This is a genomic window from Pseudomonas sp. ok266 (genome assembly GCF_900110195.1).
GTDB classification, from domain to species: Bacteria; Pseudomonadota; Gammaproteobacteria; order Pseudomonadales; family Pseudomonadaceae; genus Aquipseudomonas; species Aquipseudomonas neuropathica.
The window spans coordinates 401,674-444,908 of the sequence record NZ_FOCU01000005.1; the positions used below are offsets into that span (position 1 = coordinate 401,674).

Below are 43,235 nucleotides of genomic sequence, written 5' to 3' on the forward strand. Positions count from 1 at the left end.
TTGGACGTGACGTTATTTGAAGCCGCGCCGGCCTTCGGTGAGGTCGGCGCCGGTGTATCGTTCGGTGCAAACGCAGTGCGTGCCATCGAAGGCCTGGGAATCGGCACACCCTATGAGCGCATTGCTGACCGCACGCCACAACCCTGGCAAGACATTTGGTTTGAATGGCGCCGCGGTGTGGATGCCGGCTACCTCGGTGCCAGCATCGCCGATGGCGTGGGTCAATCTTCCGTGCACCGCGCCGATTTTCTTGATGCGCTGGCCCAGCAATTACCGGACGGAATTGCCCGCTTCGATAAGCGCGCGGTCAGCGTGCGTGAGACAGGGGACAGGGTCAGCGTTCAATTCACCGATGGCACTGACTACGAATGTGACCTGCTGATCGCTGCCGACGGTATCAAGTCATCCCTGCGCGACTATGTGCTTCAGGGGCTGGGCCTGCCTTTGGTCGCACCTCGATTCAGCGGCACCTGCGCCTACCGCGGCATGATCGACAGCGAGCAACTGCGCCAGGCATATCGCGCGGCCGGCGTCGATGAGCACCTGATCAATGTCCCGCAAATGTACCTGGGGCTCGACGCCCATATCCTCACGTTCCCGGTCAAGCAAGGTCGGCTGATCAATGTGGTTGCCTTCGTGTCTGATCGCTCCGAGCCCAACCCGGTGTGGCCGCAGGACACTCCCTGGGTCAAAAGCACCAGCCAGGAGCACATGCTGGAGGCCTTCGCGCACTGGGGCGATGCCGTACGTGTATTGCTTGAGTGCATCCCTGCGCCGACGTTGTGGGCGCTTCATGAACTCGATGAGCTTGCAGGCTACACCCATGGCCGTGTCGGGCTGATCGGTGACGCTGCCCACGCCATGCTGCCCCATCAAGGCGCCGGGGCTGGCCAAGGACTCGAAGATGCCTGGCTGCTTGCGCGCCTGTTGGGCGACCCGCGAGTACTAGAGAGCAACGCCCAAAACGTCTTGCAGGTGTATGACGAGATTCGTCGACCGCGCGCCTGCCGTGTGCAACGTACGTCCTGGGAAGCCGGCGAACTTTACGAATTTCGAGACCCTCAAGTCGAGGGCCAGGAGTCGCTGTTGTCGACCACCTTGGCCAGTCGTTTCGATTGGTTATGGAATCACGATATGCAGTTGGACCTTTTACAGGCTCGCACTCGGCTCGGTTGGGTAGAGGCTGTTTGAAGTGCATGCATTCAGCGCCAGCACCGAACCGCTGGTGCGCCTGACCACAATAATAAATAGGTGAAACGACCATGACTGTCCGCATTTCCCATACCCCCGACATGCTTGAGTTTTTCCGCGATGCAGCGGGGCTGAAAAACGCTGCTGGCAACCCACGCAACAAGCACATTGTGCTGCGTATCCTGCAAGAGACCGCTAGGCTCATTGAAGAGCTTGAGGTCACTGATGATGAGTTCTGGGCGGGGGTCGAGTACATCAACCGACTCGGCAAGAGTAACGAGGCGGGGTTGCTTGTGGCAGGCCTGGGCGTGGAGCATTTTCTCGATCTGCTCAACGATGCCAAGCAAGCCGAGGCCGGACGCACCGGTGGCACGCCGCGCACGATAGAAGGGCCCCTCTATGTAGCGGGTGCGCCTCTTCGCGAGGGTTTTGCGCGGATGGACGACGGCTCGGAAGACCGCGTCGCCACGCCGTTTTTTATTGAAGGGCAAATCCTGAATCTGCAAGGACAGCCTATCGCGGGGGCCCTGGTCGACCTGTGGCAAGCGGACAGCAAAGGCAGCTACTCGCACTTCGACAAAAGCCAGTCAGAATTCAACCTGCGCCGACGCATTGTGACCGACGCTGACGGGCGTTATCGGGTCAGGAGCATCGTACCTTCGGGCTACGGCTGCGATCCTGAAGGCCCGACCCAGGAGTGTCTTAATTACCTTGGGCGGCATGGTCAGCGCCCTGCGCATATCCACTTTTTCCTGTCCGCCCACGGTTATGAGCACCTCACTACCCAGATCAACCTGTCCAACGACAAGTACCTCTGGGATGACTTTGCCTACGCCACGCGTGATGGTTTGATCGGCGAGGTGCAGTTCATCGAAGACCAGGCGCTGGCCGCTGCCCATGGTCTTACAGGACGTTTTGCGCAAATGACATTTGATTTTCAGCTGCGTCCGGCAGCCAGCCTGGAAGCGCAACAGCGAAGCAGCCGCCCGCGTGCGCGGCAAACCGCTTAAGTCGAAGCATTCAAACCTGAACGATTAAAGAGGATAAGTAGATGTCCCAAAGCACACTAGCACCCATTGAAATCAAAGTTGCCGTATTGCGTGAAGCCGGAAGCAAACTCCAGCTCGAACGTGCAGAGCTGGGGATACCGCGCGCCGATGAAGTGCGCGTGCGTATTGTAGCGACAGGGGTTTGCCACACTGACATGGTCGTGCGTGATCAGCTTTTTCCGACGCCGTTGCCGATCGTGCTGGGCCACGAAGGTTCCGGTATTGTTGAGTCGGTGGGGGCAGCGGTTACCACCATCGCACCGGGTGATCATGTGGTCATGACCTACATGTCATGTGGCTTGTGCCTGCCTTGCGAAACCGGGCACCCCGCGCATTGTTCCCACATGCACCCGCTGAACTTTGGCGGCGGGCGGCTGGATGGCAGTACCTCGACCTGCAGCTGCGACAACGCTGCGCCGATACATGACCACTTCTTTGGCCAGTCGTCGTTCTCAACCTATGTGATCGCCAGCGAGCGCAGCGTAGTGAAAGTGTCGAAAAAGGCGCCGTTGGAATTGCTGGGCCCGCTGGGCTGCGGCATTCAGACGGGGGCGGGTTCGGTGCTCAAGGCCCTGAAAGTCGAGGCGGGCGCCAGCTTTGCTGCGTTTGGCGCAGGCGCGGTAGGCCTCGCGGCGGTAATGGCAGCCAAGGTTGCAGGCGCTACTACGATTATTGCCGTCGATGTGACCCCCAGTCGCTTGAGCCTTGCCCTTGAAGTGGGCGCGACTCATGTGATCAACAGCCGTGAAGAAGACCCGGTTCAGCGCATTCGTGAAATCACCGGCGGCGGGGTGAACTACAGCCTCGAATGCTCCGGTCGTGCAGAAGTGCTGCGTCAGGCCATCGACGCGCTCACCACGCTGGGCACCTGCGGAATCGTAGGGGCGACAAAGATGGGCACCGAAGTGGCGTTCAACATCAACGACGTGATGATCCCGGGCAAGCGAATCATGGGCATTGTCCAGGGCGACGTGGTCGCCAACGCGTTTATTCCCACGCTGGTCGACCTGCACCTGCAAGGCCGCTTCCCCTTCGACAAACTGTGCCGGTTTTACACCTTTGACCAGGTCAACGAAGCCATGGCCGACAGCGAAAGCGGCATCACCATCAAACCGATTCTGCGCATGCCGGCCACGGCCGATCTGGCGTAATTCCTAAGGCTCACCCAAAGGACCTCTTGATGAATGTTCAACTCGTAATCGACAACGTCGCGCAAGCGGCGTCTAACGGTAAGACCTACCAGCGTATCGACCCGATCAGCGGCAAGGTCGTCACGACGGGTGCCGCTTGCAGCATAGACGATGCGCGGCGCGTTGCGGCGTCTTCCCAGCAAGCGTTCAAGACGTGGTCGAAGGTCGGCCCAACCGAGCGTCGCCGGCTTCTGTTGGCCGCTGCGGATGCGCTGGAAGGCAAGATGGAGCTTTTTTGCACCGTCATGGCCGAAGAAATCGGTGCATCGCGATTGTGGTCACAATTCAACGTGGGCGCTTCGGCCAACCTGTTGCGCGAAGCCGCTGCGTTGACGACGCAAATCAAAGGCGAAACATTGGCGACCGATAAACCGGGCACTTTGTCCGTGACCCTGCGCCAGCCCGCCGGCACTGTGTTGAGCATCGCGCCGTGGAACGGTCCGGTGATCCTGGGCACTCGTTCCATTGCTTACCCATTGGCCTGCGGCAACACGGTGATCTTCAAAGGTTCGGAGAACAGCCCGCGTACCCATGAGCTGCTGGCCCAAGCCTTCTATGACGCAGGGTTTCCGGCGGGCGTGGTGAACTTCATCATCTCTGCCCCCGAAGATGCCGGCGTCGTCACCGAAGTGTTGATTGCCCACGATACGGTACGGCGGGTGAATTTCACCGGCTCGACCAACGTCGGCCGAATGATTGCCCAGACCTGCGCTAAACACCTCAAACGCTGCTTACTGGAACTCGGCGGCAAGGCGCCATTCATTGTGCTGGAAGATGCGGATCTGGATGGTGCGGTCAATGCAGCGGTGTTCGGGGCTTTTCTGTACCAGGGACAAATCTGCATGTCGACCGAACGGTTTGTGGTCGATGAGGCGGTTGCTGACACCTTCGTCGCCAAGTTTGCAGCGCGTATTCGTGGCCTGGAGCAGGGTAGTCCGGTGACCAACCCCGCCAGTGTCGTAGGCCCGATGATCGCCCAAGGCTCGGTCCAACGCATTAATCAGCTGCTCGATGATGCCATTGGCAAAGGCGCCTCGATTGTCGCCGGTGGGCTGGCGGAGCAGGCGCAGATGGCACCGACGTTGGTCGATCGCGTGACGTCGGCCATGCAGATCTACGATGAGGAAACCTTCGGTCCCGTGACCACAGTCGTGCGTGTGAAAGGGGCCGAGCAAGCGTTGGAAGTCGCCAATGACACGGCATTCGGCCTGTCCTCGGCGATTTTCAGCCGTAACGTCAGCCTCGCCCTCGACCTGGCCAGCCGCCTGGACGCCGGTTGCGTGCATATCAACGGAGCCACCGTGCAAAACGAACCACAGGCACCTTACGGCGGCATGAAGAACAGTGGCTACGGCCGTTTTGACGGTAGCGCAGTCATTGAAGAATTCACCGAAGTGAAATGGGTCACGGTCGAACCTTCCGACCAGCCTTATCCGTTCTAACCACACAGCATAGAGGCCGGCTCTATGGAGCCGGCGTTTACTCGGTCCGATTAGATCACGGCACTCCGGGTGTCGCGCCCGGTGCTGCCTGCGAATTCTCAACGCACACATGGTTGCCACAATGAATAATAAAAAAACCGTTGTCGCTGTAACTGTCCTGTCCAAAATGCCGGCGTTGACTGTCGGTTGCGCGCTGGCATTTGGTCTGCCCGCTGCCCAGGCTACCGAGGGTGGTGGATCGTCTTATCCGATGGGCGCCGAAAACTACATGACCGGGGCCATGCCGCCACCTGGTTTCTACACACAGATTTTTGCAGAAAGTTATCGTGCTGATCGGCTCCTGGATAATCGGGGCAAGTCGGCGCTCGATGATTTTCACCTGAGCGCCGATGTGATTGCTCCCAGGCTGATCTGGGTGACCGAACAAAAGGTACTCGACGGCGACCTGGCGTTTCACCTCAACGTGCCCTTGGTCGACCTGCGGGTGGACGTGAACGGTCAGCACCAGAAGAAAACGGGCATGGGCGATATCATCTTTGGCCCGGCGCTCGGTTATCACTACAGTGATAAATCCCATGCGATCTACGCGCTGGATATCTTCGCCCCCACCGGTCGTTATGACCGCGGCGACCTGGCAAATATTGGCCGCAATTACTGGGCATTCGAGCCGATTGCTGCCTTCTCGTACGTCGATCCCGCCGGGGTGAATGCCGATATCAAAGTGATGTACGACTTCAATCTGCGCAATCGCGCCACGGACTATCGCTCAGGGCAGGAACTGCACGCTGACTATTCACTGGGTTGGGGCTTGGGTAATGGTTGGGTGGTGGGCGTCGGGGGGTATATGTATCGACAGACCACCGACGATCATCAAGACGGCGAACGCATCGAGGATAACCGAGGGCGCGCGTTTGCGATTGGCCCGTCAATCAAGTACGCGAGCGATTCCGGCTGGTTCGTGACCGCAAAATGGCAAAAGGAAAGCGAGGTGCGCAACCGTCCGGAAGGGGAGGCTTACTGGGTCAAGCTGACCATTCCTCTGTAGCGATATGTAGAGATTTTTTCTACGCAGCGGCGATTTTCTTGGCGTTTATCCCTGCTGAAAAGCTCTATAGGATCGCATCGCGCGCGTACTGCGTGCATCGCACCAGGCATTTAGAGAGTAGGGATGAAACGATGACGGTATCAAAAACCGATGGCTATACCGGCACGGCCAAGTGGCTGCATTGGGGGATGGCCTTGATCTGGCTCGGCAGCTGGTGTGTGGGCATCCTCGCCAGCCATTGGCGTGAGGAGCTCAACCCTCACCATGAGCTGACTTTCCTGCATAAGGCTGCCGCCAGTACCTTGCTCTTTCTGATTGTGCTGCGGGTGTTCTGGCGCTTGATAAAGCGCCCACCCGCTTTGCCGGCCAGCATGAGCCCGCTGATGCAGCGCGGGGCGGCGTTGGGGCACGTGCTTCTTTATGCCCTGGCCTTGATGGCGCTGCCTGTGTCCGGCTGGTACTGGAGTTCAGTGGCGGACAAAGCCATCCTCGTCGCAGGCTTGTTTGTGTTGCCGCCGTTGGTCGCCCCTAATCCTGATCTCTACGATGTGGCCAAGTTGGTGCATACGTGGATCGCATGGTTTTGCGGTGCGCTCGTTGGTGGGCATTTGCTGGTTGTGCTTAAGCACCATTTTCTTGATAAGGACGACATCCTCGTCCGCATGCTGCCCAGGACCAAGCCCTGAGTGGAGAGGGTAGCTTCATTTGGTCAGGGCCACTGGCGCAACGTCCCTCAGTTCAGGACGGCGTCCCTAATTTATGGAGCCATCGACGGAGGTGGCTCCTGGGAACACCACGCGCACCGCAAGCCCCCGACCATCAAGCCCGGCGTGAGTTTCTATGGTCGCGCAGTGGAGTTGAGCGATACTGGCTACCAGTGACAACCCGATGCCACTACCCCGTGTGAGTGTTCCAGCCACTCGGTGAAATCGCTCGAAAATGGCTTCGCGCTCTGACTCTGGAACACCCGGCCCGTCGTCGGTCACTTCAAGGTAGACGTTGTTGTTTTGTTCCAGTGTTGCTGTTCCTTGGTATCCGCAACTTATGCATACACGCCCGCCCTTGGCGGTATAACGTAATGCGTTGTCGACCAGATTGCGAAGCAGTATTCCGATTTCATCGATGTCGCAATGAATCATACATTGGTGGATGTCGAGAAATATCGAGCGCTGTTGCTGACAGGCGTAGATCTCGAACTCGTGCACAACATGCAGCACGAGACTACTCAAGTCAGCAGGTGAATGCAGCGGCGCATTGGCACCCGAGTTGAGGCGAGCCAGGTCGAGCAGTTGTTCGGACAGGCGAGTGCTGCGCTGAGCAACCGTGAGTAGCTTCGTAAGTGCTACATCTTTCTCTTCGACACTAGGAGCACGTAACGCTATCTGAGCCTGTGCCTGTAGTGCCGATAGGGGCGTACGCAATTCGTGGGCTGCATTGCCGATGAAGCGGCGCTCGCCCTCGACAGCTTCGTCGAGTTGCTTGAGCGCGTGGTTGAAGGATTCAACCAGCGGATGGAGTTCTCGTGGCAACGGTACCGAAGGTAGGGGGGTGAGATCAAAGCTGCGCCGATTGCGCATCGCAGTACCAAGGGCCACCACCGGTTTTAGGGTGTTGCGAACTACGAACCACATCACTCCCCCCACCAGTAAAAGCAGTAGCGTCGCAAGCACCAAGCCGATCAGCGCATCGTGTCGCATCTCCGCATCTACCACGCTATGCAGATTGCCGACCTGTACATCAACATGGCCGGTGCTGTCTGACACGGAATAAACCCGCCACCTTTGCCCTTCAATAACGGTCGAAGCAACGCCCTCAATGAAGTCTGGCCGCAGAGCAACTTCAGGTGCACCGGGAGTGCGTGCTACCAGTTTGCTGCGATCAAACCATACTTGGAATACGAGTTTATCGTGTTCCGCGAGTGCGGGGTTGCGCAATTTAAGGCCTGGCCCCAGGATTGTTTGGAGTTTGTTATTGGCCGGAATAGTCATCAGGATTCTGATAGCAATTGTCTGGAGTTTTTCGTCCCATGTGCTGGTCTTGTTGTGGGTGAAGTATGCGAATAGCATGGCCAGCGCTCCTGCCCAACATAGAGCAATAGTTGCAACAAGCACCCAGATCATCCGTCCATGTAGCGACTTCGACTTCATGGGCGTGGCTGCCCGACTACATAGCCGTGACCGTGCACAGTGCGAATTAAGTCATCCCCTAATTTGCGGCGTAATTGATGGATAAAGACTGCGATGGTGTTGCTTTCCACGGCGCTGTTGATGCCATATACCACGTCTTGCAAATGGTCGCGCGTGACTACATGTCCAGGACGCTCGAGCAGCGCAAGCAGTGTCCGGTATTCGTGTGAACTTAGCGTCACGTCCATGCCGGCCTTGCTGACAACTCTACGACTTCGGTCGACTTGAATATCGCCATGAGTAAAAATGGGAGTGACTCGCCCCTGACTGCGTCGGAGTACCGAGCGGACGCGAGCCCATAGCTCATCGAACTGAAAAGGTTTGACCAGGTAGTCATCAGCACCTGCATCCAGGCCGAGAATACGCTCGCTGAGCTGTCCCCGGGCAGTCAACATTAGCACAGGCGTAGAGTCGCAGCGGCTGCGCATTGAGCGCAGCACCGTAAGCCCCGAGTCGCCGGGTAAGCCGATATCAAGCAGTACAGCTACATAAGCATGATTGACCAGAGCTATTCGAGCCGAAACAGCATCGCACACGTGGTCGATACTCCAGCCGCTTTGACGCGCCCCATCACAAATCGCCTCGCCGAGCATGGAGTCATCTTCTACCAAGAGCAGGTGCATACAGAGTCACTCCGAGATCACAGAGGATAGGTTCTTTAGGGCATACGAGGCATGGCAATTTGTTTTTTATTAAGAGTGCACATGGCAGTAAACCGGTTAAAGGGCTGTGTTTACTAGTAATTAACGTACGTTGATCCGTCTCATCAGGGCGGGGATACGCAAGACTGGATTGCAGCAATTACCAGCGTCACAGATTCGTCCTTTAAAGCGTTGTCCAGATCCGGTGAGTTAAGCAGATGTCGCATCGTGGCAAGTCCGATGACATAGGAGCCTATTAATGCTGCTCGTACGTTGGCATTTCTACCGCCTAACTTGAGCGCTAGTGGTTGCACAAACTCGACATGAAATCGACTAGACGCAACAGTAGATGTCGCAGGGCTTGCCGAGGCCAGCAATAGCAAACTCAATGGGTTGAATCCGTTATCATTGGGAACAGGGCTCTTGCTCAGTACGCGCTCAACCAGAAATTTACCGACATCCTCCAAATCATCAGGTAAATGCTCCTCGACGTTGAATGCCCCCTGAATGATTTCGGCGAACAATTGTTCTTTGCTGCCAAAGTAACGACTTACCAGTGCCGCATCCACACCGGCAACGCTGGCAATCTCGCGCATACCGACGCTCTCATAGATCTTGTATGAGAAGCACTGCCGCGCGGCCCAGAAAATGCGCTGCCGCGTTTCCGCAGAATTTCGTCCCTGAGCAGTGCGCTGCGCACCCAGAGTAGAGGCTTTTGACTGCTTTTGTATGTTCATGAGTCGATTTTGTCATCAGTTGTTGACATTGGCAAACGCCGTGTGGAGTAATGATGTCATCAGCTGATGACAAGTCGCTTTGGAGGCGCGTTCGATGACTGAATCTGTATCCAAACTCTCTCGTAAGGTCACGTTAGTGACCGATGTTTCCAGCGACGTAGGTTTATCGGTGGCGCCGTTGATGGGGCCGTATGGGTATTGGCGGTGGCCGCGTATAACCCAAAAAAGCTCAACAAGGTCCTCGTTTAGCGTACGCAGCAATATCGATAAAGCGCTGGAGAGAGGCGCAGGAGATGGCCAGTACAGCGCCATTTCTCGTCAGTGCTAAAACTCGCCCTAACACGCAGCATCCTCGCTATGGACGGCGGTATGGCTCAAGTCTGAAACCCCTAGTTGAGAAACCGATATGCCAAGTGCCGACTACCGATCTCCGGATACGAAACAGCCCTTAACAGGTACCTCTGTTTCAGCCGTACTATTGCCTTTGATGTTGGTGTTATTCATATCCACCTTGGATCAAACCATTGTCGCCACTGCACTTGCCCAGATTGGTGAGGAGCTCGGCGATGCTGCAAACGCCCCTTGGATTGCTACTGCCTATTTGCTTACCAGCGCCATTAGCACGTTAATTTTCGGCAAGCTTGGCGATATGCATGGACGGAAAAAGGTGTTTCAAGCCTCGGTAGCTATCTTCGTCCTTGGTTCCGCGCTCTGTTCGTTTGCTCCAACGATGCTGTGGCTGATCGGATTTCGTGCATTGCAAGGCATAGGCGGCGGAGGGCTCAATTCGTTGGTTATGGCAATTGTGGGGGATATGGTTTCACCCCGTGAGCGAGCACGCTACCAGGCCACGCTCGGAATCGTCCCTGCTATAGCAATCATTCTCGGGCCAGTGTTGGGTGGATTGATCGTGGATCATTGGAGTTGGCCCTGGATATTTCTGATCAACGTGCCAATCGGTGTGCTGGCCTTTGTAATAATCGCGACTCGCCTGCATCTACCCACTCATAAAAGCGCACACCGATTGGATATTGCCGGTTCGCTTCTTTCGATTCTTTTTACCACATCGTTTTTGCTCGTTATGGTTCAGGGTGGCAGTACTTTTGCTTGGTGGTCATGGCAGATACTCGGTTTGGCGGGTGTCAGTCTGTTGTCCCTCATTGCGTACTTACAGGTCGAGCGATATGCATCTGAGCCGATTACGCCGCTGATACTATTTGCCAACAGCATTTTTTCGATTTCATCGGCATTGTTTTTCCTGTCTACAGCAACGCTGTTTGTTGCCATGTTTTTCGTACCACTAATGCTGCAGAAAGTGTTCGGGCTGTCAGCCTTTCTCTCTGGTAGCAGCATTGTCCCTTTGTTGCTCGCGCTGATCGTCGCAACAGCGTTGACAGGGGCAGTCATTTCTCGCACAGGTCGTTACCGCATTTTCCCTATCCTGGGGGCACTATTTGCGGGTGGCGGGCTATTTATGTTGAGTCTGGTGCAAGTCACGACGCCACTTTGGCTCGTCATATTCATGATGGCGATACTTGGCGTTGGTTTGGGGTTTTTCATACAGGTCGTCCTACTGGCTGGGCAGAACGCTGTAGAGCACCGCCACCTTGGGGTTGCGACAGGGGCTCTTAATTTTTTCAAAACCCTGGGTGGCGCCACGGGCGCAGCAGCATTTGGTGCAATTCTGACGAGAGGGATGTCCGTTGCCACGAATACCGAGATGATGCTCGTCGCTTTTCGTTTGGTATTTCAGGGCGCGCTGATAATGATGGGAATCGCCTTGATATTGGCTCTGCTGCTTAAGGAAAAACCGCTCTCGCCGGAGATGGTTGAGGTTGCGGGAGGGCGGTGCGATGTACCTGAATACTAGGCTCTGTACGAAGGATAATGTTCTTCAGAACGCGGAGGTGTCGTTGTCTCTGGCCTTCAACCACAGGCGTAGCTCCGTCTTGAGGAACTCGCCGTATCTGTTCTTGAACAGTACGTTGCGTAGGTCGGTCGGGTAGATGGGGGTGTCCCCATAGATGATGGTCTTGATGCCCTTACCGTCGTAGCCTTGGCGGCGCGCCTGCTCGATCATGTCCTTGAACATGGAGGGTGCCACGAACAACGTGATATTGCCGAACCCGCTGGCCAGCTCGAACAGTTCGTCGGCCTTGAAGTCGCGGGACTCCGGGACGACATGGCGAGCGGCCCTATGCACATGGATCAGGCTGTAGAGACCGGCGCAGTGAGACATCGGCGCCGCATACACCACGGTCTCATCGACGTCGAGCGGATCGGCGTCGGGCGAACAGTCCCGTGATATGGCTGTCAGGTAGCCATGGCTCAGCATCACCCCCTTGACGTCGCCAGTGGTGCTGGAGGTGTAGAGCAGCCAGGCCAGGTCATCGGCATGACGCTGATGAGGCGTGTCCGGCGGCGAAGCGGCCGAGGTGAGTGCTCCCATGTCCTCTCGATCCAGCTCTCGACACGCCTGGGACAGAGTCTCGGGTGCGAATACCTGGCCTCCATCGGTGAAAATCAGCCGAGCCTGGGCGTTGCGCACTATCCAACCGGCCTCGACCGGGTGCAGCTTGCAGTTGATCGGCACCGCCACGGCGCCGGCCCACCAGATGGCGTAGAGCAGCTCAAGGTATTCGCAACAGTTCTTCATGAACAGTGCGACCCGGTCACCGGGGGCAATGGCATGCTCGTCGATCAGATACACAGCGCGGTGCCGGACCTGGGCGACAAAGGCGCCGTAGTTGGCGACTTGTTGCTGTCCCTCGAACAAGGCTGGGCGCTTCGGGAAGCGACGGCCGGCTTCGTCCAGCCAGTTGGCAATATTCATGCTTGGCTCCTGCGTGGCGGAAGGACATGCGCACACTGATCAGCCTGAAGGGAGACAAGTCCAGGTACGGTTGGATATGAATGCGAAACTGTATCCAACCAACGGACGAAAAGTGCACGTGGAGCTGACCGATTGAGCCTTCCACTCCTGATTTTATTTCTGGGATATGATGCGCCTTGACCTGTATTTTCCGTGGTGGGGCGCATGTTAAACGCGGAAGGGCATGCCTCACTCAGAACCGGTAAACGTAACCTGCACGAAGTCCTGTCTGGTTAGAATGGTCAACCAGCGGGCTGTCCTTGATACCGTTGCCGAAGCTGGTAGCGCCGACATCGACGAACAGCAACTGCTTCGGCGTAACGGCATAGTCCACGCGTAGGCCCACTTCGATGTTGGTAGTGGACTTGCCGTCGTAAAGGGGTCGGTCGATGCGGGCTTCTGATGCACGTACACCGTAGTAGTAATCGACGTATTTGCTATCGACCATGTGCACCGCGATCCGTGGAGTGAACCCCCAAGCACCTGATGACAAACGGCGGTCGACCTGAAGCTTGAACTTTGTTCCTTTGCTGTTGCTCGAACCGTCAGTCAGCACCTCTGTTGTCAGGTTCGCAAAGTCGTTGTGCCAAATGGCTGCGCCACCCACCCAAACACTGTTCTTGCGCTTGTCCATGCCGCTTAGATAAGAGGAATCATCTGAATCGTAACCATCATTGGCATATCGTGCGCGTAGTCGGAATTCAACGGGCCCGGCTGACGGTAGCTTCAGATCGAGGGTAGGAACAGAGAGGCTGACCCACTTGTTTTCGTAGGTGATAATTGGAAGGACCTGCGTCTTATCGTCAAAATCGCGATAGGGCCTCCGTTCCATCGCCACGCCGATACCGAGTCCCCATTGCGAACCACCGTCGCGGAACTTTTCCTCGTTCGTCTGTGCCCATGCGGACGGTAGGAAGCTCGCCGATAGTATGCTTGTGGCAATGGCTACAAGTGTTGGACGAGGCAACCGGTATTTGTCACGCGCGAAGAGGCGGTTTGACTTCGTCATAAAATAACCCTCATGGCGAAATAGGGCCAAGAGGCTTGATCGGTTGGGCGAAGAGTATATAAGTGCTGTGCGAATCAATATGACATCCCCCGTTCTATTGCAAACCTCAGAAAATTGCTGGCTTGCTGCAGTGGACGATGCCTAAAAGGCTTTAAGATATTTTTAGTATTGTTAATAATTTATTAATGAAGAGGTTTTTGTTTTCTCACTGACTATTTGAGGTGACTTTTTTCTGGATTTTTGAATGCTAGGAAGTGATCGCTCTGTTCTGCCTTCGTATACACATGAAACAGCGAACTCTTGATGGTCGAGTTTTATCATGATCTTTGATTGCCAAAGGTTACCGCGGTCGTCACTTGAAGGTCTTCTGCATCATGGAAATGACCAATGCAACACTGGCGACTACGATGACAGCCCAGAAATACTCCATGCTTGCGACCAGGGTTGATTGTTGGTGCAGGGATTGGGCAAGCGTCGATACCGAAATCTGACTGGCTGGGCCCGCACCTGCGGCAGGTGTGAGTGCCTGAGTCAGCAGTTGAGTCTGTTCCAGATAGAGCGGATCGCCTGAACTGAAATGCCCATTGAGATTGTTGTATTGCAGAGTGGTGCGCCATTGCAGGAACAAGGTGGCAACGGTTGTGCCAAGTGCCATGGCAATCTGAGCCAGCATACTTTTGATCTGATAGGCGTGGGCGAACAGCGTGTCATGGTGTGTCACATCGCGAAAGGTTTGCATGGCCGCCGTGGCGAGTACAAGCATCACGAAACAGCCGTTAAGCACCAGTGCAGGCAGGATGTTTGACCACATATTGGCGTCGGGAGTCAGGGATGACAACAACACACCAAAGCAGATCAGGGCGCTGAAGCCCGCTACGAAGAACTTCTTCGGAGCTGGATACTTTGGAATGACGATAGCCATGACGATCCATGTCAACAACGCACCAGCCAAGCCGAAGGCCTGGAACGTACCGATGGTGTCCCAGGAGTAACCCAGTGCCGTTTGCAGGAAATACGGCAAGATGTAGTTGTTACTGCCCAGCACAATGTAGGTGAAGCAGAACAACGCAACCCCGAGGATGTAACGAGACTGCATCAAGTCCTTGACCTTAAGGAAGGGCGCCTCTTTACCGTGTTCGGCGTGGAAGAAGATGTACACGCCCAAGGCGGCGAGCAGTGCGAAGGTGAGGAGGATAAACATCTCGTTGTAAAAATCGTAGTAGGAACGCTGAAGCACATACAGCAGGAAGAAAGTGCTGACGGATAACAACAGGATATTCGCCGGGCTGGAGGGCGTCCGGTCATCCTCGTGAATAGGTATGTTGGGTAAAAAACGTGTGCAGAGAACGGCCGCTACCGATGCACCGACAATCAGTAGCCAGAAGATCGCGTGCCATGTGTCCTCGACGACTACCAGTGATGAAAGAAAGGGCGCCGCTGCCGTGCCAATGGCCAGCCCAGTGGCGAATACTTTTACCCCGACGAATCGCCCGGGACCCGGCGGGAGTAAGTTGACCATTAGTCGCGCAGAGGTCATGAACGATGCGCCGCCCAGCGCCATGACCACGCGGCCGGCGGTGAAGGTGGTGAGGTCACTGCTGACGCCGCACACGCAGGCCCCCAACACGTAAATGCTGATGGAGCCCAGCATGAAGTTACGCCAGCCGAGCCGTTCCACCAACCAGCGTTGTTTTGAGATAACCACCACGGCAATACACGCATAGAGCGCCGCAATCAGCGTGAACTCTTCAGGGCTGGCGTCGATCTCACCGCGGATGGGGGCCGAGGCAAAGGCGATCATGCCGGCCTGTAGATACTCCAATGCGCATAGCAGCCCTACGGTGATCAACAACGCGGCGTTTTTCCGGTACATGAAATACCCCGTCAAGGTTTCAGATGCTTGGCATATTGGCCACGGTCATCGTTGGCGCTGATCACTTGCTCCACAACGTCATTGGCGTCCCTAAGCTCGTTTTCAAAAATATTGGTGCTGTAGGCCGGTTGCGCGGGTGTCTTCTTGTTAAGCACCTGCCCACTGGTGTCGGTGGTATCAACGGACACACGCATGGATAGGCCAAGACGCAGCGGGTTGTCGGCGATTTCCTGCGGTTGCAGGGCGATTCGCACGGGTACGCGCTGGGTCACCTTGATCCAGTTACCTGTCGCGTTCTGGGCAGGCATCAACGAAAACGCGCTTCCGGTGCCCGCATCCAGACCTACGATGGAACCGTGAAATATCACCTTGCGGCTGTAGGCATCGGCACGCAGAACCACAGGTTGGCCGATGCGCAAATCTTGGATCTGCGATTCCTTGAAGTTGGCGTTCACCCACACCTGATCGATTGGCACCACCGACATCAGTGCCACGCCTGGATTGATTCGCTGACCAACCTGCACACTGCGTTTGGTGATTACACCGGTAACCGGCGAGTAGATTTGGCTGCGGTGCAGCGCAATACAGGCATCGCGCAAATTAGCGGCAGCCACCAGCACATCGGGGTGGGTACGTAGTGTCGTATTATCGACCATGGCCAGGCGAATCGCCAGTGCATGCCGGGTACCGTCCAGGCCCGCCAAGGCGTTTTTAAGTACCTCTTCGGCATGGCTAATCTCTTCGCGCGAAACAGCACCGCTGGCGGCAAGCTGACTGCGTCGGCGTACATCATCCTGGGCCTTGTTTACGTCGTTTTGTCGTTGGCTGACTTCAGCCTCCAGTTGTTGCACCTGGTAATACTGGGTGCGCGCCTGGCGTACGGCGCGGGCAAGGTTGGATTTAGCGCGCTCGAATTGGATTTCGGCGTCCACAGCATTGAGCGTGACCAGCGGCGAATGGGCATCGACATGGTCGGTGTTGTCACCACTGATCACCGTCACGGTGCCGCTGACCTGAGAGGTCACCTGAACGATGTTGCCGTCCACATAGGCATCGTCGGTAGATTCGGTACCCAGTCCCAACAGGTACCAGATGCCCAAGGTCGCCATTAACAGCACAATGCCCAGGATCAGCAGCAACTGAGGGCGATAGGAGGCTTTGGGTTGAGCAGGATCGACGGGGGAGGACGTTTGGGTGGTCATGATTTATCAGCTACGGTTGGGAGTGCAGGGGGGGTGGCGGAGAACTCGGGGCGATAGCCACCACCCAGCGCCCGGCTCAAGTTGGCTTGCAGAGAAAGCGCACGGGATTGCAACGCGACCAATTGACTTTTTTGGGTCAGTGTCGCGTTCTCGGTGGCCAGCACTTGCAGGTACGTGGCCAGCCCCGCGCCATAGCGCAGGTTGACCAGATCGGACGCGGCCTGGGCTGTGTTGACCGCCTCGAGTTGTTGGGCCAGTCGTTCTTTTAACCAACGCAACGAAGACAGTTGATCGGCGATGTCACGTAGCGCGTCGATGACGGTCTGGTTGTAGTTTTCAACGGCGAGGTCGTAAGCCGCATCCTGAGCATCCAAATTGCCGCGCAAGCGTCCACCCTCGAAAATCGGCAGGCTGATCGCCGGCGAAAAGCCCAAAATTCTGCTGCTGTGATCGTTGAAGGTGTCGAACGCAAGGCTTTGTAGGCCAATAAAGGACGTAAGGTTCACGTTTGGGTAAAACCGGGCTTTGGCCACATCAATCTCATGCCCCGATGCCTCTACGCGCCAGCGTTGAGCGACCACGTCGGGCCGGTGCCCGATCAGTTCGGCAGGAATATGGCTGGGTAGGGCGATGGTGTTGTTTGCCTGCATGTGGGGCCGGGTGATCGAGCGTCCACGATCAGGTCCCTTGCCCAGTAAGGAGGCGAGCTTGTTCTGGTTCAGCTCAATCACTTCTTTGAGGCCCGCAATGTTGGCCCGGCTGGCGGGCAGCGAGGCTTGGGATTGCTTGATATCAATTTGCGTGCCCAATTCGGCGGTAAAGCGTTGCTGTGTCAGCTTTTCAATTTTGACTTGCTGATCCAGTAACGCCTGAGCAACATCAAGTTGCTCATAAGTGTCCTGCAAGGCGATATAGGTTTGCACGATGGACGTCGATAGCATCAGCGCAGCCGCGTGGCTGTCGACCTCAAGCGCATGTCGACGTCCCACGGCGGCTTCCACGGCAGAACGATTTTTACCCCAGAAATCCAGTTCGTACCCAACATTCAGCGTCGCTTGGTCGACATTTTGCCAGGTGCCTTTGACAGGCGCAGGCGTGGTGCCGTTAGCACTGAAGCGTTCGCGGGTGGTGCTTGCCGCTACGTCAATACGTGGCAACAGCGAGGCGCTTTCGACGGCCTCCAGGGCGCCGGCCTGGTGCACACGAGCGGCGGCCGAGCGCAGTGTTGGACTATCTGCGAGCGCCTCTTCAACCAAAGTGTTGAGCTGCGGATCGTTGAAGCTGGTCCACCAGGTTTCGGTTGGCCAAGCGGCTGGCGATAGCGTGATGCCGCTATTGGCCAGGGTTTCACTGGCATCCCCGGGCGATAGCAGGCTGGACTGGGGCTTCAAGTCACTGAAAGAGCAACCGGCAAGCAGGATCAGCAAGACAGAGGCTGACGCTTGGGCGGCAAAGGGGCGTCTGGATCGCACGTCCGTAAACTCCTCATTTTTTCGACTGTTCATGAACGGTATTCTCTGGGGTAAAGACTGACGTGCAGCAACAAAAGGTGATCGGTTGAAAGCGCGATAAAGCTAATAAAAACTGTCAGTGTCGTTATGGGCAAAAAAAGATCCTGCTCCCCCCATCGACTATCGAACTCTCAAGCCTTTGACGATCACAGCGACCGAATTGTCGATGTCATCAAGATTCTCCAGGTTCGCGGTGACCAGATGCAGCCAAGACATGCCTGTGAGCATTGACACGGCAACCTCCACCGCAGGACCGTCGACAATTTCCCCTGCGTTCACTGCTCTGGCGAATATCTTGCGCAAAGTACGTTCGCGGCGCGGTAGAAACTCTTCTCGGAATTCCGCAATGGCTTTTGAATCCAGCTGAATTTCAATGAAGAAACTGCGAAGGGTTTCCCCGGCGCTTGAGGACCGCCACCAACTCCAAAGCGAGCGCAAATGCTCAATCAAATCCTGTTCCAGATTCCCGGTGTCGGGGGAGGTGACGAAAGTCAACGCTGCGCGCTCGTAAACATCCCTCAACAAAGCGCCTTTACTGCGCCACCATCGATAGATGGTCGGCTTGCTTGACCCGGCGCGCTCGACCAGTGCGTCCATGGTGAACGCCCGATACCCTTGCTCTTCAAGAATAGCGGCGGCCGCTTCCAGAATGGCTTCGGTGCTTTGTGGACTGCGCACCGCGCCAATCGAGGATCGGCTACGTGGTTTGGCAGGCGTGGACTTGGTGGTCTTTTGGGGCATGGGCTTGGCGATGCTCGAAATCGGATGTTTTGTGCTTTGTGGATTCTATAGAAACTGTCAGTGTTTATACAATAGCGTTTTTCCAGGGGCAACGTAGCTAGCTGATGGTCTGAGGGGCCGCTTGTCGGAGGGGCGCGACGATGAGTTGAAAACGTGCAGGCTACGCGAACCGTCTGAACGTCAGGCTGATACGCGGGGTGACCGCAGCGTTGGTTTTCATCAGCGCATGAAGCCAATATTGTTGCGTGTCCCCTCGCATCACGATCAGTTGCCCATGGTGCAAAGCCATTTCCCTACGCTCACCGGAGCTCTTGTGTTTGAAGGCAAACTTTCGAGTTCCCCCCAGACTCAATGACGCGATCACAGCGTGCTCACCCATAGCCTCACTGTCGCTGTGCCATCCCATTCCTTGGGTGCCATCCTCATAACGATTGAGCAAGCACGAGTTGAACGTCGTTGCGGTTAAGCGCTCAACCTGGGCTCTGAGTGAGTCGAGGATTTCGACATCCCATGGCAACGATTGTCTCAGGACACCGGAATGGACGTAGCGCGATGGGGTGTCTGCATACCACGCCACTTGGCGCCTGGTTTCGATGACGTTGCCATTGATGAGCGCCGTATCGGTCTGCCAGGCAATATCTGATATCAGGCGTGAGAAAATAACATCAGCTTCTTTCATACTCAGGACAATGCCGAAATCGTTCACGACACCATTCGAAGGAAGCAGATTTAGATCCTCGGGTCGAGCCAGAAATAGGTCTGCTTGCATGGGGGTGTCCATTCGACGATCAAGAAATTTAAAGCGTGGCTGAGAGTCGGGCGTGCGTCTGGTGGGCTTGGATCCGGCGATGACATTGGTCTACCGTCAGGAGTATCAAAAAGTCCCTGGTCTGTTGACGGTTCCAAAGGTCGAACTGTCCCAAGAATGGCTGCTCGATGGTTTAACCGAAATACCTAGTCAATCGGCAGCTGAATGATACCGTCTACTGGCCCATAGCTCTGAAAAAACCAATGTGCCTGCCCGCAGCATACAATGGGTGGAAGTCTTCCGTCGCGCCAACCTGAAGCTGGCGGTCGAGGCCTCGGGATGTTGTGGCATGTCCGGCGCATACGGCCATGAGGCGCGCAATCAAGAAACCTCCCGAACCATCTTCAATCAATCGTGGCAGAAAAAAACTGGAGGAGGGGCCGGTGCAGGGCCGCTTGCCACTGGCGACTCATGTCGTAGTCAGGTGAAGCGGTTGTCTGACCGGGCGCTGAGAGATCCACTTGAGGTTTTGCTGGAACTGTATCGGAATGATTGGTTTGGCGCTTGAGGTGTGTCCGGTCTTTTCGTCTATACGAAGCTTGAAAGCCATGCCAGCGCACAGTAGCAATGCGTGGATGCTTTAGTTCGCTGCCAAGGCTAGGCATTAAGGTGCTCGAAGAAGAAAATTGAGCGTTCGCGAACCTTCGTAGTCTAGACTGGCCAACTGGCAAGCAGCACCCATTTCGGTTCCACAAGGCGCGCAGAGTCTTCTCACAGCCTCCGATCCGGGGGGCTGACGTACGGTGTAAAGTGTTACGCGCGTGTTCGTTGTCAATGATCCGCAAACTTGATTGAGAGCGGAACGCGGGGAAGCTGCCTACAGCTAAACAACTCCGTCGACACTGTCTGCGCGACGGCCTGACTCTTACATGACACGGCAGTATGAAGAAAACAAATCCGACAGCCCTCCAACTCCAGTCTGAACCAAGGAAGAAAAGGACGCGACTGCTCCCTGAAGTTCGTCGCCAGCAGATTCTCGACGCGGCGCTGATCGAGTTCAATGCATTGGGCTTCACCGGCGCCAGTATCGCCAAGATTGCCGATAGGGCGGGAATCTCGAAGGCGAATGTCTATGTTCATTTCGCTAGCAAGGACGATATGTTCGAAACGCTCCTTGAGCAATTGATGAGCCGCTCGGAACGTAATTGGAGTCAGTTGCAGAATGTCACTAGTGCCGATGACTTTATCGAGCGCCTTATCGACTTTGCCTACGGTGGGCTTACCGATGACACGATTGCGATTGCCCGGCTTCTTATTACCGAAGGCCATCGCGTGCCGCACTTGCTAGCGAAGTGGGAGGCCAAGAACATGCATGGTCGTATGGATCGCCAGGCTCTTATCGATGGCTATGTGGCGGACGGCATAGTGAAATCCAGCCCCTTGACCGACCATTTCAGCCTTGTGATGGCTCCGGTGGTCTATTCGGCAGTGGCCCAAATGGTTATGGGTAAGGATAAAGCGCAAAAGGAAATACAGGCGGTCAAGGATTCACATCGCAAGTTATTGACCCTGCTGTTGCGTCCTAACCAGTAGTGATTAGAGGGAGCTCTCCGAATGAGCGCCCGATGTGATTGCAAGCTAATAGTCGAACGCCGTGGTTTTCCTGTGGCTGGCAGCGATATCAGAAAAACTGATTGATCGTGTTGCGAAAGGCAACAGCAAAGGTGTCGTTACATCGTTCATGATCAAGGTCATAAACGACATCCCTTCATCCTGCAATTCGCAACTGCCCAGACTGCCCAGCGCTAATGGGGAAGCATCTGTAGCGAAGTTCGCTGTCGAGTACCTCGCCTATGCGCGGTCGAAGCGCCCGGCTTTTTCTCTTTAAATGAAATGCCTAACGTTACCTGCTCTCACTGGGGCAGCTCAACCTGCAGATCCGCTTTGGCGGAAGCTGCGTGTCGACAACCTGTTCAACCGTTGAAATCGACAGTGGGTCAATGGAGTGGTCTCGGGCGGCGCGCCGCAACATCAGGTTTAAAATCGGGTGCTTACTGACCGATCGCTCGGTGGTAGAGCTTGCCACTAATGACCGATCGGTCGTTAGTGTGCTTTCTGGCACTTGGAGTTGAAGCTTCCGACCCCGGTTTTGTCGGGCTGCGCAAACTAGTGCACGCACGTTGAGCCAGGACAGTCGCAATCCCGCAACCCAGACAAGTGGCATGCAGGCTGAAGTAGGAGAAGAAGCGAAGCGCCGCAAATGCGGTACTGGTACTTAGCCGCATAGGAGCTTTTCTTAGGTCCCTTGAATGATTTGATGGGTGTTCTACAGCGCCTTCCGATCTCCGGTCAGGCCTTTTCAATATTCTTCTTCGGACGACTCGATCGTGTCATCACATGCTTTCCCTGCATTTCCGTCCAATCCCGTTCGCACTCTACCCGTGGTGCTGGCAATCCTTGCTGCCGGTGGCTTGTCCATGGCGTCTGCGTCGGCGCAGACCACGGGCACCATGACAAAGTCGTATGGCGAGGGCCGGGTGGAAACCGAAAGCAGCGATTCAAAGTGGGCCGTTGGGTTCGCCGGCGGCATGAACTATCGGGTCTATCGTTATTTTGACGACAAGGTACGCGGCTTTCCGACGGTGACCTACGAGGGCGAATATGTTCACGTATTCGGTTCTGGCGTGGACGTGAAGCTGCCATCGGTAGGGCCTGTGACGTTCCGACTGCGCGGAAAATACATCAGCGAAGGCTACGAATCAGGTGACTCCCCTTTTCTTCGAGACATGAGTGATCGCGATAGTAGTTTCTGGGTAGGCGGTGTTGCTACCTGGAGAACTGATTTGGTCAGATTGTCAGCCGAAGTTCTTACAGACGCCATGAGTAACAGCAAAGGATCTCGTGCAAAATTGCAGATTGATCGTCGATTCGCTGCTGCAGCGTTCGGCTTTACGCCGCGGTTGGCAACCGAATGGGTCGACAGCAACTATGTGGACTACTACTACGGCGTAATGGCGAGTGAAGTGATTGCTGGGCGCCCGGGCTACCAGGGCGCTTCCACAGTTAATACCGAGGCAGGTATACGTATCGATTGGCGCCCGGCTCTTAATCACTCCGTGTTCTTTGACCTGGGCGCCACCCGAATGGGAGGGGCGATCAAAGATAGTCCATTGGTTAAAAGGACACCCAGTACGGTGTCGGATTCAGCTATTTTTATCGCTTCTGATCTGAGTGAAATAGCGCAGGGCGGCTGGTCTGGTTCCAGGTCGGAAAATTCGGAATTTGGCCACCGCCCTAAGCGCTTTTGACGATTCAATAATCGGTTGCCAATATGATCCTTCCTTGATGGTGCATTGGCCTTAGGCCAGAGGAACGATCAGCTCGGAATCTCAGTCAATCGACTCTGATGAAACTACTGGAAGACCGCCGAATTTGTGGCACCAACAAAGAAGCCCGCGATGCCCCAAACATTAAGAATGTGAAGGGGCACGACGGGCTTTCTGGTAGCAGCTGGTATCGTTTATTTGGTTATTGGCTGATGCACTTCGATGATGTTGCCATCCGGGTCTTGCAAGAAGATCTGGTACCAATTCGCCATGGCCCAAACCCCGTAATCCGCATACGGAATGTTCAGCTCTTCGAGGCGTTTCTTGAAGCCTTCAATATCGTCCGTCCGAAAGCAGAAGTGACCGCTGTGCAGAGGATTGATGGCTTGCTTCATGCGGAAGCTCAGGTCGATGTCCTTGGTCGCCAAGTGGAACTCGACTGCGCCATCAGTCACGAAATCTACTTCCGCGCTGTAACCATGGGCTGTGTCGGTGTTGCAGCGCACGTGCTCTTCGTCCTCGATGCGGTCGAGGTCAAAAATGGAGCGATAAAACGACGAGAGGCGAGTGACGTTTTCCGAGCAGAGGTTCATGTGATGGAAATGAAATTTCATGGCTGATCCTTCGAATTGTATTTGGAGGTAAGGGGCTCATGCCTTGTACGTCCCGCGTCCTGAGGCGTCTGCGGGACGGCTACGGCTGTGCTGACCGATGGCTGATTGCTCCCTCGGAGCTGAGTCGGCGACGGCCTGCGGAGTCATCATACACGCATTCAAATATGAAATAAAAGATTCGTATGTGATTTTGTGCGAGGCTTTCACTTTACATTCCCAATATAGTTTGTGATAGGATTTGCCCACACAATAACAATTTCACTGGCGCAACCATGTTAAGCGGGTTTGCTCCAGGTATAGAAGGATGAACTCCATGCGTGAAGAATCCATTCAGGCTTCGGGTAGGCTGGAAAGCTGCTCTCTCAGCACCGTGCGTCGTGTGGCGTCCATGCTGGATCTGTCTTCAGAGGATTTTGTAGAGGGCATGCCAATCCCTAGCGGCTGGCATTTTCCGCTCTTGGGCGCGGATACACGCAGATCGCAATTGCGCGGGGACGGTTTTCCAGGGCTAGGTATTACGCTTCCTGAGCTGGGGCTTCCCCGATTGCTGCAATCTGGACGCTCAGTGACCTTCCGTGGGGATATTCCGATTGGCGCCAATGTCATCCGCCATAGCTCAATGGCTAGCCTTGAAAGGAAAAGTACTCGTTCAGGCGAGATCGCTATAGCGGTCATCGAGCATCAGTTAATTGTCGCTGGCGAGTCGGAACCAGCGATCAGCGAAACTCAGACATTCTTTTTAATGCCCGCAAGCACCGAGCGGCCTTCGTATGACGGCGTGGAGGAGCCTGTCACTCCGAGTCGCCAGAAAATCCTCACCCCAGATGACACATTGCTATTCCAATACTCCGCCCTGGGATTCAATTCGCACAAAATCCATCTCGACCGAGCGTATGCACAAGAGGTCGAGGGATTTCCGGATCTCGTTGTGAATGGCGGCCTGACGACATTATTGCTGACAGAGTTCTTGCGCTCGGAACTGAAGGTCAAGCCTAAGCAGCTTAAGATCAAGTATACGGCGCCGTTGTTCAGTGGCCGCAGCTTGACCATCGCGGAAGATAGCCAAAGCGACGTCCTGACCATCAAAGTGTTCAACAGCTACGGTAAGTTGGCTGCGGAGATGGAGGTGCAAGCTTATGAGTATTAAGCCCCTCAAAGGTATCCGCGTATTGGATCTCACCAGCGTTGTTGTTGGCCCTGCGTGTTCTTCGCGGCTTGCCCAATATGGTGCAGAGATAATCAAAGTGGAAAGTCCCGAGGGAGACCTCATGCGAGGGCTTGGTGGGGCTTCACCGACTGGTCAACATTCGGGCACTTACCTTCATTTGAATCGCGGCAAGCGCAATATCTGCCTCAACTTGAAACAGGCCGGCGCTCGGGAAGTGATAGATAGGCTTGTTAAGACTGCCGATGTGGTAATTGCCAATATGAGGCCACAAGCGTTGGTCAAGTTGGGAATCGACTCAGAAAGCATTTTGCGCGAGTACCCAGACAAGATTTATTGCCTTATTACAGGATATGGCACAGACGGGCCATATGCTGGTGAACCAACGTACGACAGTGTTATTCAGGCGGCTACCGGCATGACAGGCCTCTCACTCGCACGAGACGGCGTGCCACGGTACGTTCCGATGCTGATTTGTGACCATGTCGTTGGGGAAATTGCTGCGGGCTCAATTCTGTCTGCGTTGTACTACCGCAGAGAGACGGGAAAAGGCGCCAGCCTCGAAATTCCAATGTTCGAAACAATGTCTGCATTTGTTCTACAGGAGCATTTGGCGCAACAGAGTTTCGACCCCCCAGTAGGCCCCGGTGGTGACCAAAGGCTTTTGAGCACTCACAACAAGCCGGTACAAACTGCCGATGGCTGGATTTCATTTACGGTCAACACCGACGGGCAAGTCAGAGCGTTTTTAGGAACTGTGGGCAAAACGGATCTCATTGGTGATCAGCGATTCTCCACTGTCGCTGGGCGTGCGGAAAATGTGAAAGAGTGGTTCGAAATTCGAGGCGCGCCATTACTGGAAAAAACAACAGTCGAATGGTTGGCTGATTTCCGAGCTGCCGATATAGCCGCTAAGCCATGCCATACCCTGGAGACGCTACCTAAAGATCCTCACCTCCAAGCAGTTGGCCTTATTAACTATGAGATGCATCCCACGGAAGGTAAGACCGCGTGGATACGATCCACGGTCAATTTCAACGGAAATTACTTGGATGCTGGTACCCCAAGTCAGCCTAAGGGCTGGGAAACGAGAAGGCTGCTCGAGGAGCTAGGTTTTGCTTTTGAGGCCATCGAGGATCTAGTTTCAACCGGCGCAGCCTTGGCTGTTTAAGACGCTTGGCGAGTACCGAATATAATAAGACCTGAAGGTGTAGCGATGAACAGATCACAGGCAAGAACTATCAATACATTAGGAGTCGTCGGCGCAGGCGCAATGGGTCGAGGAATTGCTCAAATCGCAGCAGTCGCAGGCATTAAGGTTTTTGTTTTTGATGCCAATCTCGATGCGGTTAAGGCCGCACATGATCACATCTGCCTGATGCTAGATAAGCTCCAGGCCAAGGGAAAGCTGCCGGGGAAAAATGCGGAGGCAGCTAAATCCTGTATACATCCAGCGGCCACGATTGCTGAGTTGGCCGGCTGTGACGTTGTAATTGAAGCGGTCGTGGAGCGCCTTAACGTAAAGCAGGAAATTTTTCAGGCCCTCGAAGAGGTCGTCTCTGAAAGCTGTATTTTGGCAACCAACACCTCATCGCTTTCCGTTACGGAAATAGCCAGTGCATGTGTCCGCCCGGCCAGGGTCATTGGATTCCACTTTTTCAACCCTGTGCCACTGATGAAAGTCGTTGAAGTCATCGATGGCCTGCACACCGCCCCGGCTTTTTCTGATGATTTGATGGCCTTTGCGCAAGTTCTGGGTCATACGCCCGTACGCGCCAAAGACATGCCGGGTTTCATTGTGAACCACGCTGGTCGAGCGATGAACACCGAGGGCCTTAAGATTCTGGGCGAGGGAGTAGCTACTCCTGAGCAGATCGACGCAATCATGCGTCAGCAGGCTGGGTTCAAGCTGGGCCCATTTGAGCTTCTCGACCTTACTGCGCTCGACGTTTCGCAGCCGGTCATGGAGTCGATCTACCACCAGTTCTATGAAGAACCCCGCTTTCGGCCTTCTCCGATAGCTCGTGTCAGGCTCGCTGGGGGATTAGTTGGCCGCAAAAGCGGTAGAGGCTTCTACAGCTATGAGGAAGGCAAGCAGAGTGTTTCCGAGGAAGAGCCCGTACCCACCTTGCTTCCTCAGAAGGTATGGGTAAGTAACCGATATCCTGCGGCTGCGGAGCGTGTGATCACTCTGGTCAGGAATGCGGGAGTTGAGGTTGATGACGGACTTCATCCCAGTCCTGATTCCCTGATTGTCATAACACCGTTCGGTTCGGATGCCACGGCTGCAGCTGTTGAGGAGGGCCTGGATGCGACTCGCGTTGTTGCGATAGATGTTTTATATCCTTTGACTCAAGGAAAAAGAAGAACCTTGATGACCACTCCGGCGACCCATAGGTCTGCCAAGAATGAAGGTCACGCGCTTTTCGGGTTTGATGAATCCCCAGTCACTGTTATCAAAGACTCTACGGGTTTTGTGGCTCAACGCATTGTGGCTCTGATTGTGAATATCGGATGCGATATTGCTCAACAGGGCATCGCCTCTCCATCCGATATTGACCTTGCTGTAGAACTGGGGCTCGGCTATCCGATGGGCCCATTTGAACTCGGCGATCACTTTGGGCCCAGAATCATCTTGGAGATCTTAACAAACATTCAGCGCGGGCTCGGTGATCCTCGCTATCGACCATCTCCTTGGCTGACCAGGCGCGCTTCATTAGAACTCTCACTTCGGCATGAAGAGCGAATCACCTGATCAGCTGTTTGGTCGCTCCGTTGGCAGGTCACTAATAATATCTCGCAAGGAAGTTATATTCTTTTAGCAGAGCATTCTGCATTAAAATTTTCGTGCTAAGTCAGTAGAAGCATAGGTCAGAATAAAACTAAAATAATTACAAGAGGTTTTTATGAAAGAAGCTACTTTGGATCAGGCTGAAACCAAGCCAGAAAGCTCTATGGCGATACGGGCAACGATAGCCAGTTCTGTCGGTGCCGCGCTGGAGTGGATAGACTTCGCAGCATATGGTGCTGTTGCGGCAACAATATTCCCTAAATTATTCTTTTCGGCTATGGATCCCAATATGGGCATTCTGGCAGCCTTCATTACCTTTGGTATTGGTTTTTTCGCCAGACCATTAGGCGGGCTGTTCTTTGGTATGCTCGGGGACAAAATCGGACGCAAGAATATTCTTCTTTATACCTTGTGTTTGATGGGGGGGGCTTCGTTCCTAATCGGTTGTCTTCCGACTTATCAAACAATAGGGATAGCCGCCCCCATCTTTCTAGTCTTGTTACGCTTCATGCAAGGATTCGCTCTAGGCGGTGAAGCTACCGGCGCCCAATTGATGACGATGGAGCACGCGCCTAAAGAAAAGCGTGGTCTCTATGGGTCATTCATTAACATCGGCTCATCATTTAGTTCCGCCTGTGCTAATGGAATGATGTTCGCTCTTATCGCCATCATGGGTATCGTGGAATTTGAGTCTTGGGGATGGCGTATTCCGTTCTGGATGAGTTTCCTGTTGGTTATCGTGGGGGTGTACATCCGGATGCGGGTAACTGAGACCCCGGCATTCCAAAAGGCTCAGAATAAAGGCGTGACTGAAAAGGTTTCCGCGTTTGAGGTATTCAAGCAGTATCCGAAAACCATTCTGCGGCTTTTGGTTATCTGGTGTGCTCCAACCGCTTGCTTCTATGTTATTACCGTATTTTCGCTCAGCTATCTCACCAAAAATCTAGGCATGGATAGTCAAAGTGCGTTTCTATGCTTGGCTGGTGCAAATCTTCTAGCAGTAGTAATGGTGGTCTCAGGTGGAGCACTGAGTGACCGGTATGGTCGCAAACCAGTCATGCTGTTTTCCTCAGTAATGATGCTGATTGTATCGCTACTCTATTTTTCGCTCCTTGATACGAAAAACTGGTACATCATCTTTGCTGCCATGGCCATGTTTGTAGGCTTCCTTCAGATTCAGTCAGGAGTACAGCCTGCTTTCTTTGCCGAGCCCTTTCCAACGAAGGTTCGTTACTCTGGGTCTGCTGCGGCTTATACCGGCGCCAATCTAGTTGCAGGTGGGCCTACGCCATTTGTCGTAGCTTGGTTGCTGCAAAATAGTGGTGGATCAACTTTGCCCGTAACGATCTTCTGCGGAGTAATCATCAGTGTCGCGCTCATTGCGATTATCTGTAGCCCAGAGACTCGTCACCTGGAAATGTCACGTTAGATTCGTATACAGTAACTTATTTCTCGGAGCTTAAATAATGATCCTTAAAGGCAAAGTTTGTGTCATCGTTGGCGCGGCTTCATTACGTGGCATTGGGTACGCGGCTGCTGGTCTGTTTGCAAGTCAAGGTGCGATCGTAGTAGTAGTTGATCTGGCAATGAATGATGATATTGCCTCCACAATCAAACATTCCATTGAAGAAAAATATGGAATCGACAGTGTATTGGTTGGCCGTAAATGCGACATATCAAGCGCAGCTGAGTGTCTGGGGCTTGTAGACGGTGTGATTAGCCAATTTGGCAAGATTGACGCTTTGGTCAATTGCGCAGGTATTGTGCAGTCACTCTCTGTCTTATCCATAAGTGAGGCTGACTTTGATCGGATGATCAGTGTCAACCTGAAGGGAGCCTTCAACCTCGCCAAAGAGACACTTCGAGTGATGAAGCCTCAAGGTTTCGGTTCCATCGTGAACGTGGCTTCTGTGGCTGCCCAGCGGGGAGGCGGTTTGGTGGGGGGAGCCCATTATGCCGCTTCTAAGGGTGGTGTTATTAGCTTGACCAAGACCATCGCCAGGGAGTTCGGAGTTGACGGAATCAGGGCTAATACTGTCTGCCCATCCATGACCGAGACAGGGATGATTGATGGCATGAGTCCTGAGAAGTATCAGGAGATTGTAGCCGCTATTCCTTTGCAACGAGCTGGGCACGCTGAAGATATCGCGGGTGCATGTCTGTTCCTTGCTTCCGACTTTTCTTCATACATCACGGGTACAACCCTTGATGTTAACGGTGGGAGTCATATTCACTAAGTTTTTCTAGTTATATCTTCGGGCTCGTCTTAGAGAAGTTGTCTTGGATCTATTAACTTGTCGTTGACGTATCGTTAGCGTAGGAGTTGGCTGTGTGCATAGCTAGCCAGCTCCCATTCTGCCATTAAAACAAAAATAAAATTAAAGAGGCAATACCAATGAAGAAAACCAAGGCGGTTTTGGCTGCGTCTATATCTTTACTGAGCTTTAATAGCTTGGGGGCGGGCTTTTTTGAAGATGCAAAGTCTTCAGTTGGTCTACGCACTCTCTACTACGAAAACGACATTCGTGAAACAGGCGGTGTGGATCAGCGCCAAACTGCACAAGGCGTCAGAGTAGACTATCTTTCGGGGTTCACGGAGGGCACAGTAGGGTTCGGTTTAGACGTTCAGGCCCTTTTAGGTTTGAATTTAGACGGCGGCTTCGATAACGAATCAGCTTCCACAGTGAATACGGTGACGCCCGTTAAATCTGATGGCTCTCCTGTCGACAGCTGGGGGCGATTGGGCGGAAACGCCAAAGTAAGAATATCAAAGACAGAGTTAAAGCTAGGCAATGCCCTCGCCCCCAATTTGCCAATTCTTGTTACGAATAACTCGCGAGTTATGCCGCAGGCTTTTGAAGGCGGGGTAATAAATTACAAAGAGTTTGATGGTCTAAATTTGGTAGGGGGAAAGATAACCAATGGAAGTAGCCGGGCTTCAAGTAACTATTCCGCCCTTGGGGTGAGTGGAGGATCTCGGGGTTCGAATAGTTTTGTTTTTTTCGGTGGCGACTGGACTCCTAGAAAAGACTTGTTATTGCAGTATTATCACTCCAAGCTTGAGAATTACTACGTACAAGACTTCTTTGGTCTGGTTTACACTTATCAAATTGTGCCTGGCCAGTCTTTGAAGGCGGACTTGCGGTATTTTGATAATGGTTCAGATGGTAAGGTTGGAGCTGGTGGTTACATTTTCAATAACGCTGGTGGATTTGCTAGTAAGCCTGGCGAGGTCGATAATAAAACTTGGTCGGCAATGTTCACATACACCTTGGGTAGCAGTGCGTTAATGCTTGGTTATCAGAGTGTTAGCGATGATGGTGCCATGGTGTATGTGAGTTCTGGTAATGTGAGGGATGGAAATAATAATCTGGAGGGGCAGGGCGGTGCTAGCGTCTACTTGTTTACCGACGCTATGGCCAACACTTTCGTTCGGGCGGGCGAAAATACGACGTTTGGACAGTATTCATATGATTTTGCAGCAAACGGCTTGCCGGGATTAAAAGCTTACTTTACATACCTCAAGGGAGAGAATATCAAAGATAGAGCCGGCAATGGTCAAAAGTATAGTGAGTGGGAGCGCGATATGCGGGTGGACTACGTTGTTCAATCTGGGGTTTTAAAGGACTTTGGTGTGTCTCTGATGCGAGGAAACTTCAGGACGGAGATACCCGGCAGTCAAGGTGGGGCGGATATCGACCAAACACGACTTTATCTAAATTACACTTACTCTTTCAAATAGTTACCTGTGACTAGGCAAGTCCAATGCTGGGCTTGCCTTCATTAATTGTAGGACGGGGGTCACGATTTCTTTTGGCTTCCGCCGATCCTGCTGGACAGTAGTTTAGCCGCTTCCTCTAATGCGCTTTGTACCTCAGCTACTGACTTCCGCCGGCTTTGATCAATTCGTTCTGCATATGGAACTGTCAATGCAGCAATAGCGTGGTTTTGAGAGTCCAATATTGGAAAGCTAACTGCATACAAGCCGCGAACTTGGATACTGTGTGCCGATTCATACCCGCTTTTTTCAATGCGATCCAATACGATATTTAATTGTGGGTCTTCATGTTCAGGGCTCCGTGCCAAGGATTCCTCAATTCGTAGATCTCGAACGCCCTTATCCTGGAACGCTAGGAGAACCCTGCCGGACGCAGAGACAATGACGTCAAGCTCCGCTCCGACCCTTACACTGAACCCCATTCCGCTAGGCACGTCCACCTTGGCGATGACCATTTGTTTCCCTTGGCCATAAACAGTGAGATGACAGGACTGGTCTAGCTCGCTTGATAGCTTATGCATAATGGGTCTTGCTTCATTGAGAAGACGATGCGTCGGGGGGTTCTTATGTGCCAGCTCAAATATTTTATTGGTGATGCTGTATGTGTCTTCGACTAATGTTACATAGTTCCGCCCGACAAGACAGTTTATCATTCGATAAACTTCACCCACGCTTCTGCCCAGTTTTTGCGCTATTTCACGTTGGGATAGAGGCTGATCTGTGGCGCATAGCATTTCCAGAATATCTAGCCCTTTTTCTAATGCGGGGGCCGCATAGGCTTTGCTTTCGGACTCTGAGCTTTTACTTGTGATGTCTTCTTTCATCTTCCATTCGCCTGATGCATCTTTTCGGGGCCAAAGGGCATGTTCCGGTTTTTCTTGCAATGGAAACTATTATACATCGTAACGATATGGCTGGTATATGAGCTGGAGTGCTGATTTAACTTTGGGTTTTAGTCGTGCCTGGTAGTGGGCAGGGTTCAGCTCGTTTCGTGCTCTGATAGCCTCTTGCGAAGAATGAATTCCAATCCTTTTAAGGGAGAGCCGAAGAGCTGGGAGTCGCCGCTCCTCGCCTGTCGAGGTTTGAGTACCAGACGCCGGTATTGAGCTAGACTAGGAGCAGTTACCGGACGGAATATCGAGACTTCAGGCCCTCGTACTTAGCCCGGGCCTTTCCTGAATACCCCCCTAATTCCGATGTGGCGCAGGTGGGACAGGTGTCGATTGTTCTTCATGCCGCATGAAGAAGCCGAGGTAATAGTGACTGATACGGTATTGAACAGGCGGTCTGACTGCCCTGTGCTCCAGATCTACCCCGGCGACCCTGGAAGCACGTTCAGCACTTCTAAATCTCCCGGGCGTCACCCTTTTGACCTCAGTAAACCGACAAATTACAGGTCACCAGGTCAAACGACAGAAGGCAAGTGATTGCGTCTTATGTGGCACCCGATCAAATTTGTTTGGGGCGTATATCGCCATTCGTTATTGATTGGAGAGGCAAAGTAATAGGCTGTTCCAGCTCTATGGTTCGATAGGTAATTACTTTGTGAGCTGTGATAGGTTAAAGTGAAATATGCTCATATTGTACCTTGGTTTTATTTAATTCGAGCAGATCTATTTTTAACCCGCTTGGAGGATATAAATTTTCTTCTCTGGCTGGGACTTTTAAACGATTTTAGTACTGTGCTGCGCAGAATTTAAGCCGACGCTAACTATCGAAAGTTGCTAAGTGAAGTCGTTTGGTGATCCGGTTTCGTAGTTATAAAAGATAAAGTCATTGAAACCACCCGTCAGGTGGCGTGGTGCGCAGATAGACCATTCCGTCACGCACATTCAGATGTGTTGCGTAAGGTATTGATATGGGGGCTGAAAATTCTGGATGCATTAAGGGCTAAAGTTGAGAGTTTGACTTTAACGAAATATAATTCATGCCATTCTCAATATTTACCAATGTGGAGGCCAAGGGATGGATTGGCACAACAATAGTGAAGCAGGCGGAGAGTGCGATGTAGTTACTTTATTAGTCTATGCGGAACCAGAAAATCTGCCTTTAAGTCCGGTGAGTATAGAGATAGTTAATTGCGCCATGGTCAGCTTGTGGTAGTTGGGGGAGTACGCAGACTATGACCGCCCCTGATAGCTATAACTACGTATATCGAAAAAAGGTAAATGCATCCGTGTTTCTATGCCAGGGGGGGGCTTGTGATGGCTTGGTGAAAAACATTAAGACAGTCTGCAGCGTTCTAACTGTCACTGTACAGTCGAGCAGCAAAAAAGCTTCGGAGTGTTTTTCTCCCGATACTGCTTGGGTGTCATGGATAATTTTTCCTGAAACAACCTTGTCATGTGGCTTTGATCCGAGAACCCGCAGTCCATTGCGACGGCCTTCAACGGAACATCGCGCAATGTCGACAAGAGCTGTTCAGCTTTTTTTAAACGGCGCGCCTGGACATACTGGTGGGGGGACACCCCATATACAGTGCCGAATACACGAACAAAATATGACGGACTAAGGTCGACAATTATGGCCATGTCTTTCACTGAAATAGGGCTGGACAGGTGTGAATCAATATAATCCTGAAGTTGATTTCGTTTCATGCTCGACAGGCGAGACACCCGATCACCATCTTTAAGATCACACCGCACATATTGCCGGATCAAATGAATGCATATCTGTATTTCTAGCGTCTGGGTATAGATGCTGCTGCCTGGCTCATTACTCAAGCACTCCATTTCATAGGCCGCCATGAGCTTCGAGAGCTTGGCGTCGTTGACAATTGGGCAATGGTCTACAAAAACGCCATCAATATCCTTTTGAAAAACTTCATTAGCAACCTTTCCCATCATCGCCTGCGAAATATAGATATGACTGACCTCGATATCGTTCATCCAGTACCACCTAGAGGACTCCCCTCGTGTTAAAATGGTTACGTCATCATTTCCGACCGACCATTTCTGCCATTTTTCGCCATCATGAAAGCCAAGATTGGATGTTCCTGTTTTCCATCTCACCAACTCATAGTCCCGCATGCAAGGGATGCTGACTTCGGTTTTGTCAAAGCGATACCCTCGGAGCGACATACCGTCATCGGGCGCTGTCTCTACAGTGCCTTTTATCGTCACTTCTCCAGGGATTACGTCCAGCATTTTTTCTGGCGTTAAGAGGATGGCGCTCATCACAACTCCCTTATTATCTGTACTTGTAGTGGAGTTTTTTGTCAGCACTTAAAAAGCATTTGGTGTTAGTAGATTATCGTCATCTCGCACTCCAAAATTAGCACATCTGTTAGGCTTGCACGCAAAACCGGCTTGCCACCGATCGGCGCCTTTCCGTCCGTCTGGCAAGCCGCTACACGAATGCTTGAGCGTCGTTACTCAGCCTGGGTTTCGAAGTCATTCGGCCTAGTCGGCCGCGGGCGCCAGCGGCGCAAGTGAGTATGACACTCGTAGGCCTGCGCCGATGGGTAAGTCACAAGTTCAATAGTGCTCCCCCAAGGCGTCCGGGTGTACACGTATCGGTTCCCATTTCCGGCATCCCCGCCCGGGAGGACACCAGGTCGGCTGAGCAGAATGCCACCAGCTTTCTCCAGGCGACTGGCCGCGACGTCGATATCGTCAACGTAGATGCAGATGTGCTGGATACCGAAGTCGCTAGGGACTACGGGCTGCGCCTGCTGTACACCGGAGTAAGAGAACAGTTCTAGGTTGGGGCCGTTGCCGAGCCGAAGCATGCGGATTACGGTAATCACGGCACCCGGTGGAATGCCAAGGCCAGCTTCGACCTCCGGGCCACCCAGGGGCTCGTCAAGCATGTCGTAGAGCTTCTCAGCACCAAAGGCGTCTACAAAGAACCTGGTGGCTTCTTCCATGTCTGGAACGGTGATACCAACGTGTTCGATCGCGCGGACATTCATAGCATTTCTCCTATCTTGGATGCGGCCCAGAAACCGGATTGGGTAGCCTCATACATCCGCCCGCCACGGGCTCTTGTCCCGATGCTTTGGACGCGATCGTCATTGACAAGCTCAGCTTTGACAGTTGAAGCAATGCGGGCCGTTGCCATCACAACGGTACCGTCGACGGGCAGGGCACTACCTGTGGTCACCGATACGCCCAACGACTTGAGCAGCCCTATGAGATGCCCGCGCTGCATGTCGTTGGTATCGATACCAACTTCATCGGCCGGGGAGACAAGGCTGACCTTCTTCCCGTGCTCAGCCAGCCAAAGGGCTGCGAACATTGCGGTCTCAGTTTCACCGAAAACGGTGATCTCGCCCGCCATGGGCAGTTGTTCGCTGGCCAGCATTTCGACAACATCTGGGCCTTGTTCCTGCGTAACGGTGCCGGTAGCGAGTAGCACGGTGTCCCATGAGGCCAGGTCGATCTCATCTGCATCGGTATTGAGTTGGACTGAGACGCCGACTCGCTCGAGTTCGCTCTCGTAGTAGCGGATCATGTTCTTGACCTCCATGCGAAATGGGCTCGCGGCTGCCCAAGCATGGAGCTGGCCGCCGATGCGGTCGTGACGCTCGACCAATAGCACACTGTGCCCGCGTTCTGCGGCCAGGATCGCGGCTTCACAGCCGGCCGGCCCGCCACCGATCACTAGGACACGATGCTTCGTGGATGCGGGCCGGCGAGCTTGTTCCGCGCGACGTTCCTGACCGAGGGCAGGGTTTATAACGCACTGGGTGCCCTTGCCGTTGAACATCCAACGCGAGATGCACTCATTGACCGCTAGGCAGCGGCGGACGCTCTGTGGTTCCCCGCGCCGGGTTTTAACAACCGTGTCGGGGTCGGCAAGTCCCGATCGGCCTAAGGCCACAAAGTCGAGTTCGCCGTTGGATACAGCTTGCGCCATCTCGTCGAAGAGCCAGGTGAGACGGCCAACACCGATGACCGGGATTGACACACGCTTTTTGACGGCTTTGGCGTAATCGACCAACGATCCAGGTGCAACCATCGGCAGCAAAGTCATTGCGGTGTCATAGTTTCCCGCACTCACATCCAGTGCATCGACGTAAGGTTCGAGCATCTCGCAAAAGGCCAAACCATCTTCCAGCGAGAGGCCTCCCTCGTAAGGCTCGGTAACGCTGAGCCGGTACAAAAGGGGGAACTCGGCACCGACCTGATCGCGAACACCACGCACCACCTTGAGCGCGAAGCGGGCACGGTTTTCCAGCGATCCTCCCCAACGGTCGGTGCGCTTGTTGGTGTACGGCGAGAGGAATTGGCCAAGCAGGTAGCCGTGGGCTCCGTGCAGTTCCACCGCGTCAAAGCCGGCTGCCACGGCACGGCGGGCACCCTGGACGTACTTATCGATCAGCCCGGGGATTTCGTGTTCCTCGATCGCCCGTGGTGGGGTGCCAAAAGCGCTGGTGATGCCCGCCGTTGGCGCGAGCGGCGGCTCGTTGCGCTCCGTATTGTCCTGAGAGTTCTGGCGACCGGTGTGGTGCAACTGCACGGCAATCTTCGCGCCTTCACCGTGGACAGCGTCGACCAAGTTGCTGAGGGCACCAATGAACCTGTCGTGGTCAATCCGGATCGGGTGCCCGGCCGTGCGTCCCACCTCCCAATCGATAGAGGTGTTCTCGGTAATGATAAGGCCAACTCCACCACGGGCGCGGGCCCGATGGTAATCGATGAGTTTATCGTCGACCTCGCCGAAGGTGCTGGCGAACTGAGTGAAGATCGGTGCCTGGACGAAACGATTTCGCAATTGCATTTGGCCGATGCGTCCGGGCTGGAACAGCGCTGCGTTGGGGCCGTCCGAAATCACCAGGTTGGGAATTTTGGGGGGGGTCATGCCTATCTCCTCAATCTTTTATTCTTGTTTGAGGTTTGATCATGGGATGTACTTCGGCATGGGTATTGAATATTCATGCTGAGGTATTGAAGGAATCTGCCATCGCAGGTACAGCGTTACTCGGATCAACTCGCATACTTTCTGTGCGGTAGTCTCCGACGGAGCGGGCAGCGCGAGTTACGGTGGGCAAGGCGCGTCCTTGGTTTGCCGCAGCCTGATAGCTAATTTCCGATCATGGTTCGAACGTAATGACAGCTTGCCAGATAATGAGCTGATCCTGTGTTGGATTGATCTGGTGCGAGACCGTCTATCCGAGGCAGCCGCGCGGCGTGGTCTGACTCGGCGACAGTTCGCTGCGACGCTGGTGATGCTGGTGGTTTTCAAAGGGCGTGTCTTGGCTTTGCAGATTGGCGACAGTGCGCTTGTCGCTCGTAAGGCTGGCGTATGGGAGGCCTTGTGCTGGCCAGAAAACGGAGAGTTCGCGTCGACGACCTATTTCGTTACGGATGACCCTGAGGTTCGGCTGCGTACCTTCAATTTGGATTTTGAGTATGACGCCTTCGCTTTATTTTCGGATGGATTGGAGTCAGTCGCTTTGGAGCAAGCAACACAGCAGCCCTTTGCTCGGTTCTTTGATCCGATGATTAATCCGGTCGACCAAGTAGCAGGGGAGGGACGTTTGGTTGAATTGTCAGGCGCACTTGCGCGATACCTGAACAGTCCGGCGCTCTGCGAGCGAACGGATGACGACAAGACTCTCATCCTCGTTTCATGTCGATGAACTCACCGCCGGTACGGATCGGTGCTGCTGGCGGATTTCCCGTCGTCGGTTGCCGCTGCATTTGAGTCGGCGTTCGGTCTTGCTGCTACCTCCCGTCCGGATCCGGCTGCGTGGGTGAGTTTGCTTCAAGGTCTCGAAGCTGGCTTGCGTCAATGTGTAAATGTCCCGACTCACTACTTTCCTAGTGCGGCAGGAAGTTGTCTTTGGTGTCGGCTAGCAAGTCAGTCTGGTTTCGAAATGTTCCCATTGGGGCTTGTCGTGGGGAATGTTCCTACGGCGGGGCCCTTCGATCTTGAAGCTGTATGGGCAGCTATCCGCGCGGTGCGGATTCCTCGGCCGGAAGAGGCCCTGCCTACCTGGAGCGGAAATGTAGGCCCGCCCAGTGCGGCAGTTACTCAGGCAAAGAGCAACGGTCCAGAGAAAGCTATCTACGGTGTCCTGGCACTATTGGCGGCAATCATCGGCTTTTTCAACGTGCCGCAGTTAGGACTCCTTTGGGGAGGCCTGGGCGTTTACGGTTCGGTAGCTTGCTCACTAAGGCCAAGGTAGATCCAGCGCCGTTTCGCAGGGCTTACGTGGATGCTGATAGTCGGGTGCGATTGCTATCGATGGCACATTTGCAGCGCATTGGCCTGAAGGAGATTTTTGTTCTACGTGCCGACTTGGAAGACTGTGTGGCCCGATATCGGCAGGTTGAGGGGGATCTCGCGCAGGTACTGATAAAACTGAAGTCGACACGAGAGGCGCGTCAGCGAATAGACTTCTTGGATCGGTTCCTGATAAGACGCGCAACAATACCGGGCATCGGGCCTGCGAAGACTGCTACGTTGACCTCCTTTGGTATTGAAACTGCTGCTGACATAACGGCTTCTGCGGTTCGTGCGGTGCCGGGGTTTGGTGAGGCATTGACTGGAAAAATGCTTGCATGGCGCCAAAGTCACGAGGCTAAGTTCCGTTACAACACCTCGCCAGATCCATCTGATATCCAAGCCGAGAACGCAGCGCGCTCCGCATCAGCAGCTAGACAGATTGATTTGCAGAAAAAGCTTCGTTCGGGTCTCATCCATCAACGGTCCGATGGCATCGTCTTTTCTAATATCCTGAATCTGTCGAGAAGGTGATCGGTATACCAAGTGAATTGGAGGCGATTTCAATTTTCAACTCGATCAATTCGGCCAGATTTTCAAAGAAACGATCTCCTTCGATGGAGTCAAAGTCCGCGAATAAAACGACGTCCGCGCCAGCATCATGTGATTTCATTTGTAACAATTGTGTGAGCAGTCCAGCCATTAACTGTTCGGCTAGGTGTTCCGACAAAATATCGCCAAAACCTAATGAATGATAAAGCGGGCGAACGAATACGGCGTCGAGTGAGAACAAGAACCTCAACGGTCCCTGTGTTTCGGATTCGCTGTCCAGATCTTCACATCCATGGCTACGGTACCGACAAAGTCCTGCGAGCTCCTTGTTTATCCAAAGCTCCAGATTCTCGGCATCGATAAAGTAATTGTCGTTTAGCGGAGACCCCGCGGCAGCGATTTCCTCCACAAGAGGAGATTTTTCTTCATTCGTTGCCATACCGATCGAAATAAGGGCGTTCCAATGCTGTGTCCCGTCGTAGGTGCTGTGCTGGAAAATGCTCACGCAACGTTTTTGGGGGCCTATGGCATCGTCCTGGTGCCGGGGATCAAGATCCGTCAGTCTCTCTGCATACTGCCCGTCAACCTTGTCAGTGTGATTCATAGCTCACCCCGTGGGAAAAATAATAGCTTACGGTCGACGGACGACTATTGCCGTTCAGATGTTGATTAATTCGGGTTCAATTTTCCGGTGGTCGAGGCAGGCGTCGTCATGGGCGCTTTGTGCCCATTTGAGTTGCCTCTACCTAGTCCCTCCAGACCGTCCTGGCCGATCATGATGTCGGTGAGCTTCTCGCCCAGCAGGTTCCAAGCTTCTTTTTTCTCTTCGGCATAATCATGGTGTAAGTAGTGACGGCGGACCCGGGAACCTGCCAGCACGTGGTTCTGGCACCGGTCTATCACGTCAAGGCTTATGCCCCAGGCTTGCATCATGGTTGCACCCGTTCGTCTCAAGTCATGGGGTGTCCATTCCCCATTGGCACCACCGGACAGCACCAGGGTGTCATCATGTCGGCGACGTGAAAGCGGCTTGCGATTTTTGAAGCGTGATTGGCGGTCTCCAACCTGTTTGCTGACGACCTTGAGATCGACATGACCATCATGATGCTTTGCGGGAAAGCACCATTGAGAGTTTCCTGTGAGCAGCCGAAGCTTGTTGAAATAGTGGATCGCAAACGCAGATAGGAACACGTGGTGGTCCTGCTTTTTTCCCCGGCTACCTTTGACGTTTGCCACGGGAATAAACCAGACACCATTTTCCAAATCAACGTTTTTCCATTCGGCCTGAAGCAGTTCACCAATCCGGCATAACGTTCCCAAACAGATCCAAAGCGCAAGTTGGGACTCTGGTTTGAGTGGGCGAATTCCATCGTACTTTTCGCCGGCAGGTAGCGCTGCATAGTCGGCAGTCATTTTCTGAAAGCGTTGGTGTAATTCTTGAAGTTCGGTGGAGGAGAGGAGCCGAGTTCTCTCCTCCTGGTAGTCACTGGGTATAAGCTTATCAATTTCGACCAAGTCTGCTGGATTTCCGTCGACCAGCAGTGTTCGCCATGGCTGGCGTTTCTGCGCCCATCCAAACATCTGGACGATATCCGAAAAAAGACTGATGGCCTGACGAGTAGCACCTCGAGCTATTACGGAACGCACCAGGCTCCGCAAGTCATGTTCACTGACTGTACTGATGACTTTGGAGCCAACGGCGGGGTAAAGATCTTTCGCGAATTTTCTCCGTAGCTCGGCATTGCCATCCTTTCGTGCGACACCATCGCGAAGCCATTCTCCCGCTAGGTCTAGCAGCGTCAGCTCCATAGATTTTTGCTGATCGGCTTCTGCGAGTTGTGCAGCCAGCTCCGCTTTTAGTCTGACCTTCCCTGCGCGCTTGTTCTCATTAGGATTGATCCCTTTGGCTACAAGGTCTCGTGCCTCGTTGCGCTCCTTGCGGATTTCGGTCAACGACTTGCTTGGCCAGGTACCGCACGAGAAACGGGTGTAAATTCCTTCCCAGCGAAACTGGAAGTAAAAGGGGATGGCGATACCTTTTTTGCGGAGTGAGACCCTGCCCGCGAGGCTGCCTTCGTCGCGTATGATGGTGCCGACATCCTGCTCGGTCAGTGCTTCCAATTCCTTGGCAGTGAGCTTGGCCATAATCAACCTCCTGAAAAGTTTACTCCCACATTTACTCCCACTAATTCGTCAGCTAAGGGTAGATCAGGATAGAGGTCGTTGGAAGAGTGAAGCGCTAAAAGGCCTTGTTTTACTGGGCTTGAGGATTCTATAGGGGAGCAGCGCGAACCAGGGATGCATAATGCCTAACTGAATGGGGTGCTAGGGGTCGAGTGTTCGAATCACTCCGTCCCGACCATATAATTCAAGGGGTTGCGAGATTTTATCTCGCGACCCTTTTTTATGTTTGGTCGTTTTTACCCCCACAAAACCACCGGCTCTGGGTGGAATCCTCACGGCTTCCGCGTGGGCGGACGCAGGCTTTGGCGCTCACGCGTGGTCTCTTTACCAATGTTGTTTGGTCTTTCTCTTCGGTCCTGACGTTTTTGAGTGTTTAAGACTATTTTCCTGTGTATTGAGAACTACATACAGGTCAACCATCAGCTTGTTTATCTCAGGTCGCTCGGGTCATCCTACGTACCCGGTAGTTAGGCTTGGGCGGCACTGGGATCGTATAGCCGTCGGGGACTAGACTGCGTAGGTCATAGCCAATCATGAGCAATCCAGCTTCAAAGGCGTGGCAGCGGTCTACCAGCTGAGGCTGCTTGGCGAATAATTCGGACCCTTCTAGTACCGCGCGGATGATCCAACCTAATTGGAGCTGACGCCGTGCCCAAGGGTGCCGACTGGTGGTGGAGAGTTGCGGTGTACCGTTGTACCCAGGCTTTAAGTGTTTTGGGTTTCGAATCTGGTCGCCGATCCCTGGCCCCCAGGCGAAGTCCACTACCTGCGGCGCAGTGGTGCCGGTGCCTTGGCGTTACAGGCAGTAGAGCAGCGCGATGGCGGCACCGACCCGGCCGTCATAGATTGGAGAGCCAGTGGTGTCGAGCAGGGCATGGATCTTAGTCATGCCCGAGTCGAATCTTAGGATGTTCTGCTTAGTGAGGGGGTTGAGCTGCTGCTTGCGGTCCAGCGCGAGAAGCGCCTGGCACTGCTTTAGGTAATTCATCAAGTTCTTGTCGTGCATTTGATTCTTGAGAAATCCGACGGCGCCATCGACTTTTCCCCACGCTAGGATCGCTTCGCAGGCTCCATGCGTGGCGAACTCATCGCGGGCGCGAACCGCCAAACGTAAGCGAATGCGCAGCCGGCGCAGCTCCGCCTTGACCGTCTCCCAATTCCCGCCCCACTGGTATTCGCCGCTTCGATACCTTGAACCTTGCAGTCGATCGCGTTGCGCACGAGCCTACTGCGCGCGACCTTCAGATGTACTGGAAGAGCGGGAAGGTTTTCGATTAGCCACTCGATGAGGCCGAGCATGTCCGGTTGCTCGAGAAACTGCTTGCGATTCATTCCATGGCTCCTGGTCGCGCCGTGATGCGGATGATGCTCTAAGGTAGCGCACGACGGGGTAGACTCGGGGATTGATCGTGCTGCGGTCTCGTGTCATCGGAAAAACCATGTTCTGAGTTCAGTGGACATGACCTGCGAAGAAGGGGGGGTAAGTGACAAGAGTTGGGCAGGGCGCTTGCTCAGGTTTTTTATTAGCCTGATGAAGCTTTTGTGGAACAGCATTAGTAAAACCGCGACAGCAGGAAAAGCCATCGCGGTTGTTCTGCGTTTTAGCGGTTAGCGTCGGCCAAGCCAGCCTCAATGAAGCGCACGGAGCTCTCCATCGCCTGCTGACCTTCTGGCAGCATGGTGGCGTAGAAGTGCCAGGCGTGGAACATTGCTGGCCAAACTTCCAGGTTCACGCGAACTCGGTTATCAGCCAAGTGAGTTGCAAGGCGCATTGCATCACTCAACATCAGCTCGTTCTCGCCGATCTGCACCAAGATTGGTGGAAGACCGGTGACGTCCGCGAACACAGGTGAGGCCAGAGGATGATTGGCCAATGTGTCGCCCAGGAATGCTCTGGCGAGGATGTCCAAGACAGGCTTGGAGTTCAGAGGATCCAGACCTTCACGATTGCTCATGGAAGCACCGGTGTGTTCAAGGTTCGCCCATGGTGAGATGGAGGAGCCAACCGCAGGTAATGGAAGCCCCTTCGATTTCGCCGCAACCATGACGCTGACAACCATCGCGCCGCCAGCCGACTCGCCAGAGAACGCAATTTTGTAAGCCGGAATTTTCTGCTCAAGCAACCATTCGTAAGCGCGCAATGTGTCGTCAATAGAGGCTGGAAACTTGTGCTCAGGGGCAAGGCGATAGTCCGGCATGTACACACGAGCACCGA

Annotated in this window: 35 protein-coding genes and 2 pseudogenes (1 of these 37 running past the window's edge); 18 read left to right on the forward strand and 19 right to left on the reverse strand. The window is 54.0% G+C overall.

Annotated features, from left to right (window positions below; translation table 11 throughout):
- The 6 genes from salA to BMY54_RS11905 all read left to right on the forward strand — a co-directional run.
- Nucleotides 1-1,191, forward strand: the 3' portion of a protein-coding gene (salA, locus tag BMY54_RS11880) for a salicylate 1-monooxygenase (RefSeq protein ID WP_093432495.1). Its footprint begins 93 nt before the window's first position; only the last 1,191 of its 1,284 coding nucleotides appear in the window; its start codon lies beyond the left edge, outside the window; the stop codon is at nucleotides 1,189-1,191.
- A gap of 71 nt (nucleotides 1,192-1,262) precedes the next feature.
- Nucleotides 1,263-2,201 carry a catechol 1,2-dioxygenase gene (catA, locus tag BMY54_RS11885; protein ID WP_093432497.1) on the forward strand — a complete coding sequence of 313 codons (939 nt, stop codon included), beginning with the start codon at nucleotides 1,263-1,265 and terminating at the stop codon, nucleotides 2,199-2,201.
- A 41-nt stretch (nucleotides 2,202-2,242) separates the two neighbouring features.
- Nucleotides 2,243-3,391, forward strand: coding sequence for an NAD(P)-dependent alcohol dehydrogenase (locus BMY54_RS11890; protein WP_093432499.1), 1,149 nt, complete (start codon nucleotides 2,243-2,245; stop codon nucleotides 3,389-3,391).
- A 29-nt stretch (nucleotides 3,392-3,420) separates the two neighbouring features.
- Entirely contained in the window at nucleotides 3,421-4,872 is a 1,452-nt protein-coding gene (locus BMY54_RS11895; protein ID WP_093432501.1) for an aldehyde dehydrogenase, read from the forward strand.
- Between the two features lie 166 nt (nucleotides 4,873-5,038).
- Nucleotides 5,039-5,917 (forward strand): SphA family protein, encoded by an 879-nt coding sequence (locus BMY54_RS11900; protein WP_371914438.1) that lies wholly within the window; start codon nucleotides 5,039-5,041, stop codon nucleotides 5,915-5,917.
- A 131-nt stretch (nucleotides 5,918-6,048) separates the two neighbouring features.
- Nucleotides 6,049-6,603 carry a cytochrome b gene (locus BMY54_RS11905; protein WP_093432506.1) on the forward strand — a complete coding sequence of 185 codons (555 nt, stop codon included), beginning with the start codon at nucleotides 6,049-6,051 and terminating at the stop codon, nucleotides 6,601-6,603.
- Nucleotides 6,604-6,669: 66 nt separating this feature from the next.
- On the opposite strand, the gene BMY54_RS11910 is transcribed toward BMY54_RS11905, so the two are convergent.
- The 3 genes from BMY54_RS11910 to BMY54_RS11920 form a co-directional block, all read right to left on the reverse strand.
- Nucleotides 6,670-7,983: a sensor histidine kinase gene (locus BMY54_RS11910; RefSeq protein WP_218189345.1), complete on the reverse strand. Its 1,314-nt coding sequence runs from the start codon at nucleotides 7,981-7,983 to the stop codon at nucleotides 6,670-6,672.
- A 77-nt stretch (nucleotides 7,984-8,060) separates the two neighbouring features.
- On the reverse strand, nucleotides 8,061-8,726 hold the full coding sequence (locus BMY54_RS11915) for a response regulator transcription factor (protein ID WP_093432510.1): 666 nt from the start codon (nucleotides 8,724-8,726) through the stop codon (nucleotides 8,061-8,063).
- Between the two features lie 143 nt (nucleotides 8,727-8,869).
- The gene (locus tag BMY54_RS11920; protein WP_093432512.1) at nucleotides 8,870-9,481 is read right to left on the reverse strand and encodes a TetR/AcrR family transcriptional regulator; all 612 of its coding nucleotides are present in this window, start codon (nucleotides 9,479-9,481) and stop codon (nucleotides 8,870-8,872) included.
- Between the two features lie 406 nt (nucleotides 9,482-9,887).
- Here BMY54_RS11920 and BMY54_RS11925 point away from each other — a divergent pair, with 406 nt between their 5' ends.
- The gene (locus tag BMY54_RS11925; RefSeq protein WP_093432514.1) at nucleotides 9,888-11,351 is read left to right on the forward strand and encodes an MDR family MFS transporter; all 1,464 of its coding nucleotides are present in this window, start codon (nucleotides 9,888-9,890) and stop codon (nucleotides 11,349-11,351) included.
- Nucleotides 11,352-11,459: 108 nt separating this feature from the next.
- Here the strand turns inward: BMY54_RS11925 and BMY54_RS11930 are convergent.
- The 7 genes and pseudogenes from BMY54_RS11930 to BMY54_RS11960 form a co-directional block, all read right to left on the reverse strand.
- A pseudogene (locus BMY54_RS11930) lies at nucleotides 11,460-12,314 on the reverse strand (AMP-binding protein); the annotation flags it as partial.
- Nucleotides 12,315-12,546: 232 nt separating this feature from the next.
- Nucleotides 12,547-13,362, reverse strand: coding sequence for a MipA/OmpV family protein (locus BMY54_RS11935; RefSeq protein ID WP_093432518.1), 816 nt, complete (start codon nucleotides 13,360-13,362; stop codon nucleotides 12,547-12,549).
- A gap of 352 nt (nucleotides 13,363-13,714) precedes the next feature.
- On the reverse strand, nucleotides 13,715-15,235 hold the full coding sequence (locus BMY54_RS11940; RefSeq protein WP_093432520.1) for an MFS transporter: 1,521 nt from the start codon (nucleotides 15,233-15,235) through the stop codon (nucleotides 13,715-13,717).
- A gap of 11 nt (nucleotides 15,236-15,246) precedes the next feature.
- Nucleotides 15,247-16,437, reverse strand: a complete 1,191-nt coding sequence (locus BMY54_RS11945) for an HlyD/EmrA/EmrK family protein (protein WP_093432522.1) — start codon at nucleotides 16,435-16,437, stop codon at nucleotides 15,247-15,249.
- Nucleotides 16,434-17,942: an efflux transporter outer membrane subunit gene (locus tag BMY54_RS11950; RefSeq protein ID WP_093432524.1), complete on the reverse strand. Its 1,509-nt coding sequence runs from the start codon at nucleotides 17,940-17,942 to the stop codon at nucleotides 16,434-16,436. The genes BMY54_RS11945 and BMY54_RS11950 overlap by 4 nt, the downstream gene beginning before the upstream one ends.
- A gap of 126 nt (nucleotides 17,943-18,068) precedes the next feature.
- A complete protein-coding gene (locus BMY54_RS11955; protein ID WP_093432526.1) occupies nucleotides 18,069-18,689 on the reverse strand; it encodes a TetR/AcrR family transcriptional regulator in 621 nt (206 codons plus the stop codon).
- Between the two features lie 160 nt (nucleotides 18,690-18,849).
- A complete protein-coding gene (locus BMY54_RS11960) occupies nucleotides 18,850-19,458 on the reverse strand; it encodes an alpha-ketoglutarate-dependent dioxygenase AlkB family protein (protein ID WP_093432608.1) in 609 nt (202 codons plus the stop codon).
- A 43-nt stretch (nucleotides 19,459-19,501) separates the two neighbouring features.
- Between BMY54_RS11960 and BMY54_RS30860 the strand changes: the two are divergent.
- From BMY54_RS30860 to BMY54_RS11970, 3 genes and pseudogenes are all read left to right on the forward strand, one after another.
- Nucleotides 19,502-20,005: pseudogene (locus tag BMY54_RS30860) on the forward strand (hypothetical protein); the annotation flags it as partial.
- Nucleotides 20,006-20,379: 374 nt separating this feature from the next.
- Nucleotides 20,380-21,030, forward strand: a complete 651-nt coding sequence (locus tag BMY54_RS11965) for a TetR/AcrR family transcriptional regulator (RefSeq protein WP_093432529.1) — start codon at nucleotides 20,380-20,382, stop codon at nucleotides 21,028-21,030.
- Nucleotides 21,031-21,758: 728 nt separating this feature from the next.
- The gene (locus BMY54_RS11970) at nucleotides 21,759-22,745 is read left to right on the forward strand and encodes a MipA/OmpV family protein (protein WP_256573878.1); all 987 of its coding nucleotides are present in this window, start codon (nucleotides 21,759-21,761) and stop codon (nucleotides 22,743-22,745) included.
- Between the two features lie 212 nt (nucleotides 22,746-22,957).
- On the opposite strand, the gene BMY54_RS11975 is transcribed toward BMY54_RS11970, so the two are convergent.
- The gene (locus tag BMY54_RS11975) at nucleotides 22,958-23,377 is read right to left on the reverse strand and encodes a VOC family protein (protein WP_093432535.1); all 420 of its coding nucleotides are present in this window, start codon (nucleotides 23,375-23,377) and stop codon (nucleotides 22,958-22,960) included.
- A gap of 313 nt (nucleotides 23,378-23,690) precedes the next feature.
- On the opposite strand from BMY54_RS11975, the gene BMY54_RS11980 reads away from it, so the two are divergent.
- The 6 genes from BMY54_RS11980 (at nucleotide 23,691) to BMY54_RS12005 (ending at nucleotide 31,075) form a co-directional block, all read left to right on the forward strand.
- A complete protein-coding gene (locus BMY54_RS11980) occupies nucleotides 23,691-24,524 on the forward strand; it encodes an HTD2 family dehydratase (RefSeq protein ID WP_175559585.1) in 834 nt (277 codons plus the stop codon).
- A complete protein-coding gene (locus BMY54_RS11985; protein ID WP_093432538.1) occupies nucleotides 24,514-25,713 on the forward strand; it encodes a CaiB/BaiF CoA transferase family protein in 1,200 nt (399 codons plus the stop codon). Before BMY54_RS11980 ends, BMY54_RS11985 begins: the two co-directional genes overlap by 11 nt.
- A 45-nt stretch (nucleotides 25,714-25,758) precedes the next feature.
- Entirely contained in the window at nucleotides 25,759-27,297 is a 1,539-nt protein-coding gene (locus tag BMY54_RS11990; RefSeq protein ID WP_093432541.1) for a 3-hydroxyacyl-CoA dehydrogenase, read from the forward strand.
- Nucleotides 27,298-27,448: 151 nt separating this feature from the next.
- Nucleotides 27,449-28,762: an MFS transporter gene (locus tag BMY54_RS11995; RefSeq protein WP_093432544.1), complete on the forward strand. Its 1,314-nt coding sequence runs from the start codon at nucleotides 27,449-27,451 to the stop codon at nucleotides 28,760-28,762.
- A gap of 37 nt (nucleotides 28,763-28,799) precedes the next feature.
- Nucleotides 28,800-29,570: an SDR family NAD(P)-dependent oxidoreductase gene (locus BMY54_RS12000; protein WP_093432547.1), complete on the forward strand. Its 771-nt coding sequence runs from the start codon at nucleotides 28,800-28,802 to the stop codon at nucleotides 29,568-29,570.
- Between the two features lie 158 nt (nucleotides 29,571-29,728).
- Nucleotides 29,729-31,075 (forward strand): OprD family outer membrane porin, encoded by a 1,347-nt coding sequence (locus BMY54_RS12005; protein ID WP_093432549.1) that lies wholly within the window; start codon nucleotides 29,729-29,731, stop codon nucleotides 31,073-31,075.
- Between the two features lie 59 nt (nucleotides 31,076-31,134).
- Here BMY54_RS12005 and BMY54_RS12010 read toward each other — a convergent pair whose 3' ends face one another.
- The 4 genes from BMY54_RS12010 to BMY54_RS12025 all read right to left on the reverse strand — a co-directional run bounded on the left by BMY54_RS12010 (nucleotide 31,135) and on the right by BMY54_RS12025 (nucleotide 36,916).
- Entirely contained in the window at nucleotides 31,135-31,935 is an 801-nt protein-coding gene (locus BMY54_RS12010) for an IclR family transcriptional regulator (RefSeq protein ID WP_093432551.1), read from the reverse strand.
- A gap of 1,425 nt (nucleotides 31,936-33,360) precedes the next feature.
- Entirely contained in the window at nucleotides 33,361-34,287 is a 927-nt protein-coding gene (locus BMY54_RS12015) for a helix-turn-helix transcriptional regulator (protein WP_093432553.1), read from the reverse strand.
- 194 nt (nucleotides 34,288-34,481) lie between these two features.
- Nucleotides 34,482-35,024, reverse strand: a complete 543-nt coding sequence (locus BMY54_RS12020; RefSeq protein WP_093432556.1) for a VOC family protein — start codon at nucleotides 35,022-35,024, stop codon at nucleotides 34,482-34,484.
- Nucleotides 35,021-36,916, reverse strand: a complete 1,896-nt coding sequence (locus BMY54_RS12025; RefSeq protein ID WP_093432559.1) for an FAD-dependent oxidoreductase — start codon at nucleotides 36,914-36,916, stop codon at nucleotides 35,021-35,023. The genes BMY54_RS12020 and BMY54_RS12025 overlap by 4 nt, the downstream gene beginning before the upstream one ends.
- 124 nt (nucleotides 36,917-37,040) lie before the next feature.
- Between BMY54_RS12025 and BMY54_RS12030 the strand changes: the two genes are divergently transcribed.
- A complete protein-coding gene (locus BMY54_RS12030) occupies nucleotides 37,041-37,697 on the forward strand; it encodes a PP2C family serine/threonine-protein phosphatase (RefSeq protein WP_256573879.1) in 657 nt (218 codons plus the stop codon).
- Between the two features lie 608 nt (nucleotides 37,698-38,305).
- The gene (locus BMY54_RS12035; protein WP_093432565.1) at nucleotides 38,306-38,818 is read left to right on the forward strand and encodes a hypothetical protein; all 513 of its coding nucleotides are present in this window, start codon (nucleotides 38,306-38,308) and stop codon (nucleotides 38,816-38,818) included.
- On the opposite strand, the gene BMY54_RS12040 is transcribed toward BMY54_RS12035, so the two are convergent.
- The 4 genes from BMY54_RS12040 to BMY54_RS12055 all read right to left on the reverse strand — a co-directional run.
- On the reverse strand, nucleotides 38,790-39,440 hold the full coding sequence (locus tag BMY54_RS12040) for a hypothetical protein (RefSeq protein ID WP_093432568.1): 651 nt from the start codon (nucleotides 39,438-39,440) through the stop codon (nucleotides 38,790-38,792). The genes BMY54_RS12035 and BMY54_RS12040 overlap by 29 nt on opposite strands.
- Before the next feature lie 65 nt (nucleotides 39,441-39,505).
- Complete coding sequence (locus tag BMY54_RS12045; RefSeq protein ID WP_093432571.1) at nucleotides 39,506-40,981, reverse strand: tyrosine-type recombinase/integrase; 1,476 nt, start codon at nucleotides 40,979-40,981, stop codon at nucleotides 39,506-39,508.
- Nucleotides 40,982-41,816: 835 nt separating this feature from the next.
- Entirely contained in the window at nucleotides 41,817-42,026 is a 210-nt protein-coding gene (locus BMY54_RS30585) for a hypothetical protein (protein WP_175559586.1), read from the reverse strand.
- 595 nt (nucleotides 42,027-42,621) lie between these two features.
- Nucleotides 42,622-43,235: alpha/beta hydrolase (locus BMY54_RS12055; protein WP_093432613.1), on the reverse strand; the 614-nt coding region annotated here is incomplete at its 5' end.

Coding starts and splice junctions, on each gene's coding strand:
- catA (WP_093432497.1), top strand. CDS start 1,263: ATGACTGTCCGCATTTCCCATACCCCCGACATGCTTGAGTTTTTCCGC.
- BMY54_RS11975 (WP_093432535.1), bottom strand. CDS start 23,377: ATGAAATTTCATTTCCATCACATGAACCTCTGCTCGGAAAACGTCACT.
- BMY54_RS11910 (WP_218189345.1), bottom strand. CDS start 7,983: ATGCTATTCGCATACTTCACCCACAACAAGACCAGCACATGGGACGAA.
- BMY54_RS12025 (WP_093432559.1), bottom strand. CDS start 36,916: ATGACCCCCCCCAAAATTCCCAACCTGGTGATTTCGGACGGCCCCAAC.
- BMY54_RS11940 (WP_093432520.1), bottom strand. CDS start 15,235: ATGTACCGGAAAAACGCCGCGTTGTTGATCACCGTAGGGCTGCTATGC.
- BMY54_RS11965 (WP_093432529.1), top strand. CDS start 20,380: ATGAAGAAAACAAATCCGACAGCCCTCCAACTCCAGTCTGAACCAAGG.
- BMY54_RS12045 (WP_093432571.1), bottom strand. CDS start 40,981: ATGGCCAAGCTCACTGCCAAGGAATTGGAAGCACTGACCGAGCAGGAT.
- BMY54_RS11895 (WP_093432501.1), top strand. CDS start 3,421: ATGAATGTTCAACTCGTAATCGACAACGTCGCGCAAGCGGCGTCTAAC.
- BMY54_RS12005 (WP_093432549.1), top strand. CDS start 29,729: ATGAAGAAAACCAAGGCGGTTTTGGCTGCGTCTATATCTTTACTGAGC.
- BMY54_RS12000 (WP_093432547.1), top strand. CDS start 28,800: ATGATCCTTAAAGGCAAAGTTTGTGTCATCGTTGGCGCGGCTTCATTA.
- BMY54_RS12010 (WP_093432551.1), bottom strand. CDS start 31,935: ATGAAAGAAGACATCACAAGTAAAAGCTCAGAGTCCGAAAGCAAAGCC.
- BMY54_RS11985 (WP_093432538.1), top strand. CDS start 24,514: ATGAGTATTAAGCCCCTCAAAGGTATCCGCGTATTGGATCTCACCAGC.
- BMY54_RS30585 (WP_175559586.1), bottom strand. CDS start 42,026: ATGCACGACAAGAACTTGATGAATTACCTAAAGCAGTGCCAGGCGCTT.
- BMY54_RS11935 (WP_093432518.1), bottom strand. CDS start 13,362: ATGACGAAGTCAAACCGCCTCTTCGCGCGTGACAAATACCGGTTGCCT.
- BMY54_RS11950 (WP_093432524.1), bottom strand. CDS start 17,942: ATGAACAGTCGAAAAAATGAGGAGTTTACGGACGTGCGATCCAGACGC.
- BMY54_RS11990 (WP_093432541.1), top strand. CDS start 25,759: ATGAACAGATCACAGGCAAGAACTATCAATACATTAGGAGTCGTCGGC.
- BMY54_RS11955 (WP_093432526.1), bottom strand. CDS start 18,689: ATGCCCCAAAAGACCACCAAGTCCACGCCTGCCAAACCACGTAGCCGA.
- BMY54_RS11945 (WP_093432522.1), bottom strand. CDS start 16,437: ATGACCACCCAAACGTCCTCCCCCGTCGATCCTGCTCAACCCAAAGCC.
- BMY54_RS11980 (WP_175559585.1), top strand. CDS start 23,691: ATGCGTGAAGAATCCATTCAGGCTTCGGGTAGGCTGGAAAGCTGCTCT.
- BMY54_RS12035 (WP_093432565.1), top strand. CDS start 38,306: ATGGCACATTTGCAGCGCATTGGCCTGAAGGAGATTTTTGTTCTACGT.
- BMY54_RS11960 (WP_093432608.1), bottom strand. CDS start 19,458: ATGCAAGCAGACCTATTTCTGGCTCGACCCGAGGATCTAAATCTGCTT.
- BMY54_RS12040 (WP_093432568.1), bottom strand. CDS start 39,440: ATGAATCACACTGACAAGGTTGACGGGCAGTATGCAGAGAGACTGACG.
- BMY54_RS11925 (WP_093432514.1), top strand. CDS start 9,888: ATGCCAAGTGCCGACTACCGATCTCCGGATACGAAACAGCCCTTAACA.
- BMY54_RS12015 (WP_093432553.1), bottom strand. CDS start 34,287: ATGAGCGCCATCCTCTTAACGCCAGAAAAAATGCTGGACGTAATCCCT.
- BMY54_RS11890 (WP_093432499.1), top strand. CDS start 2,243: ATGTCCCAAAGCACACTAGCACCCATTGAAATCAAAGTTGCCGTATTG.
- BMY54_RS11920 (WP_093432512.1), bottom strand. CDS start 9,481: ATGAACATACAAAAGCAGTCAAAAGCCTCTACTCTGGGTGCGCAGCGC.
- BMY54_RS11905 (WP_093432506.1), top strand. CDS start 6,049: ATGACGGTATCAAAAACCGATGGCTATACCGGCACGGCCAAGTGGCTG.
- BMY54_RS11995 (WP_093432544.1), top strand. CDS start 27,449: ATGAAAGAAGCTACTTTGGATCAGGCTGAAACCAAGCCAGAAAGCTCT.
- BMY54_RS11900 (WP_371914438.1), top strand. CDS start 5,039: ATGCCGGCGTTGACTGTCGGTTGCGCGCTGGCATTTGGTCTGCCCGCT.
- BMY54_RS11915 (WP_093432510.1), bottom strand. CDS start 8,726: ATGCACCTGCTCTTGGTAGAAGATGACTCCATGCTCGGCGAGGCGATT.
- BMY54_RS12020 (WP_093432556.1), bottom strand. CDS start 35,024: ATGAATGTCCGCGCGATCGAACACGTTGGTATCACCGTTCCAGACATG.